This is a genomic window from Micromonospora sp. TSRI0369, from assembly GCF_001905625.1.
GTDB classification, from domain to species: Bacteria; Actinomycetota; Actinomycetes; order Mycobacteriales; family Micromonosporaceae; genus Micromonospora; species Micromonospora echinospora_A.
The window spans coordinates 1-57065 of sequence record NZ_LIVU01000007.1 but is presented as its reverse complement, the minus strand read 5'-3'; the positions used below and the strand labels follow the sequence as shown (position 1 = coordinate 57065).

The following is a 57065-nucleotide window of genomic DNA, read 5'->3' as shown; positions in this document are numbered from 1 at the left end:
CGGCAGGTGCAGGTCGACGGCGACGAGTCCGGGTTCTGGCTCGGGCCGAGCCTGCTGGACCGGGTCTCGCCGGAGATGAGCGTCTACACCGACGAGATCTTCGGGCCGGTGCTGTCGGTGGTGCGGGTCGGCAGCTACGACGAGGCGCTCAAGCTGGTGAACTCCAACCCCTACGGCAACGGGACCGCCATCTTCACCAACGACGGCGGCGCGGCCCGCCGCTACCAGAACGAGGTCGAGGTCGGCATGGTCGGCATCAACGTGCCGATCCCGGTGCCGATGGCCTACTACTCGTTCGGCGGCTGGAAGGACAGCCTCTTCGGCGACTCCCACGCCCACGGCGCCGAGGGCGTGCACTTCTTCACCCGCGGCAAGGTGGTCACCTCCCGCTGGCTCGACCCCAGCCACGGCGGGATCAACCTCGGCTTCCCCGAGAACGACTGAGCAGCGGAGAGAGGCCACCATGAGCACCAGCGCACGCCGCACCTACGAACTCGACCGCGCCCACGTCTTCCACTCCTGGTCCGCCCAGTCCCTGCTCGACCCGATGGTGGTCGAGCGCGCCGAGGGCTCGTACTTCTGGGACGGCGACGGGAACCGCTACCTGGACTTCTCCTCCCAGCTCGTCAACACCAACATCGGCCACCAGCACCCGGCGGTGGTAGCGGCGATCCAGGAGCAGGCCGCCAAGCTGTGCACCATCGCGCCGTCGTACGCCAACGACGCCCGCAGCGAGGCGGCCCGGCTGATCGCCGAGCGGACGCCGGCGGGCCTGGAGAAGGTGTTCTTCACGAACGGCGGCGCGGACGCGATCGAGCACGCCGTCCGGATGGCCCGGCTGCACACCGGCCGGCCCAAGGTGCTGTCCCAGTACCGCAGTTACCACGGCGGCACCCAGACCGCGGTGAACCTCACCGGCGACCCGCGTCGCTGGCCCAGCGACAACGGCACCGCCGGGGTCGTGCACTTCTTCGGCCCGTTCCTGTACCGGTCGGAGTTCGGCGCCACGACCGAGGAGGAGGAGAGCCGGCTCGCGCTGCGCCACCTCGAACGCGTGGTGGAGATGGAGGGACCGTCCACCATCGCCGCGATCGTGCTGGAGACCGTGCCGGGCACCGCCGGCATCATGCCGCCGCCGCCGGGCTTCCTGGCCGGCGTACGCGAGCTGTGCGACAGGTACGGCATCCTCTACATCGCCGACGAGGTGATGGCGGGGTTCGGGCGTACCGGCGCCTGGTTCGCCATTGACCACTACGGCGTGACGCCCGACCTGATCACCTTCGCCAAGGGCGTGAACTCCGGTTACGTCCCGCTCGGCGGTGTGGTGATCGCCGACCGCGTCGCCGAGACGTTCGCCACCCGCCCCTACCCCGGCGGGCTGACGTACTCCGGCCACCCGCTGGCGACCGCCGCCGCCGTCGCGACCATCAACGCGATGCGGGACGAGGGCATCGTCGAGAACGCCGCCCGGATCGGCGAGGACGTGCTCGGCCCGGGGCTGCGGGAGATCGCCGAGCGGCACCCGAGCGTCGGGGACGTACGCGGGCTCGGCGTCTTCTGGGCACTGGAACTGGTCCGCGACCGCGAGACCCGGGAACCGCTGGCGCCGTACGGGGCCTCGTCGCCGGAGATGAACGACGTGCTGGCCGAGTGCAAGCGCAACGGCCTGGTCGTGTTCGCCAACTTCAACCGGATCCACGTGGTGCCGCCCTGCACCGTGTCGGAGACGGAGGCCAAGGCGGGACTGGCGGTCCTCGACGAGGCGCTGACACTCGCCGACCGGCACACGGTCTAGACGTACGCCCATCACCGCCCGCCGGGTCCACCCCGGCGGGCGGTCCCATATCCGAGATCCGCGAGACGGCCGGCGACCCCGGCGACGCGGAGACCCCGCACCCAGAAGGTGACGAATGACTACCGTAGATCTCGCCGACCCACCGGTCACCAACCCCTTCACCGGCACCACCGACCTTCCGCGCGCCGCCGAGGGCTGGACCCAGCTCGTCACCCCGGACGGACGCCTGCACCCGGACGTGGACGTCGACCGCGACGCCCTCGGCCGCCTCACCCGCGACCTGTACCGGGGGATGCGGCTCGCCCGCCGCCTCGACGACGAGGCGTTCGCGTTGCAGCGGCAGGGCGAGCTGGGCCTGTGGCTGCAGTGCCGCGGACAGGAGGCCGCACAGGTCGGCTCCGTCGCGGCGGTACGCGCCGACGACTACGTCTTCCCGAGCTACCGCGAGCACGCCGCGGCGCTGTGGCGCGGTATCGGCCCGGCCGACCTGCTCCGGCAGTGGCGCGGCGTCGCACACAGCGGCTGGGACCCGGAGCCGTACTCGTTCCACATCTACACGCTGGTGCTGGCGGCCCAGATGCTGCACGCCACCGGGTACGCCCTCGGCGTGCAGCGCGACGGCAGCGACATGGTCGTCGTGACGTACTTCGGGGACGGCGCCGCCAGCGAGGGCGACGCGAGCGAGGCCATGAACATCGCCGCCGTCAACAACGCCCCGATGGTGTTCTTCTGCCAGAACAACCAGTGGGCGATCTCGACGCCGACGGCGTCGCAGACCCGCACGCCGATCCACCGCCGCGGCGCCGGATTCGGCCTGCGCAGCGAATGGGTCGACGGCAACGACGTGCTCGCGGTGTACGCGGTGACGTCCGCGGTGACCGAGCACGCCCGCGCCGGCGCCGGCCCCGCGATCGTCGAGGCCACCACGTACCGGATGGGCGGGCACAGCACGTCGGACGACCCGACCCGGTACCGCACCGACGACGAGCTGCAGGCGTGGCGGGCGCGGGACCCGCTGGCCAGGGTCGAGGCGCTGATGCGCGCCGAGGGCTGGAGCGACGAGGCGTACCTCGGCCAGATCCAGGCCGAGGCGGACGAACTCGCCGACCGGACCCGCCGGGAGTGCCTGGCCCTGACAGCGCCGGACCTCGCGGACGCCTTCGCCACGGTGCTGTCCGACGTGCCCCAGCTTCTGCGGGAGGAGCGCGACGCGTTCGTCGCCTACCGCGCCTCCTTCCTCGACTGACGCCCGCCCCGATCGGAGAACTCGTTTCATGCTCACTCTCTGTCAGGCACTGAACAGCGGTCTGCGCCGCGCCATGGAGGACGACGACAAGGTCCTCCTGATGGGCGAGGATGTCGGCCGCCTCGGCGGCGTCTTCCGGGTCACCGACGGTCTCCAGAAGGACTTCGGCGAGGCCCGGGTGGTGGACACGACCCTCGCCGAGTCCGGGATCATCGGCACCGCCATCGGCCTGGCGCTGCGCGGGTACCGCCCGGTCTGCGAGATCCAGTTCGACGGCTTCGTCTACCCCGCGTTCAACCAGATCGTCTCGCAGCTGGCCAAGATGCGGGCCCGGACCGGCGGCCGTACCGCCCTGCCGGTGGTCGTGCGCATTCCGGTCGGCGGCGGCATCGGGGCGGTGGAGCACCACAGCGAGTCGAACGAGGCGTACTTCGCGCACACCGCCGGGCTGCGGGTCGTCTACTGCGCCAGCCCGGACGACGCGCACTGGATGATCCGGCAGGCCGTCGCCGGTGACGACCCGGTGATCTTCTACGAGCCGAAGCGCCGGTACTGGGTGAAGGGCGAGGTGACACCCGCCGGGCCGCCGCTGCCGCTGGACCGCGCCCGGGTCGTGCGCCCCGGCGCCGACGTGACGCTGCTGACGTACGGGGGCACCGTCGCCACCTGCGTCGCCGCCGCCGAGGCCGCCGCACAGGAGGGACGTGACATCGAGGTGATCGACCTGCGGTCCATCTCCCCGCTCGACGTGGCGACGGTCGAGGAGTCGGTCCGCCGTACCGGGCGGGCGGTGGTGGTCCACGAGGCCCCCACGTTCGCCGGATTCGGCGCCGAGGTCGTCGCGCAGGTGACGAGCCGGTGCTTCTACTCGCTGGAGGCGCCGGTCGAGCGGGTCGGCGGCTTCAACCTGCCGTACCCGCCCGCCAAGGTCGAGGAGGAGTACCTGCCCGACCTGGACCGGATCCTCGACGCCGTCGACCGCGTCCTCGCCGCCTGAAGGGAGAGGTATCCATGACCGTTCAGCAGTTCCGCCTTCCCGACGTCGGCGAAGGGCTCACCGAGGCCGAGATCGTCACCTGGCGGGTGGCACCGGGCGACCCGGTCCGCCTCAACGACATCCTGGTGGACATCGAGACCGCCAAGGCTGTCGTCGAGCTGCCCAGCCCGTACGCCGGTGTGGTGGACCGCCTCCTCGCCGAGGAGGGCCAGACCGTCGACGTCGGTTCGCCGATCATCGCGATCCGGGTGGCGGGCGACGGCCCGGCGGCCACGCCCGCCGACGAGCCCGCCGCCGAGCCGCCGACCGGAGACGAACCGACCGCCGACGAGCCGGCGGCGGAGCGTACCGCGGTGCTCGTGGGCTACGGGGTGTCCGCCCAGGCGCGGACCCGCCGGCCACGCCGCGCCACGCCGTCCGTCCGCCCGGCCGAGCCGGTCCGCTGGCCGCACACGTCCCGGCCGCCGGTGCTCACCAAGCCGCCGCTGCGCAAGCTCGCGAAGGACCTCGGTGTGGAACTGGCCGACGTGCGCGGCAGCGGTCCCGGCGGTCTCATCACGCGCCAGGACCTGCTCGACCACACCACCGTCCGGACGCCGGCGGCCGACCACCGGAGCGACGAGCGCCTGCCCGTACGCGGAGTGCGCAAGGCGACGGCGGCCGCCATGGTCGCCAGCGCGTTCACCGCGCCGCACGTCACGGAGTTCCTCACCGTCGACATGACCGGCACCGTCGAGTTCGTGGACCGGCTGAAGCAGGACCCGTCCTTCCAGGGCGTGAAGGTCAGCCCGCTACTCGTGGCGTCGCTCGCAGTGCTGGACGCGATCCGCCGGTACCCCGACGTCAACGCCCGGTGGGACGAGGAGAACCAGGAGATCGTCCGGTTCGCCGACGTCAACCTCGGTATCGCCGCCGCGACGCCGCGCGGCCTGCTGGTGCCGAACGTCAAGGCCGCGCAGACCCTGGCCGTACGGGATCTCGCGGTCGCCCTGAACGAGCTGGCGGGCACCGCGCGGGAGGGCCGCACCCGTCCCGCCGACCTGTCCGGCGGCACCATCACCATCACCAACATCGGTGTGTTCGGAGTGGACGCCGGCACCCCGATCCTCAACCCCGGTGAGGCGGCGATCCTCTGCCTCGGCGCGCTGCGCCGCATGCCGTGGGTCGTCGACGAGCAGGTCGTTCCCCGATGGACGGTGCAGTTGTCGCTGTCCTTCGACCACCGGCTCGTGGACGGGGAACTGGGCAGCCGGGTGCTCGCCCACGTCGGGCGGTTCCTGGAGGACCCGCTGTGGGGCCTGGCCCTGCGCTGAGGCCCCCGGTAGACAGACGGCGCGTGGACGGACAACGAGGTCCGTCCACGCGCCGTCGCCGTACGCGCCGCGCGCGTCAGTCCACGACTTCGAACCCGACTCCGGCCGACGGCCGCGGCGCGACGTCGTCCGCCGCCACGATGGGCTCGCCGACCTCCTCGGACGCGGCGAGCCGGAACCGCACGTACTCCAGCTCGCCGGAGAACTCGTGCCGGGCCGGGTAGCTCGGCGACACCGGCGAGTGGATGCTGCGCCCGACGTCCATGCCCGCGAACCCGTGGAAGAACGGCAGCAGCTGCGGGAACAGCGCCTCGCCCGCCGCCTCGCCGTCCACGTACAGCCGGCCGACGCCCTGGCAGTCGGCGGTCTTCGTCAGCTCGAAGGTCAGCTCCACCGGGCCCAGCGGCAGCTCGCCCTCGGACCGCAGCACGTGATGGGTACCGAGGTGGTTGTACTCGTACACCAGGCGGTTGTCCTTGATATGCAGCACGTACCCGCCGCTGACGTTGCCGAGCACCACGATCACGCCGCCCTGCGCCGCGTCGCTGCGGCGCACCCGCGCGGTGATGGCGTGCGAGCGGTTCATCGTCGGCGGCACCGCCGCGCCGGAGACCGTCGGTACGCCCGCCAGGTAGGTGAAGACCAGCCGGTCCCGCACCGACCCGGGGCGTGGCACCCGGGCCCGGATCGCGAATCCCCTGTCGTCCAGCGGCAGCACGTCGTAGCGGGCCGCCTCGATCCAGAACTCCTCGATGAGACGCCGCAGCACCTCCGGGTGCTCGGCGGCGAGGTCCCGGCTCTCGGTCGGGTCCTCGTCGATCCGGTACAGCTCCCAGCGGTCCTCGTCCCACGAGGTGCCGCGCTCGTGGAACGCGACAGCCTTCCAGCCCTGGTGGTAGATGCCACGGTGGCCGAACATCTCGAAGTACTGGCGGTCGCGCGACGGCGGCGCCGCCGGATCGCGCAGCCCGTCGCGGAAGCTGCGGCCGTGCAGCGGCATCTGCGGTACGCCCCGGCGCACCGCGGGCGGCCGCACCCCGACGAGGTCGAGCACCGTCGCGGTGACGTCGATGCTGTGCTGGAACTGCGTCCGCACTCCCCCGCCGGGCACGTCACCGGCCGGCCAGCTCAGCACGAACGGCACCCGGACCCCGCCCTCGTGGGTGTGCTGCTTGTAGCGGCGGAACGGGGTGTTGCTGACCTGCGCCCAGCCCAGCGGGTAGTTGCTCTGCGCCCGCGGGCCGCCGATCTCGTCGATCCGGTCCAGGCTGTCCTGGAGGTTCTCCGGCACCCGGTTCTGGAAGGCGGTGGGGTTGAGCGTGCCGAGCGGCGTGCCCTCGGGGCTCGCCCCGTTGTCCGACATGACCACGAAGATCGTGTTGTCGAGGCGGCCGATCCGCTCCAGGAAGTCGACCAGGCGCCCGAGCTGGGCGTCGGTGTGGTCGACCATCGCCGCGTACGCCTCCTGCATCCGGGCGAACAGGCGCCGCTGCTCCGGCGGCACGTCGTCCCACGGCACGACGCCGGGGTTGTGCGGTGGCAGCGGCGCGTCCGGCGGGACGATGCCCAGCCCGATCTGCCGCCGGTGCCGGTCCGCGCGGATGACGTCCCAGCCCCTGTCGTAGCGGCCCCGGTACTTCGCCAGGTACTCCGGCGGCGCCTGGTGCGGCGCGTGCGCGGCGGCGTACGCCAGATAGAGGAAGAACGGCTTCTCCGGCGTGAACGAGGTCTGGTCCCGGACGAACCCGATGGCCCGGTCGGTCAGGTCCTCGGTGAGGTGGTAGCCCTCCTCCGGGGTGGCCGGCGGGTCCACCTGGTGGTTGTCGTAGACCAGCTCCGGATAGAAGTTGTCGGTCTCGGCCTCCAGGAAGCCGTAGTACCGCTCGAAGCCGCGGCCCAGCGGCCACTGGTCGTACGGCCCGGACGGCGTGGTGTGCTCCAGCGGCGCGACGTGCCACTTGCCGACCGCCATGGTGTTGAAGCCGGCGTCGGCGAGCATCTCCGCGACGGTGGCGGCGGCGTGGGTGATCCGGCCCCGTCCACTGGGGAAGCCGCTGTCGAAGTTGGACAGCATGCGCATGCCGACGCTGTGGTGGTTGCGGCCGGTGAGCACGCTGGCCCGGGTCGGCGAGCACAGCGGCGAGGTGTGGAAATTGGTGTACCGCAGGCCGGACGCCGCCAGCCGGTCGATCGTCGGGGTGTCGATCTCGGCGCCGAAGCAGCCGAAGTCGGCGAACCCGACGTCGTCCAGCAGCACGTACACCACGTTCGGGGTGCCCGCGGCGGCCGACGGCGGCGCGCTCCAGTGCTCCGTCGACTCGTGGTAGGTGCGTCCGATCGTGCCCTCGTACGGGGGGTCCGCCAGCGAACTGGTCACGGTACGCCTCAGCCGGCCGTCGTGCCGCCGTCGAGGACGAGCGTGTGGCCCGTCACCATCCGCGCCTCGTCGCTGGCGAGGAACACCACCGCGTCGGCGGAGTCGCGCGGCGTCGCCATGCGGCCCAGCGGGATCGACGCGCGGAAGTTCTCCCGGGCGCTGTCCGGCACGTCGCCCATGCCGCCGAGGAACGCCGAGAGCATCGGCGTCTCGGTCGCCGCCGGGGCGATCGCGTTGACCCGGATGCCGTGCGGCGCCAGTTCCAGCGCCAGCGCCTTCATCAGGCCGATGACGCCGTGCTTGGCGGCGGTGTACGGCGCGTACCGGGGGCGGGCGATGACGGCCTGAAGGGACGCGGTGAACACGATCGAGCCGCCGCCGGCCTCGATCAGCGCGGGCGCGGCGGCCTGCGCGGTCCAGAACGCGCCCTTGAGGTTGACGTCGATCACGCGGTCCAGCGTCGCCTGGTCCACCTCGTCCAGCGGGCCGGTGAACGGCGTACCCGCGTTGGCGTGCATGAGGTCGAGCCGCCCGAACCGCTCGACGGCGGTCTCGACGGCGGCGCGGCAGTCCTCGGCCCGGGTGACGTCGCAGGCCACGCCGACGACGGCGGACCCGAAGCCGGCGGCCGCCTCGGCGGCGCGGTCGCCGTCGAGGTCGGCGATGACGACGCGCGCGCCCTCCTCGACGAGCCGGCCGACGGTCGCCAGTCCGATGCCGCTGGCGCCTCCGGTGACGACGGCGACGCGGTCAACCAACCTCATGTGCTGCTCCTGTTGAATCGGTCCAGGAGGTCGCCGCTCAGGGTGGGCACCGCGGACAGCAGCCTCTGGGTGTAGGGGTGCTGGGGGTCGGAGTAGATCGATTCGGTGTCACCCGTCTCGACGATCCGGCCCTGGTTCATCACCGCGATCCGGTCGCAGAGATACCGGACCACGGACAGGTCGTGGGAGACCAGGATCAGGGTCAGCTTGAACTGCTCGGCCAGGTCGGTGAGCAGGTTGAGGATCTGCGCGCGCACCGACACGTCGAGCGCGCTGACCGGCTCGTCCCCCACGATGACCTTCGGCCCGGCCGCGAGGGCGCGGGCGATCGCGATGCGCTGCCGCTGGCCGCCGGAGAACTGGTGCGGGTAGCGGGTCACCGCCTCCTCGGGCAGGCCGACGGAGTGCATCAGCTCGGCCACGCGGGCCCGGTGGTCGCCCGGCAGACGCAGGGCACGCATCGGCTCCGCGATGATGTCCGCGACGCGCATCCGCGGGTTCAGCGACGACATCGGGTCCTGGAGCACCATCTGCACGTCGCGCCGCAGGAACGCGAGCTTCCGCTCCGGTACGCCACTGATCCGCTGCCCCTGGTAGAACGCGGTGCCGGAGGTCGGCTGGTCGAGGGCCATGAGGATGCGCGACAGCGTGGACTTGCCGGAGCCGCTCTCCCCCACGATCCCGAACGCCTCGCCCTCGTGGACCTGCACGCTCACGCCGTCGAGCGCGCGGATCGGCTGGCCCGGCGTACGCAGCGACCGCCGCGGGGCGCGGTACTCGCGCACCACGTCGACGGCTTCCAGCAACGGGGTCGTGGTCATGCGCTGGCCTTCCCGCTTCCTAAGGGCTGGTCGCTCTCGATCGGGTGGTGGCAGGCCGCCCGCTGGGTGCTGCCGGGCGGCGCCGTCAGCAGCGGCACCGTGCCGCAGGCGTCGTCGGCGCGCGGGCACCGGTTGCGGTACACGCATCCGGTGGGGAACGACCCGAGCGACGGGACGCGGCCCGCGATGGTGGACAGCCGACCGCTCCCGTCGGTGCTCTCCAGCACCGTGGACGCCCGCAGGCCCGCCGTGTACGGATGCCGGGGCGAGTCGAACACCGTGGCCACGTCGCCGTGCTCGACGATCGAGCCGCCGTACATGACGAGCAGTTCCTCGCAGATGCTGGCGACGACGGGCAGGTCGTGCGTGATGAGCAGCAGCGACGCGCCCTCCTCGCGCACCAGCGTGTCCATCAGCCGCAGCATCTCCGCCTGCACCGTGACGTCCAGCGCCGTGGTCGGCTCGTCCGCCACCAGCACGGCCGGGTCGCACGCCAGCGCGATGGCGAGCACGACGCGCTGACGCTGGCCGCCGGAGAGCTGGTGCGGGTACTTGCGCGCGGTCCGGTCGGGCTCGGGCAGCTGGACCCGTTCGAGCAGTTCGACGGCGCGGGCGGAGGCCGCCGCCCGGCTCATCCCCTTGTGCAGCCGCAGCGACTCGGCGACCTGGTTGCCGACCCGCATCAGCGGGTTCAGCGCCGTCATCGGCTCCTGGAACACCATGGCGATGTCGTTGCCGCGGACCGCGCACATCTGCTTGTCGGACAGGTCGAGCAGGTTCCGGCCGTTGAGCAGCACCCGCCCGGACGCCGTCACGCCGTGCGGCAGCAGGCCCATCAGGGCGAGCGCGGTCAGCGACTTGCCGCAGCCGGACTCGCCGATGAGCCCCATCCGGCGGCCCCGCCCGATCTCGAACGAGACGCCCTTGACGGCCTGGATGTCGTGGACCTTGACGACGAGGTCCTCCACCACGAGCCCGCTCACGCCGGTCACCGTCCTCTCAGCCGCGGGTCGAGGGCGTCGCGCAGCCCGTCGCCCATGAGGTTGAAACCGAGCACCGACAGGGCGATGGCCAGACCGGGCCAGACGGCGAGCATCGGCTGCACGACGAAGTAGTTCTGGGCCTCCTGGAGCATCCGGCCCCAGGTGGGAGTCGGCGGCGGGGTGCCGTACCCGAGGTAGGACAGCGCCGCCTCCGCGAGCACCGCGTGCGCGAACGACACCGACGCCTGGACGATCAGCAGGGCCGCGATGTTGGGCAGCACGTACCGCACCATGAGCACCACGCCCCGGCGGCCGTAGCTGCGCGCGGCCAGCACGAAGTCGCTCTGCAGCACCTGCATCGCGCCCGCCCGGGTGAGGCGGCCGAACACCGGGACGTTGGCGACGCCGATCGCGATCATGCCGGTGAGCGTGGAGGCGCCGAAGCCCGCCGCCAGGATGATCGCCAGCAGGATGGCCGGGAAGGCGAAGACGATGTCCAGCGCCCGCATCACCGGCTCGCTGAGCCAGCGATGGCCGGTGGCGGCGAGCAGACCCAGCGGTACGCCGACCGCCGCGGCGATCGCGACGGCGACCACACCGACGAACAGTGTGGTCCGCGCGCCGACGAGCAGCTGGCTGACGATGTCCCGGCCGAAGTGGTCGGTGCCGAGCCAGTGCTCGCCGCCCGGGGAGAGCAACGTCTGCGACGGGTCGACCCGGGTGGGGTCGTACGGCGTCCAGAGGAACGACACCAGCGCGGTGAGCACGACCAGGCCCACCAGGCCGGCGCCGATCACCAGCGTGAGGTTCCAGCGGCGGCGCGGCTTGACGGGGCCGGCCGCGACGACGTCGGCGGTGGCGTCCGGTGGGGCGTCGGCGACTGATGTCATGCCTTGCTCCTCAGCCTGGGGTCGACCGCGTGGTAGACCACGTCGACGACGAAGTTGATCAGAAGCACCGCGGCCGTCAGCACCATCACCGTGCCCTGCACCTTCAGCAGGTCGCGGTTGCCGACGTCCTGCAGCAGCATCCGGCCGAGACCGGGCAGGCCGAAGACGTTCTCGATCACGACGGTGCCGATGAGCAGCGTCGCCAGTTGCAGACCGAGGACGGTGATGACCGGGATGGCCGCGTTGCGCAGCGCGTGCCGGGTCAGCGCCTGCGAGCGGCTGAGACCCTTGGCCCGCGCGGTCTGGATGAAGTCCTCCTGCATGACCTCGACCACCGCGGACCGGACATAGCGCATCAGGATCGCGCCCTGCGCCACGCCGAGGACCAGCGCCGGCATCAGCAGGGCCCGCACGGCGCCGCCGAAGTCGTCCCACCCGGTGAACCCGCCGGCGGGCAGCCACTGCAGCTTCACCGCGAACACGGTGATAAGCAGGATGCCGAGCCAGAACGACGGAACGGCGATGCCGACCTGGCTCAGCGCCGACAGCGCCGTCCCGATCGCGGTGCGGCTCTTCACCGCGGCGAGGATGCCCAGCGGTACGGCGATGAGCAGCGCCAGCGTCATCCCGGCCAGGATGAGCGGCACGGTGACGCCGAGCTTGTCGGAGATCTCCGAGCCGACCGACACCCCGCTGAGCGGCGAGATCCCGAAGTCACCGCGGATCAGGCCGCCGGCCCACTCCATGTACCGCTCGGTGAACGGCCGGTTCGTCCCGAACTGCTCCCGCAGCGCCTCCAGCGCCTCCGGGGTGGCGTTGACGCCGAGCATCGCCTGCGCCTGGTCGCCCGGCAGCAGCGACAGCATCGTGAAGACGAGAATCGACGCGGCGAACAGCGACACCGCGAGGATGGCCAGCCGCCGGACGAAGTAGATCACCATGCGTGTGTGCTCCCACTCCGAGTCATGGCCTGATCATCACCATCTTGGTCACGGTCAGCTCCTCCATGGCGAAGCGCGGTCCCTCCCGGCCGATGCCGGAGTCCTTGACGCCGCCGTACGGCATGTTGTCGGCACGGAAGCCGGGCACCTCGTTGACCAGCACGCCACCCACGTCGAGGCGGCGCACCACGTCGAGGGCCACCGCCAGGTCGCGGGTGAAGACGGCGGCCTGGAGCCCATAGCGGGACCGGTTGACCAGCTCGACGGCCGCGTCCATGTCCGGCACCGACCGGACGCACACCACCGGCCCGAAGATCTCCTCCGCCCAGCACTCGGCGTCCTCGGGAACGTCGACGAGCACAGTCGGTTGCAGCACCCGGCCCTGCGCCGTACCGCCGGCCAGGCAGCGCGCCCCGGCGGCGACCGCGCGGTCCACCCACGAGTGGACCCGCTCGGTGGACGCCTCGTCCACCAGGGCGGACACGCGGGTGTCGGCGGACCGGGGGTCACCGGTGGTGACCGTCTTCAGCAGCGGCTCGAGACGCTCCAGCAGCGCCTCGCGGACCGGCTCCTCGACGATCACCCGCTGGACGCTGATGCACGCCTGACCGGAGGCGTAGAACCCGCCCCGTACGACTGCTTCCGCGGCCCGGTCGAGGTCGGCGTCGCGGCCGACGACGAGCGCCGCGTTGGACCCGAGTTCCAGCAGCACCTTGCGCGGGGCCGCGGCGCGGGCGATCTGGTGGCCGACCTGCGCGGACCCGGTGAACGACACGGCGGCGACGCGCGGGTGGGTGGTCAGGAGCTTGCCGACCTCGACGCCGCCGGTGACGAGCTGGACACCGGCGGCCGGGCAGCCCGCCTTGCGGAACAGGTCGATCAGCACCAGCGTGGCCAGCGGCGTGTTCGGCGCCGGCTTGACGATCACCGGGCAGCCCGCCGCCACCGACGGCGCGACCTTGTGCGCGGCCAGGAGCAGCGGGTAGTTGAACCCGGTGATGCCGACGACGACACCGACCGGGCGGCGCACCCAGAAGCCGAGCATGCCCTCGCCGGCCGGCTGCATGTCCAGCGCCACCGTCTCGCCGGTGAGGTGGCCGACCTCCTCGGCCGCCGTCTCCAGCGTGACCAGCGTGCGGGCGACCTCGACCCGGCAGTCGACAAGCGGCTTGCCGGTCTCCAGGACCAGCAGCTCGGCGAGGTCGTCGGCGCGGGCGCGGATCTCGGCGGCGACTGTCGTGAGGATGGCGCGCCGCCGGTGACCGGGCAGGCCGGCCATCTCCGCGGCGACCTCGTGCGCGGCCTCGACAGCCGCTTCCGCGTCGGCGGGGTCACCCCAGGGCGCCTGGGTCACGGTGCTGCCGTCGTACGGGAAGCGCACCGGCGCGGTCTGCGCGGTGGTGGCCCAGCCGGCGCCGATCGGCAGTCCGGCGGGCAACCCGGCCAGCAGCTCCTGCGCGGTCACGACGCCGCACCCGCCCGCGCGCCGGTGGCGCCGGTCAGGAAGGCCAGCGCCGCCTCGGCGTAGACCCTGGTCTTGCGGACGATGTCGTCGACCTCGACGTACTCGTCGGGCTGGTGGGCGATCCACTTCGGGCCGGGGCCGTACACCACGTTCGGGATGCCGCTGTCGCGCCACAGGATGGTGCCGTCGGTGGCGCCGGGCACACCGCCGAAGACGGGCGCCGTACCGGTGACGGCGCCGTGCGCCTGCGCCACGGCAAGCGAGATCGGGTGGTCCTCCGGGGTGACCGCGCACGGCCGGTCGTCGACGACCTCGACGGCGAAGCTGACACCGTGCCGGGCGCCGATGGCGTCGGCGTCGGAGCGCACGCGCGCGGCGAGCGCGGCGTGGTCGACACCGGGCACGGTCCGGCAGTCCACGCCGAGCACGGCGCGGCCGGGGATGACGTTGAGCTGGTCGGCGGAGCCGGCATCCAGGACCGTGGGGGTCAGGAACGTCAGGCCGAGGTGCTCGTGCTCCCCCGGGTCGGCCTGCAGTTCCTTCTGGAACCGGCCGAGCGCGGCGACCAGTTCGGCCACGGCGGGGACGGGGTTGCGGCCGTGCTGCGGCATCGCGCCGTGCGCCATCTTGCCGGTGCAGGTGACCAGCAGGCGGACCGCGCCCTTGGCGACCGCGCAGATCTCCTCGGCCTCCGGCTCGCAGATGATCGCGGCGTCCACCTCGCGGGCCAGCGCCGTGGTGGTGAAGTGCTTCGCACCGAGCATCTGGCCCTCCTCGTCCACCAGGGCCGCCACCACGATCCGGCCCGGGAACGGCCCGGCCAGCTCGACGGCCCGGGTCGCGTGGATCATCGCCGCGACACCGGCCTTCATGTCGGCGGAGCCGCGACCGTACAGGCGCCCGTCGACGATGTCGCCGCCGAACGGGTCGACCGTCCACTCCTCTTCAGAGCCCTCGGTGACGACGTCGGTGTGCCCCTCGAACATCAGCGTCGGGCCGGGCAGGCCGCCGTCCACCACCGCGACGACGTTGGGCCGCCCGGGGACGACCTCGGTGACCTCCGGCTGCCAGCCGAAGCCCTCCATGACCTGCGCGACGAGTTCCGCCACGGGCTGCTCGCTCCGCCCCTGCGCGGCGTCCCAGGTCGAGGGGATGCGGACCAGGTCCTGGGTGAGCGACACGACGGCTTGCTCGTCCACGAGATGGCCGGCGCGGAGGGAGGCGTGGGTGTCCGACGTCATGGCGTCGGAGGTTACGAACTCCGACCCCGGAGGGGAACGTCCAGTTTCCGGGCCGGTGGGGGTACCAGTCGTGGCCGGACCTGGTCTTCTACGGCCGCGGCGACCCGCCGGACCCCCTCGTCGATCCGGTCCAGCGGCATCACCTGGTACCCCAGCCGCAAGTGGTGACGCGGGGTGGGGCGGGTCGTCCAGTACGGCTCGCCGGGGTCGAGCAGGACGCCCTGGCGGCGCAGGTCGACCGCGAGCTGCCCGGCGTCCAGCCCCGGCGGGCCGGTGATCCACCGGGCCAGGCCGCCGCGCGGCACCGGCTGCGGCCCCCAGCGCACGTGCCGCTCGATCGCGCCCGCCATCTCCTCGTACAGCCCCTGGTAGTGGGCGCGGATGCGGCGCACGTGACGGGCGAGGTCCCGGCTGGCGATCATCCGGGCGAGGGCGCGCTGCATGGGTCCCGGCGGGTGGCGCAGCACGTAGCGGGACCGGGCCCGCATGGCCTCCACCAGCGCCGGGGACGCCACCACGTAGCCGAGCCGCAGGCCCGGCGCCAGCAGCTTGCTGAAGCTGCCGAGGTAGACGACGCGGTCCTCGTCGTCCAGCGCCCGCACCGCCACCGCGGGCATCCCCCGGAACGTCATCTCCGGGTCGTAGTCGTCCTCGATCACCACCGCGTCCGCCGCGCCGGCCCGGCGCAGCAGCTCCTCCCGCCGGGACGCCGACATCGTCGCGCCGGTCGGGTACTGGTGGCTCGGCGTGACGTACACAAGCTCCGCGCCGTGCAGGTCGGCCGGCAGGTCCTCGACGACGAGGCCGTCCTCGTCCACCCGCCCGGGCACCACGTCGGCGCCCGCCATCTGCATGATCGTCCGCGCGTCGGGGTAGCCCGGGTCCTCCACCAGCACGACGCTGCCCGGCCGGACCAGCACGCTCGCCAGCAGGTGCAGCGCGTGCGTCGAGCCCAGCGTGATCATCACCTGGTTCGGCTCGGCCGAGATGCCACGCGACGGCAGCACGTGCTCACAGAGCTGGCGGACGAGCTGCGGGTCGTCGGCCTGGCCGGCGTCCCCGATCACCCGGGACAGCCCGTCCTGCCGCAGCGCCTCACGCTGCGCCCGCTCCCACGCGCCGGTGGGGAACATGCCGGGGTCCGGCTGGCCGACGACGAACGGGAACGGCGCCCGCGACCACGCCGGGTCCCGGTGCACGGGGGTGGGCGGCGGCTCGGGCAGCCGCGCCTGCCAGTCGATGGGCCGCGTCGCGGAGCGGGAGGTCCGCCGCGCGGCCCGCATCCGGACCACCGCTTCGGAGGAGACGTAGAGGCCGCGCCGGGGGACGGTCGCGATCAGGCCCTGCTCCATGAGGCGGTCGTACGCGGTCAGCACCGTGTTCCGGGAGACGCCCAGCGCCTCGGCCAGACGGCGCGTGCTCGGCAGCGGGCCGTCGTCGTACTGCCCGGCGAGGATGGCGTCCTCGAGCCCCGTGATGATCTGCTCGTAGAGCGGAACCGTGCTCTGCGGGTTGACCGGCAGCAGGAAATCCGCCATCTCGACCTCCCCACGTCTCGCGGGGATCTCGCCTCGTCCCGTCGTCGCACTCCTGTGCACACCATCCGCGTCCCGCTGGTACTAGCCTAGCCGGAGACCTGGACCTGTTGCGGAGGGCCCGATCCCGCCACTCTTGGCCGGGCGATGGCAGGTGACGGTCTCCTGCACGCGGACAGGGGTGGACTAATGAGCGCCCAGCGAATCGCGCTGGTGCCCGGCGACGGCATCGGGCCCGAGGTCACCGCGCAGGCGGTCAAGGCGTGCGACGCCGCCGCCCAACGGTTCGGGCTGGACCTGGTCTGGGAAGACTACGAACTCGGCGCGGACTACTGGCGGATCACCGGCCAGGTCGTGCCGCCGGACGTGGAGCAGGAGCTGGCCAAGGCGGACGCCATTCTCTTCGGCGCCGTCGGCGACCCGTCGGTGCCACCCGGCGTGCTCGAACGCGGCCTGGTCATCCACCTGCGGACCGCCTTCGACCAGTACGTCAACCTGCGGCCGGTCAAGCTGCTGCCCGGGGTGCCCTCGCCCATCGGCGGGCTGCGTCCCGAGCAGTGCGACCTGGTGATCCTGCGGGAGAACACCGAGGGCGCCTACGTCGGCGCCGGCGGCTTCATCCACCGGGGCAGCCCGGACGAGATCGCCACCCAGGAGTCGGTCAACACGCGCAAGGGGGTCGAACGCCTCATCCGGCACGGTTTCCGGCTGGCCCTGACCCGCCGCAAGCACGTGACACTGGTGCACAAGGCGAACATCCTCACCTACGCCGGCGACCTGTGGCAGCGGACCTTCGAGGAGGTCGCGGCGGAGTACCCGGAGATCACGGTGGAGTACGTGCACGTCGACGCGATGTGCCTCTACCTGGTCACCCAGCCGGAGCGGTTCGACGTGGTGGTCACCGACAACCTGTTCGGCGACATCATCACCGACCTCGGCGCGGCCGTGCAGGGCGGTCTCGGCCTGGCCGCGAGCGGCAACCTCAACCCGACCGGGTCGGCGCCGAGCATGTTCGAGCCGGTGCACGGCTCTGCGCCCGACATCGCGGGCCGGGGCTGGGCCAACCCCGCCGGCTCGATCCTCAGCGCCGCGCTGATGCTGGAGCACCTGGGCCACCCGGAGGCGGCCCGCAGCCTGGAGGACGGGGTGAAGGCGGTGCTGCCGCGCCTGGGCGCCATGCGCGGGCCGGAGATGGGCATGTCGACGGAGGACTTCGGGGACGCCGTCGCCGCCGCCATCAGCGAGGACGCGTACCAGGCGGACGCCCTGCCGGCGTAACACGGATGTGAGCACCGAAGCGGCTGAACCGGACGACGGCGGGGACCTCACCCCGCCGTCGCCGTGTTGCGCGCCGAAACGCCCGCCCGCTGCCGGCGCCGACGCGCCGTCGGGCGCGAGCGCCGTCCGTTCGGGGGGTACGGACCGCCTCATCGCGCTGCCCGGCGGCGCCTTCCTCATGGGCACCGACGATCCGGAGGGCTTCCCGGAGGACCTGGAAGGGCCGGTCCGCCCGGTGACGGTGGCCCCGTTCGAGATCGCCGCGACACCCGTGACGAACCGGCAGTTCGCCCGCTTCGTCGAGTCGGCCGGCTACCGCACCGACGCGGAACGGTACGGCTGGTCCTTCGTCTTCCACCTGCTGCTGGCGCCGTCCGCACGCCCGTACGTGCTCGACGCCGCGGTGCCGGGGGCGCCCTGGTGGCTGGCGGTCGAGGGCGCGCACTGGGCGGCCCCGGACGGGCCCGGCTCGGGCCTGTCCGGACGCGAGCAGCATCCGGTCGTCCATGTCTCCCAGCGGGACGCCGAGGCATACTGCGCGTGGTCCGGGACGCGACTGCCGGCCGAGGCCGAGTGGGAGTACGCGGCACGCGGCGGGCTGTCCCAGGCGCGCTTCGCCTGGGGCGACGAGCTGACCCCGGACGGGCGGCACCGGTGCAATATCTGGCAGGGCGCCTTCCCCGCTGTCAACACCGCGGACGACGGTTTCGTGGGCACCTCTCCGGTGATCGCGTTTCCGCCGAACGGCTACGGGTTGTACGACGTCGCGGGCAACGTTTGGGAACTCACGGCCGAACCCTGGCGCGACCGCCGAGGACGCATCTCACCAAGTGAGAGCGTCATCAGGGGCGGTTCGTACCTCTGCCACGACTCCTACTGCAACCGTTACCGCGTGGCCGCACGGAGTCGGACCACCGTTGACTCCTCAAGCGGCAACACCGGATTCCGGGTGGCACGGTAGTCAGACGCCGATTGGTACCTGCCGACCCCGCTGAACTGGCCCTTTTGCATCGGGTACCACACTCCTAGTGTCCCGCCTCACAGGCTACGAGCGCCCTTGGCGTTCTTCGCGATGGGACACACGAATGAATCGGCTGAAGATAACGCTGCCCGCCGTGCTGCTCGCCACGGCGCTGGCTCTGACCGCGTGCAGTAGCGATGGTGACTCCGAGACCACCACGGGCGGTGGCGGTTCCGGCAACGGTACGGTCACCCTCGGTGCCTACCTGGAGCCGGTGAGCCTCGACCTGACCGCCGAGGCCGGCGCCGCGATCCCGCAGGTCCTGCTCTACAACGTGTACGAGGGCCTGGTGCGCCAGAACGCGGACACCGGTGAGGTGGAGCCGCTGCTGGCCAGCGAATGGAAGATGTCCGACGACGGCACCAAGTACACGTTCAAGCTCCGCGACGGCGTGACCTTCCACGACGGCCAGAAGCTCACCGCGCAGGACGTGGTGTGGAGCTTCAAGCGGGTGACCGCGGAGGGCTCGACGAACCCGTTCAAGTCGCAGATGACGGTCGTGAAGACCGTCGAGTCGCCGGACGCCTCCACGGTGGAGGTGACGCTGTCGCGGCCGAGCCAGAGCTGGCTGTTCGACGTCGCCGGCCGCGTCGGCGTGGTGCTCAAGGAGAACGCCACCGACCTGGGGACGAAGCCGAACGGCACCGGCCCGTTCAAGTTCGACAAGTGGAACCGGGGCGACAGCATCACCCTGGTGCGCAACGACGGCTACTGGGGTGAGAAGGCGAAGGTCGCCACCGCCGTCTTCCGCTACATCACCGACGCCAACGCGCTGAACAACGCGATGCTCTCCGGTCAGCTCGACATCGTGGCGAACATCCAGGCGCCGCAGCTGCTCGAGGTGTTCAAGGGCAACAAGCAGTTCGAGGTGATCGAGGGCAAGACGACAGGTGAGGTCGTCCTGTCGATGAACAACAGCAAGGGCCCGCTGGCCGACGCCCGGGTGCGCCAGGCCATCCGCCACGCGATCGACCACGACGCGCTCATCAAGACCGTCTGGTCCGGGTACGGCACGAAGATCGGCAGCATGGTGCCGCCGAGCGACCCATGGTACGAGGACCGCACCGGCGACTTCCCGCACGACCCCGCCAAGGCCAAGCAGCTGCTCGCCGACGCCGGTCACGCCAATGGGCTCACCCTGACCATGGACGTCCCGCCGCCGGGGTACGCCCGCGCGTCGGCGCAGTTCGTCGCCTCGCAGCTCGCCGAGGTCGGCATCAAGGTGACCCAGAACAACGTCGAGATGCCGCAGTGGCTCGACAAGGTGCTCGGCAAGGCCAACTACGACCTGTCGATCATCGCGCACGTCGAGCCCCGTGACCTGGTCCGCTACGGCCAGCCGGAGTACTACTACCGCTACAAGAACCCGGCCGTCACGCAGCTCATGAACGAGGCCGACACGGCCCTGGACGCGGCGACCCGGGACAAGAAGTTCGCCGAGGCCGCGAAGGTCATCTCGCAGGAGGCGGCCAGCGACTGGCTCTTCCTGCTGCCGAACCTGGCGGTGATCCGCGACGGCGTCGAGGGCTACCCGAAGGACGCGGTGACCCAGTCCTTCGACGTCACCAAGGTGTCCAAGAAGTAATCCAGCTCCACGCACCGCAAGAAGGACCTGGTTGGGCCCCCGGCCCACCAGGTCCTTCTTCATGCTCCCCCGCCCTCCAGGCCTCGGGCTCGGGCCGGACCCGGCCCCCGCGATCTTGCAGTCGCGGCCCTCGGTGCGGGCGATCCGCCCCTTTCGCCAGGGCACAAGGCGCAAGATCGACGGCCCGGGGGGGGGGATCCCGGGAGCCGGGGTCCTGCCGGCACAGCGGGGCGACGGGCTTCGGGGCGGGCGAGTCGGCGTGCCGGCCCGCAGTGCGCGAGGACGTCGAGGTGATGGTGCAGGCGTGCGTGCCTCGGGTCGCCCCGACACCGGCTGGCCCGGCAGCGGCTCGGGCCGGCCGACGGCCTCTGGGGCAACGCCCGGGGCACCGGCACGAGCATCGCCGAGCCGGGTTCGCGTTGCCCGGACGCGGGACGTCGACGATCGTCGCCGAGCCGGGGCTGAACTGCGTACGCCCGGCTCTGGAGTCCGGCGACAGCGCGGCGCAGCAACCCGCCGAGGCGGCGCGCTCCCCACGCCTGGCCGGCTGCGTCCGGCGCGCCCAGCATCTGCCCTGCTTCGAGGTGCGCGGCCCGTGACGGCCCACTCCGCCGATCTTGGAGTTGTGGCGCCCAGGATGCCCGAGTGGCGACTTCTGTGAGCCACCACAAGTCCAAGATCGACGAGGCGCACGCCGGGCGCGCCGCGAGGGGCGGCGGGCTGACGAACGCAGCGAGGCGGGTCCCGTCCGGTGTGGACGGAACCCGCCTCGATCGTTCACGTGCGCCTAGTTACCGGCGCGACGGTGAGACAGGGTGCGTGTCAGGCGAGCCGGTCGGAAGCCTGCCCCCGGCGGCGACCCCGCAGGTGCATGCCCAGCAGGCCGACGCCCAGGATGCCCGCGGCCAGCAGGCCGGTGGTCACGCCGGTCGGGACGCTGGGGCCACCGGCGTTACCGGAGGCGAGAACCATGCCGTTCTGCGAGTCCTGCGAAGTGGTGTTGCCGGCCGGAGCAGCCTTCGGCTTGGGCTTGGGCTTGCCGTTGTCGGCGGCGGGCGGCGCGGGGACCGGGGTCTGCGCCAGCGCCTGCGACGCCTGGGCGAAGGTCTCCGGGGTCACGGTCGGGGCGTTGCCCTGGGTACGCCACTGCTTCAGCTGCTTCATGCCCTTGCAGGCCGAGGGGTAGCGGTCGCAGTAGCTGGTGGTGTTGCCGATGCTCTCGGACGAGAGGACGGCCTTGGCGATGGCACGGGCCAGCGTGCTGGCGCCGGCGTTGAAGATGGCGTTCAGCTGACGGGTGTCGGCCGGGTCGTTGATCTGCAGCGCCTCGCCCTTGCCGGTGGACACGGCGAAGACGGTGTCACCGTCGCCCAGGGTGTGGATCGGGCTGATCGCGCGGGCCATGCCGTCGTGCGCGTTGCCGGACATCCGCTGGGCGGCGGCCTTCTCCAGCGGCGCGTTGGTGGCGACCACGGCGATCGTGGTGTTCGCCGGCTGCTGGGCGGCGGTGCTCGGCGGGTTGCACTCCTTCTTCTTCGGAGCCTTGTAGCCGGCGAACTCGTCGCCGATGCCGAACTTGACGCCGTACAGGGTGCAGTCGGCCGGGTCGACCGGGGAGCCGGCCGGGTTGACGATCACCATGGCGCCGACGTAGATGCCGTCGCCGAGGTGGACGCTGGCGGTGCCGACGCCGCCGCGCAGGCCACCGCCGCGGGCGCCGGTGCCGCCGCCGACGCCGCCCTGCCGGACCGGACCGTCCGAAGTGGCCTGCGCCGCGAGGTAACCCCACTCGGCGGAGGTACGCGCCTTCGGGTCACCGCCGCGGCCGAGGTCGAAGATGTCCGCGGCCGGGACGATCGGGGCGACGCCGCCGGCGCCGACGCGTACGCCCTCGCCACGGTCCTCGAGCCAGCGGATGATGCCGTTGGTGGCGGACAGCCCGTACATGCTGCTGCCGCCGAGCTGGATCGCGTTGACGCCCGGGTTCGAGTTGAGCGGGCTGAGGAGGTCGGTCTCCTTGGTGGCGGGGGCACCGCCACGCTGGTCCACGCTGGCCACCGACATCTGCGGCATGTACACGACCGAGGTGCCGGTCAGGTACGGGGCGATGTCGGACTGAACCTGGCCGACCTGGATTCCGGGAACGTCGGTGATGGCGTTGTGGGCGCCCGGCGCGCCGGCGGCGGGATTGGCCGACGCGGGCGAGCCGCTGACGAGCACGAGTCCCGGACAGACCAGGGCAGCCGCGGCGAGCGCGGCAAATCTGGACGACTTCATGGAGCTTCTCCCATGCGAAGCACTGCGACTCCCGCCCAGCTTGGGACGGTCGCGGCATTGGTCAACTGCGGAGTCCCCCGTGTACACGACGGTGATGTGGGGGAGGCTACTGGTCAGACCAGTTGAAGGGAAGAGCTGCTCAGCTAATGGCCGACCTTGCATCATCCGAGGTCAGGCCACATCAGGCGGATTCAGAGCAATACGTCCACCATCGAGCGGCGCGCCTCCGGCACGTACTCGGCGTAGTAGCGGTGCAGTTCCTCGCGGGTCAGCCGGGTGACCTCGTCGGCCTCACCGGCGCGCATCGCGTCGAGAACGCGGCGGTGGTGGGCCAGGGTGCGCTCCATCAGGGCCTCGCGGTCCGGCGCCTCGGCGAGCTTGGTGGAGATCAGGTCCAGCACCATGCTCCGGACCGCGTCGAGGCAGAGCACGAGCAACTCGTTCCCGGACAGCCGGGCGACGTGCTCGTGGAAGCGCACGTCGGCCGCGCTGAACGCCTCGTAGCCGTCGGCCACCGCGTCCCGCATGCCCGCCAGCGCCTGCTCCAGCTCGTCCAGCTCGGACGGTGACGCCATCCGGGCGGCGACGGAACCGGCCGCCGACTCGATGATCATCCGGAACTGGAGCAACTCCGCCACACCGAGCCGCCGGCTGTCCACGACCCGGGCGAACAGCTTGCGCATCGCCGAGGCGGTCGAGGCGATCACCTGCGGCCCGAGCGGGTCACCGGGACGCGAACGGATCAGGCCGCTGCTCTCCAGCACGCGCAGCGCCTCGCGCACAGTGGACCTGCTGACGTCGAACTGCGTCGTCAGCTCGCGCTCGCTCGGCAGCCGGTCCCCCGGCCGCAGATCCCCGGCGGCGATCCGCTCCTCGACCTGCCGGACGATCCCCTCGTACGCCCTCACGGTTCGCACTGGCGCGAACGAGACACCCTTCGGCATGGCGAACCTCCCGACGCACGGCGGCCTCGCGCCGCTGGGAACAACGGTACGGTGCATCGACCCGTGCGGTGGTCAGCCCCCGCCCGTCACGACGAGTGCGCAGGCCGGGCGGCGGGTCACCGGAGCAGCCGGCGGGCGCACGGGCCGTCGTGGTCGGCCCGCAGCAGGCAGCGCCGACCGTCGCCCATCCGCAGATCACAGAAGACCCGATGGCGTACGCCCTGCTCGTCCTCGGCCGAGACGGTGGTCTCGCCGGGGTCGGCCTGGGCGAGCACGCCCGACCAGCGGGCCACGACCCGGGCCAGGCGTACGGCGCCGGCCAGGTCACCGGCGACGACCGGCAGGTGGATGACGAACCGCTCGCGGGGACTCATCGACGGTACGCTCCCGCGTTCATCCGCTTCTGCGCCTGCTCGGACTGCCAGCGCCGCAGCGCGTCCCTGACCCGCGCGGTCTCCTCCCGGCTGACGCCGAGCGCCCGGTAGACGTCGGCCAGGTCGAGCGCCACCCGGTCGAGGAACTCGTGCACCTCGGCCGGGTCGAGCCCGCGCCGGCCCAGCCGCGTCGTCCGGAACCGCCGTTCCCGCACCTGCCAGGGGCGCAACGGCGTGTAGTTGGCCGCCCGATAGCAGCCCGGCTGGGTGGTGCCGCGACCGGCTCGCGCGCGCCGACCGGGCCACCGGAGGTTCCACCGCACGAACGCCTGCCTCTCGTGGTCGAAGGGACTGGAAGGGCGGGACCACCCGCCCGCCGTGCACGGGCGGACCCGCCCGCCCCGCCACCGCAGCGTCAATTCGCGGTACGGCACCGGGGCAGTCGAGATTGAGCGCACTCGAAGGAGTCATGTCCGCCGGTTACCGCGCGAACACGCTCCGACCATAACAAGGATCCAACATGGCCACAATCCATCATTGCAATAAAGCCTTGATGGATCAGATCTACCGGGGCACAAGGCTTACGTCATGACCATCGATCCGCGCTCTCACACGCCGGTCTACGTCCAGCTCGCCGACCTGATCCGGGAGCAGATCGAATCGGGCGCGCTGCCGCCCGGGGCGAGCGTCGGCAGCGAGTCGCGGCTCAGCCAGGAGCATCAGATCGGCCGCGACGCGGTCCGGATGGCGATTTCGCTGCTGCGGTCGGAAGGGCTCGTCACCACCAGCCGTCCGCTCGGCACGCGAGTCCGGGAGACGCCGCAACGCAGGCAGGTGGAGCTGCCCGCAGGCACGAGAGTCGTCGCGCGGATGCCGACCGGCGCCGAGCGCCGTGCCATGCTGCTGGACGAGGGCGTGCCGGTGCTTGAGATCCATGGCCCGGAGGGCGACGTGGAGTTGCTGCCGGGTGACGAGATCGAACTGACCCGCCCGGCGCACGACTGAGCCGGGCGGCGCTCGTCAGACGGTGGGCGTACCCATCGCCACGTCGTCGACCCGGATGTTGATCTCGGCGGCGCGCAGCCCGTACGTCTCGATCGCGGACGCCACAGCGGCCCGCACCTCGTTCGTCACCTGCGGCACCGGGTGGCCGGCATCGGTCACGAGGACGAGGTTGACCACTGCCGACCCGTCGTTGACGTGCGCCGAGCAGCCGCGCCGCGCGTCCCCGACCTGGTCCAGCCCGACCCGGTCCAGCACGGCGTTGAAGAAGCGGGCGATGTCGCCGCCCAGCTCGGCCACCCCGGGCACCGACTTCGCGGCGGCCACCGCGATCTTCTCGACCACCTCGTCCGAGACCGAAGTGCTCCCGCCCGCGACCACGCCAGGTGTCACCGGCAGTTCCTGAGTAGCGTCGTGCTCCACGCGCCCCACCCTCCCTCGTCCGGGGGAGCGTACATCGACCGTCGATCATGGAGTTGCGGCCCCGACAGAAGCCGCGAAGCAGGCGCCCCCGGGGCCGCAACTGCAAGATCGCGGGGGTTGTGGGGGTGGCGTGGGCCGGAAGTTCGGCGAGCGCCTCCCCTCACGCGAGATCGGCGTTCCGCCAGGTGGGAGCGGTGGAGATCTTGGTACGAAAGGGCCCCCATGGGGGCCGATTCGTACCAAGATCTCGGCGGGGGCGGGGGCGGGGGCGGGGGCAGGGGCGGGTCAGGAGCCTAGCTGGGCCAGCAGCTCGTCGGCAGCCGCGTACGGGTCGATGGCCCCCTCGGCCACCTTGGCGGCGAGCGTCGGGAGCTGCGTACCGTCGCGCAGCGAGCCGATCCGCGCGCGCAGGACGCCCAGCGCGATCGCCTCGATCTCGGCGGCGGCCCGCGTCTCCCGGCGGCGGCGCAGTTCGCCGTGGCGCTCCAGCCAGTCGCGGTGCTTGTCGATCGCGGCGGCGATGTCGTCGATGCCCTCGGCGCGGGCGGCGATCGAGCGCACCACCTGCGGACGCCACTCCCCCGGCCCGCGCTCGCCGAGCGCGATCATGCCCTGGATGTCGCGGACCGTGGCGTCGGCGCCGTCCCGGTCGGCCTTGTTGACCACGAAGACGTCGGCGATCTCCAGGATGCCGGCCTTGACGGCCTGGATCGCGTCACCCATGCCCGGCGCGAGCAGCACCAGCGTGGTGTCGGCGAGCGAGGCCACCTCCACCTCGGCCTGACCGACGCCGACGGTCTCGACGAGCACCACGTCGCAGCCCGCGCCCTCCAGCACCCGCACCGCCTGCGGCGTGGCGGCGGAGAGCCCGCCCAGGTGGCCCCGGCTGGACATCGAGCGGATGTAGACGCCCGGGTCCGTCGCGTGGTCCTGCATCCGGACCCGGTCGCCGAGGATGGCCCCGCCGGTGAACGGGCTGGACGGGTCGATCGCCAGCACGCCGACCCGGTGACCGCGCGCCCGCAGCGCCCGGACCAGCTCGTTGGTGGTGGTCGACTTGCCCACCCCGGGCGAGCCGGTCAGGCCGACGACCTGGGCCTGCCCGGCGTACGGCGCGAGCGCCGCCGCGACCTGCGGCAACACCTCGTCACCGGACTCGACCAGGGTGATCAGCCGGGCCACCGCGCGGGGGTCACCCGCGCGGGCCCGCTCGACAAGCATGGGTACGTCCCGGCTGCGGCGCACCGGGCCGGTGGCCGCCGCCGGGGCGTTCTGTACGTCACTCACAGGTATCAGCTATCAGCTCTCGTCGCCGTTCGGCACATGGATGATCAGCGCGTCGCCCTGCCCGCCACCGCCGCAGAGCGCCGCCGCGCCGGTGCCACCGCCCCGGCGCTTCAGCTCCATCGCCAGCGTGAGCACGAGCCGGGCGCCGGACATGCCGATCGGGTGGCCGAGCGCGATCGCGCCGCCGTTGACGTTCACCTTGTCGGTGCCGACCCCGAGGTCACGGGCGGACTGGATGCCGACTGCCGCGAACGCCTCGTTGATCTCGATGAGGTCGAGGTCGTCGACGCTCAGGCCGCCCTTCTTCAGGGCGTGGTTGATCGCGTTGGACGGCTGCGAGTGCAGGGAGTTGTCCGGGCCGGCCACGTTGCCGTGGGCGCCGATCTCGGCCAGCCAGGTGAGCCCCAGCTCCTTGGCCTTGGCCTTGCTCATCACCACGACGGCGGCGGCGCCGTCGGAGATCGGCGAGGAGCTGCCGGCGGTGATGGTCCCGTCCTTGGTGAAGGCGGGGCGCAGCTTCCCGAGCGACTCGGTGGTGGTGTCCGGCCGGATGCCCTCGTCCTCGCTGATCACCAGCGGCTCGCCCTTGCGCTGCGGAATGACCACCGGGGTGATCTCGTCGGCGAAGTGCCCGTTCTTCTGCGCGGCGGCGGCGCGCTGGTGGCTGGCCGCGGCGAACGCGTCCTGCTCCTCGCGGGTGATGCCGTGCTTCGCGCCGTGCCGCTCGGTGGACTCGCCCATCGAGCAGCAGTCCCAGGCGTCGGTGAGGCCGTCCAGGGCCATGTGGTCCTTGACCGCCACGTCGCCGTACTTGTAGCCCGAACGCTGGCCGAGCAGCAGGTGCGGGGCGTTTGTCATCGACTCCATGCCGCCGGCCACCACGACGTCGAACTCGCCGGCCCGGATGAGCTGGTCGGCGAGCGCGATCGCGTCCAGCCCGGAGAGGCAGACCTTGTTGATGGTCAGCGCCGGGGTGGACATCGGGATGCCGGCCTCGACGGCGGCCTGCCGGGCCGGGATCTGTCCGGCGCCGGCCTGGAGCACCTGCCCCATGATCACGTACTGGACCTGCTCGGGCGCGACGCCGGCGCGCTCCAGGGCCGCCTTGATCGCGATGCCACCGAGTTTGGTCGCGGGGAGGTCCTTGAGGTTGCCCAGCAGGCGCCCCATCGGGGTCCGCGCGCCGCTGACGATCACCGAAGCCATTGCCTGCCTCCGAGGGGTGCCGACCTGTACGCCTTAACGATTGTTCGGTCAGACTAGCGTCATGGCTGAGAACTCCCCCGTCGAGCCCGCTGCCGAGTTTGTCACAGACATCGGCCTGCGCCGCATCGACCACGTCGGGATCGCCGTTGGCGACCTGGACGCCGCGATCGACTTCTACCAGCGCACGTTCGGCATGCGCTGCGTGCACACCGAGACCAACGACGAGCAGGGCGTACGCGAGGCGATGCTGGCGGTCGGGCCGGACGCCTCCGGCGGCATGGTCCAGCTGCTCGCGCCGCTGTCCCCGGACACCACGATCGGCAAGTTCCTGGACAAGCGCGGCCCGGGCATCCAGCAGGTCGCGTACACGGTGGCGGACATCGACGTGGCCTGTGCGGCGCTGCGCGAGCGCGGCGTGCGGCTGCTGTACGACGCCCCCCGGCGCGGCACGTCGAACTCCCGGGTCAACTTCGTGCACCCGAAGGACGCCGGCGGCGTGCTGATCGAGCTGGTCCAGCCCGCCTGAGGCGCAAGGAAGGGCCCCTTCTTAACAGACGTCTGTTAAGAAGGGGCCCTTCCTAACAAGTGGGAACGCGCGCGGCAGTGCGCGCTTGCACGTTCCCACGGACACCTCCACTCATCGGCCGATGCAGTTTTTCACAGAGGGCTTCCCGCTTTAGCTACCGTTAAGTAACGTCCGCCCGAACAGCAGCGGCGACCGGTGCCGGAATGTGTCGATTGCCGACATGGCGGTCCCGTCGCACCGGCGCCGACGATGGCAGCACCCCTGCCCGCGTCGTGCGGGTGTGGACTAACGGGAGGTCACCGTGCAGGACATCCTCGAAGCGATCATGGCGGCGGAGGGTTCGTCGCAGCCGGAGCGGGAGCTCGCCGGGCTCGCCGGCCTGCCCGTGCCGCAGAGCTACCGGGGCGTGGTGGTGCGCGCCGAGGACACCCGCATGTTCGACGGCATGGCCACCCGCGACAAGGACCCGCGCAAGGCGCTGCACGTCCAGGAGGTGCCCACCCCGGAACTGGGCCCGGGTGAGGCCCTGGTCGCGGTGATGGCCAGCGCGATCAACTACAACACGGTGTGGACCAGCATCTTCGAGCCGCTGCCCACGTTCAAGTTCCTCCAGCGCTACGGCCGGCTCTCCGAGCTGACCCGCCGCCACGACCTGCCGTACCACGTGGTCGGCTCGGACGCCGCCGGCGTGGTGCTGCGTACCGGGCCGGGCGTGACCAAGTGGAAGGCCGGCGACGAGGTGGTCGCGCACTGCCTGTCGGTCGAGCTGGAGGACTCCGCCGGCCACGACGACACGATGCTCGACCCGCAGCAGCGGATCTGGGGCTTCGAGACCAACTTCGGCGGCCTCGCCGAGCTGGCGATCGTCAAGGCCAACCAGCTGATGCCGAAGCCGCGCCACCTGAGCTGGGAGGAGGCGGCCAGCCCGGGGCTGGTCAACTCGACCGCGTACCGGCAGCTCGTCTCGCACCACGGCGCGAACATGAAGCAGGGTGACGTGGTGCTGATCTGGGGCGCCTCCGGCGGCCTCGGCGGCTACGCCACCCAGATGGCGCTCAACGGCGGCGCGATCCCGGTCTGCGTGGTCTCCTCGCCGGAGAAGGCCGAGCTGTGCCGCAAGATGGGCGCCGAGCTGGTCATCGACCGCACCGCCGAGGGGTTCAAGTTCTGGTCCGACGAGCAGACCCAGGACCAGGACGAGTGGCGCCGCTTCGGTGAGCGCATCCGCGAGCTGACCGGCGGCGAGGACCCGGACATCGTCTTCGAGCACCCGGGCCGGGAGACGTTCGGCGCCAGCGTCTACGTCGCCAAGAAGGGCGGCACGATCGTCACCTGCGCCTCCACCAGCGGCTACATGCACCAGTACGACAACCGCTACCTGTGGATGCACCTCAAGCGGATCGTCGGCAGCCACTTCGCCAACTACCACGAGGCGTGGCAGGCCAACCGGCTGGTCGCGCTCGGCAAGGTGCATCCGACCGTGTCGAAGACGTACGCGCTGGAGCAGACCGGCCAGGCCGCGTACGAGGTGCACCGCAACGCGCACCAGGGCAAGGTCGGCGTCCGGTGCCTGGCCCCCGCCGACGGGCTCGGCGTCCGGGACACCGAGATGCGCTCGCGGCACGAAAGCGCGATCAACCGCTTCCGCGGTCACTGACCGTACGGTCGTCCCGGATTGCCTTTCGGACGACCCGGGCGCCATTCGACCGGCGTACGCACAAAGGGCCGCGGGTGCCGACCCGCGGCCCTTTTCGCGCCGCCTTCCCCGCAGAAGCCCGACCCGCCCGACCCGCCCGGGAGCTGCCAAGATCGCCAATTGGTCCGGTCCCGCCGGCCGACCGAGTTGACCATGTAAACAGGACGCGAAAGGTGCCGACCGCTCTTGCGAACCACCCTGGGGCGTCTGCCAGTATGTCCCAATGCCCCAGCAGCAGTCCTCCCCTCTCGCGTTCTTCGATAACGCGAACTCGCAGCCCGATTTCACCGTCGGCCTGCGCGGTTACAACACCAACCAGGTCGACGACTTCATCGGCCGCCTCACCGCCGCCCTGAGCCAGTCCGAGCAGGCCCGCGCCGAGGCCGAGCAGCGGATGAACGACGCTCAGCGCCGGCTGCGGCAGGCCGAGCAGCGCCAGAGCGCGCTCGAGCAGAAGCTCACCGAGACCAACAAGCAGCTCGAGGAGAACAGCCGGCCGACCCTGTCCGGCCTGGGCACTCGCGTCGAGCAGATCCTGCGGCTGGCCGAGGAACAGGCCAACGACCACCGCAACGAGGCCAAGCGCGAGTCGGAGGGCATCCTCTCCGCCGCCCGCCTCGAAGCGCGGGAGATCACCGACAAGGCACGCGCCGAGGCGGCCGCCATGAAGGCCACCGCCGAGCGCGAGGCCGGCAGCGTCCGCACCGCCGCCGAGCGCGAGGCCGCCGAGGTCCGGGTGCAGGCCCGCCGCGAGGCCGACACGCTGCGCGCCGACGCCGACCGGGAGACCAAGCAGCTGCGTACGGTCACCGCGCACGAGGTGGCCGAGCTGAAGTCGACAGTCGAGCGGGAGGTCGCCACGCTGCGCGCCACCGCCGAGCGGGAGATCACCCAGCAGCGGGCCAAGGCCGCCCGGGAGGCCGAGGAGAAGCGCGCCGAGGCGACGAAGCTGCTCACCGACGCCCGCGACAAGCGCGACAAGGACCTGCAGGCGCTGGAGCTCCAGCTCGCCGAGCGGCGGGAGAAGGCCGAGCGCGAGGAGTCGGAGCGGCACGCCGCCCAGGTCTCGCAGACCCAGAAGCTGGTGAACGAGGCCGAGCAGCGGGCGCGCGCCGCGCAGGAGCGGGCCAAGGAGATCGAGCAGCGGGCCGAGGCCCGCCGGGTCGAGTCCGAGCGCACCGCCAACGAGACCGTCGACAAGGCCAAGGCGCTGGCCGACAAGACGCTCAACGAGGCGCGTGCCGAGGCGCAGCGGGTGCTCAACGAGGCCCGTACCGAGGCCGAGCTGACCACGCAGGCGGCCCGCCGCGAGGTCGAGGACCTGACCCGCCAGAAGGACGCGGTCACCTCGCAGCTCGGGCAGATGCTGTCCGGCCTGGCCGGCATCGTGCCGGGCGTCCCGGCCGGCGGCAAGGGCGAGACCCCGAAGGCCGACGCCTCCGGGCAGAAGGTGACGGCCGAGTCGGCCGGCTGATCGATTCACCCGCTGTCGGGGGCATGAGCCACGGCGCGGGGTGACGCCGGGTGACCGGTGTCGCCTCGCGCCGTCATGCTGTGCGGGCCCGTTTCGCCAGGAGGGTGAAGTAGCTCCCAGAAGGGGCGTCCGTATCGCCCCAGCAGAACCGGATGCGTGTGAGGATGGGGTCATGTCGCACGGCGAGGAACTGTTCGCGCTCGGCGGGGACGTGACGACGGAGCCCAGCTTCGAGTCCGCCCTGCGGGGGTACGAGAAACGGCAGGTCGACCGCTACGTCGCTCGCGCGGAGCACGAGATCGCGGCGCTGACCACCGAGCGGGAACAGGCGTACACGCAGATCCACAAACTGGCCGGTCAGGTCGAGGTGCTCCAGCGCGACCTGGCCCAGGTGCGCAAGCAGGCGGCGGTGGTGGACCGGGCGTCGTTCCGGCACCTCGGTCCGCGTGTCGAGCAGATCCTCACCATGGCCGAGGAGCAGGCCGACGAGATCCTCGCCGCCGCCAACGAGGAGATCGAGGCCCGCCGGGCCGCCGCCGAGCACATCGTCGAGGAGGCCCGGGAGCAGGCCGCCCAGGCGCTGAAGGACTTCGAGATCGCGCTGGCCGCCCGCCGGTCCGAGGAGGAGCGGCACACCGCCGCCCGCAAGGCCGAGGCCGAGGCCACGCTCAAGGCCGCCAAGGACGAGTCGGCGACGCTGCGCAAGAGCGCGCAGGACGAGTCGGAGAAGCTGCGCGCCGCCGCCCGGGACGAGGCCGAGAAGCTGCGCCGGACCGCCCAGGACGCGCTGGCGAAGGCCCAGCAGGAGGCCACCCAGCTCCGCGACACCGCCAAGGAGATCCACTCCCGCGCCCAGCAGGAGGCGGCCCGGCTGCGCGAGACGGCCAAGGAGGCGCTGGCCAAGGCCCAGCAGGAGGCGAGCCAGCTCCGCGAGGCGGCCAAGGAGGTGCACGCCAAGGGCCAGCAGGAGGCCAAGCGGCTCACCGACGCCGCCGCCGAGGCCGGCCGGGCTTCGCACGCCAAGGCGCTGGCCGAGGCCAAGAAGATCGTGGACGACGCGGAGGAGGCCGCCAAGGCCACCCGCGGCCGGGCGCGCACGGAAGCCAACCGGCTCACCACCGAGGCCGCCGAGGCGGGCAAGCGCAACCGCGCCGAGGTCGAGGCGTACGTGCAGCGCATGCGCACCGAGACCGAGACGTACGTGCAGCAGTCCCGCGCCCAGACCCAGCAGGAGCTGGGCGCCTGGCGGGCCGGGGTGGAGAAGGAGGTCGCCGAGCGGCGGGACAGCGCCGAGCGGGAGCTGGCCCAGCGCCGGGCCGCCGCCGAGCAGGAGTTCGCCAAGCGCCGCGACGAGCTGGACAAGCAGCACGCCAAGCGCCAGGAGGAGCTGGAGCAGGCGTACACGACCCGCCGCGACGAGATCGAGCGCACCGCCGCCGACGTCCGGCAGGCCGCCGAGGCCGACGCGCTGAGCATGCGGCAGCAGGCCGAGCTGGAGGCCGCCGAGCTGCTGCGCCGGGCCGAGGAGGACGCCACCGCGCAGCGCCGCAAGGCCGACGAGCACGTCGCGGCCTCGCGCCGCCAGTTCGAGGAGTACGCGGCCACCACCCAGCAGCACCTCGCCACCACCCAGCAGCACCTGGCCGCGACCCAGCAGGAGGTGGCCGCCGGCCGGCAGCAGCTCGCCGGCGTGATGCTGGAGATCGCCAAGGCGCAGCAGGAGCTGGCCGACCTGCGCACCGAGACGTGGAAGTCCCGGCAGGAGTCCGACGACCTGGAGCGGCAGCTCACGGACCTGCGGAGCGAGGCCGGCTCGGCCGGCATCACCGCCACCCCGGTCGACCCGGACGACCTCGCCACCGCCGCCTCCACCGGCCGGTCCACGGACGACGGTAAGCCGGCGGGCGAGGGCACGCCGGTCAGCAGCGGCGCGGAGACCGTCGGCGACACCCCGGCCGGCGGCGGTGCGGCGGTGGCCGCGAAGGGCACCGCCACCGCGGTCCCCAACGGCGCCGGGCCGGCCAAGGGTGACGGCGAGCCCGCCGACGCGGGCAAGGCGAAGCCGGTCGGCGAGCCGGTGACCACCATGGACTCCCCCGGCGGAGCGGGCGTCGACGGCGAGCCCACAGTGGCCGCCGTACCGGGTGAGGGTGGGCGCGGCGCCACCCCCACGAAGATCACCAGCACCGGTGAGAACGGCAAGCGCCCGACCAAGCCGACCACCGACGAGCGCAGCGCCAAGCCCAGCACGGTGACGGTCGACAAGGACTGACCCACCCGCCTCCGCCGCGCCACCTCGGGGAGGTGGTGGCATCCGCCCCACCCGGACCACACCACCTCCCCGAACTGGCGGGCCCAGCGCCACTTCGGCGAGGTGGCGGCGTCCCACCCACCCGGACCACACCACCTCCCCGAACTGGCGAGCCCAGCGCCACTTCGGCGAGGTGGCGGCGTCCCACCCACCCGGACCACGCCACCTCCCCGACCTGGCGGGTGACCCGCGCCAGGACGGCCCGGCGGGACGGCCCGGCGGGAAGTGGTGGTGGGATGGTCGGGGCGGACGGCGAGGACTACCCTGCGGGCAGAGGGCCGCGCGTCGGGCGTGGACGGCACCGGCGGGCGAGCCGGGCAGCGCGGGAGCCGGGAGGCACGGGTGTCGCAGGAGGGTTCCGCCGTCCCGGGTGACGAGGCGGCGACCGTGAACCCCACCGGCGAGGCGGAACCCGCGCGCGACGCCACGACCGCCGCCGGCGACCCGCGATCCGGCACGGACACGAGCAGCGGACGGCCCGTCGACGTCGAGCCGGGCGAGTTCGAGCCGAGCGGCCGGTTCGGCGTGCCGGGGCGTCCGCTGCGGCGCAGCGCCTTCCTGATCGGCTTCACCGGAGCGCTCGGCGTGCTGCTGGCGTACGCGCTGTTCCTGGGCGTGCGCAACGCCGCGGGCATCCTGGTGCTCGTGGTGATCGCGCTGTTCCTCGCGGTCGGCCTGCACCCGGCGGTGGTCCGGTTGCGCCGCTGGGGCCTGCCGCGCGGGCTGGCGGTGGCGGTGGTGACACTCACCCTGCTGCTGCTGATCGTCGCCGGCCTGCTGGCCCTGGTGCCGCCGGTGGTGACCCAGTCCGGCCAGTTCGTCCAGCAGTTGCCCGGCTACGTCGAGGAGCTGCGGCGCAATCAGACTGTCAACGACCTCGTGGTCCGCTACGACGTGATGGAGCGGGTCCAGGCGGCGGCGAACGCGGACAACGTCGAGCGGGCGCTCGGCGGTGTGCTCGGCGGGGCGCAACTGATCTTCGGCACGCTGTTCCGCCTGCTGACCGTGCTGGTGCTGACGATCTACTTCCTGGCGTACTTCGACAGGATGCGCGAACTCGGCTACGCGCTGGTGCCGCGCACCCGCCGGGAGCGGGTCCGGCTGATCGGCGACGAGATCCTGACCCGGGTCGGCGCGTACATGGTCGGCGCGCTCGCCATCGCGGTGATGGCCGGGGTGAGCACGTTCGTGTTCGCGCTCGCGGTCGGCCTGCCGTACCCGTTCGCGCTCGCCGTGGTGGTCGCGGTGACCGACCTGATCCCGCAGATCGGGGCGACGCTGGGCGCGGTCGTGGTGACGCTCGTCGGGCTCGCCACCGACCTGCCGGTGGGCATCGCCTGCCTGGTGTTCTTCGTGATCTACCAGCAGATCGAGAACTACCTGATCTACCCGAAGATCATGCGCCGGGCGGTGTCGGTGAACGAGGTGGCCGCGTTGCTCGCCGCGCTGCTCGGGGTGTCGCTGCTCGGCGTGGTGGGCGCGCTCATCGCGATCCCCACGGTGGCCGCGTTGCAGCTGATCCTGCGCGAGGTGGTGATACCCCGCCAGGACGCCCGCTGAGCGGCTACTCGGCGCGCCGCTGGGCCGGGCCGGGCACCGGGGTGTCGGCGAACGCGGCGACAGTGCGGTCCGCGTACGCGCTGACGTCACCGGTCTCCATCGGGCCGTCCCAGGTCGTCGGCAGCGGCAGCGGCACGCCCGGGGCGACCCGCCGGACGATCTCGTCCAGCGCCTTCTCCGCGTCGCCGACCCAGAGGTGCTTGGCGCCGTCCACGCCGACCACCTCGGCCTGCGGCACGGCGGCGAACCGCTGCCCGGCCTCCTCCGGCCGCAGGTAGTCGTCGAACTCGGGGACCAGCGCGGTGAGCGCCTTGCCCGTCTCGGCCCAGACTGCCAGGTCCTCCGGGGCGGAGTAGCGCAGCGGCGGGGAGAGCAGGATCGCGCCGGCCACCGCCGGGTCGCAGCCGTACTTCAACGCCAGGTCGGTGCCGAACGACCACCCGACCAGCCAGATGTTGGGCAGCTCGTGGAACTCGGCGTACTCGATCGCGGCGGCCACGTCGAACCGCTCGCCCACCGCGCCGTCGAAGGCGCCCTCGCTGGTGCCGCGGACGCTGCTGGTCCCACGGGTGTTGAACCGGAGCACGGCCAGGCCGGCGAGCGCGGGCAGCCGCCAGGCCGCCTTGCGGAACACGTGGCTGTCCATCATCCCGCCGTGGGTGGGCAGCGGGTGCAGGCAGACCAGGGTGGCCGACGGCTCGCCCTCCAGCGGCCGGGCCAGCTCACCGACGAGCGTCAGCCCGTCGGCGGTGTGCAGCTCGATGTCCTCCCGGCGACCGGGCAGGATCGACGACGCGCGAATCGGAGTGCTCACGCCTGCCAGTCTCCCGTGTCGGCGGCCCTACCGCCCACCGGGACGGGAACCGGGTGATCCAGATCGCTCAGCCGTAGCGCGGCGCGCCCCGGCCGCGCTGGAGGTTCGGGCCACGCCGGTCCCGGGCCCGCCAGCAGCCGGAGTGCCAGTGCCGGCGGTCGGTCAGGTCGCCCCGGTCGTCGGCCGGCCAGGCCACCAGGTGCGCCGTCCCCGGCCGGATCTCCTGGTCACAACCGGGACAACGGTACGTCTTGACTGATGCGCCGCCGCTGATCGCGCGTATCTGCCAGTCGCCGTCGCGCCACTGCTGCACTGTCGGCACGCCGTGGCGGGCACGCTCGGCGTCCACGGCGGCGATCTCGTCCCGGCGGGGGCGGTTGCGACGGGGGCTCACGGTCACCAAGCGTACGGGCCGCCGGCCGGACCGGCCCAGGTCGGGCGGCCCGGCCGACGGGCATCAGCGCCAGGTCTCCGGGTCGGTCAGGTCCTGCGCCACCCGTGTCCCGGCCAGCACGCTCGCCGCCTCCGTCTCGGTGAAGTCGATCTGCCCCTTGGGCGGGTCCTCCGGCCACTGCCAGCCGAACGTGGCGGTCAGGTGCGCCTTCGGGATGCCGAGCAGTTCGAGCTGGTGTCCGTCCGGATAGAGGTAGGCGGGACGACCGCCCACCGTCCGGTCGGCCCGGGTGACGTCCCGGGCGATCTGCGCCCCGTAGACCAGTCTCACCTCCATCGTCGCCGCCGGCGACCGCACGAGCGTGAGCACGACGGTGAGGCCGCCCGGGAAGGCACCGGCTTCGACCTCGCAGGTTGCCACCTGGGCGTCCTGCGGCACAGCGCCCAACCGCAGGGGCGCGTCGCACCGGCGTGCCTCGTTCCAGCGGATGGCGCGCACCGCCTCGGCCAGCGCGTTCCGGTCGCCGCCGAGCATGCTCGCCCGGGCGTACAGGCCGGGAACCGGCTGCCATGCCCGGATCACGCCGCCGGCCCCGACCCGGAACTCCCGGACCTTGCCGTCGAACGTCACCGGGATCGCTCCCTCGGCGCCGGGAAGGCCGTCGAGCAGGAGTTCGTCCACCGCCCGGGCGTCCGGGCTCACCTCGACGAGCACCGGTTTCCCGCCACCGACGCGGTACCGGATCGACTCGGTCCGGTTCGAGCCGAAGACGGCCCACCGCAGGTAGCGGGCCCGGCTGGTGTCCACCCCCAGGTGCAGCACCTGCGGGTCGGTGCCGACGAGTTCGGGACGCTGGTCGGCGGCCGGCACCCCGTCGGCCTTCGGCGGCACCGGCGCGCCGGCTGTCGACGTCGCGGCCGTCCAGGGCATCCGCCCGGCCAGCCCACCCACGTCCGCCCGGATCACGCCGGTGAGACCGAGCACGCCGACAAGCGCGAGCGCGGTGCCGGCGGTGGCCCGGCGGCGTACCTGCCGGCGCCGGCCGAGCGCGCGGGAACCGCGCAGCAGGCGTCCGGTGTCTGTCTCCCCTTCGGCCTGCTCCCGCAGCACCGAGGCGATCCGCTGGTCGAGGTCGGTCACGGCCGGCTCCCCTTTGTCGTCGGGACGCCGCAGCGCTCCCGGAGGTGGGCGAGCGCCCGCATCGCGTGGGTGCGGACGGTGACCGGGAAGCAGTCGAGGATCTGGGCGATCGTGGCGTCGTCCAGATCCTCGTAGTAGCGCAGCACCAGCACGGCGCGCTGACGGTCGGGCAGGGCGCGGATCAGCCGCCACATCTCGTCCCGCTCCGCCGCCTCGCCACCGAGGTCGCCGCGCTGGGGGCGGTCGGCGAACGTGTCGACGGCCAGCTCGCGGCTGGACCGCCGCCGCCACCAGGACGTGTTCGCGTTGACCAGCATCCGGCGCACGTACACGTCGGGCCGGTCGACCCGGGCGATCTTCCGCCAGTGCACGTACGCGCGGGCCAGCACGTCCTGCGTGAGGTCCTCGGCCCGGTGCGCGTCGCCGGTGAGCAGCCGGGCCAGGCGCAACAACGCCGGACCGCGGCTGCCGACGTACTCCTCGAATGTCACACCCGGAAGACGCCGTCACCGCCGCCGGGCGTTGACCGGGATCAGCGGCGGGTGTGGTCGCGGAAGCCGCGGCCGGTCTTGCGGCCCAGGTAGCCGGCCGTGACCAGGTGCTCCAGCAGCGGCGCCGGGGCGAAGCCGGGCTCGCGCAGCTCCAGGTACAGCTCCCGCTGGATGGCCAGCGAGACGTCCAGGCCGACCACGTCGAGCAGCTCGAACGGGCCCATCGGGTAGCCGCAGCCGAGCTTCATCGCGTAGTCGATGTCGTCGGCGGTCGAGTAGCTGGCCTCCAGCATCTTCACCGCGTCGTTCAGGTACGGGAAGAGCAGCGCGTTGACGATGAAGCCGGACCGGTCGCCGCAGACGACGCCGGTCTTGCCGAGCTTCGCGCAGACCGCGCGGGCGGTGGCCGACGTCTCGGCGGAGGTGCGGATGGTCTGCACGATCTCCACCAGCGGCATGATCGGCGCCGGGTTGAAGAAGTGCAGGCCGATCACGTCGGCCGGACGCTGGGTCGCCATCGCCACGTCGATCACCGGCAGCGACGAGGTGGTGGTGGCGAGCACGACGCCCGGCTTGCAGATCTCGTCGAGGCTGGCGAACAGCGCCTTCTTGACGCTCAGCTCCTCGATCACGGCCTCGACCACCAGGTCGACGTCGGCCAGGTGATCCAGCGTCGCGGACCAGGTGATCCGGCCGAGCGCGGCGTCCCGGTCGGTCTCGCTGAGCTTGCCCCGCACCACGCCCTTGTTGAGCGAGGTCTTGACCGCCTCGCAGACCTTCGCGGACTTCTCCGCGCCCCGGGTCACCGAGATGACCTCGTAGCCGGCCTTCGCGAAGACCTCGATGATGCCGGTGGCCATGGTTCCGGAGCCGACCACGCCGACCTTCGCGATGCCCCGGGCGCCGTCGGCGAGCGCGGCGTCACCGGCCGGCGGCGTGTACTCGTCGGGTACGACCTTCGGCGAGCCCGGCCGCTCGTAGGTGTAGAAGCCGCGACCGGACTTCCGGCCGAGCAGCCCGGCGGTGACCATCTGCTTGAGCAGCGGGGCCGGTGCGTGCCGGCGGTCCCGGCCGCCGCGCCGGTACATCGTGTCGAGGATCTCGTACGCGGTGTCCAGGCCGATCAGGTCCATCAGCGCCAGCGGGCCCATCGGCAGGCCGCAGCCGAGCTTCATGGCGGCGTCGATGTCCTCGCGGGTGGCGTAGCGGGCCTCGAACATGCCGACCGCGTGGTTCAGGTAGCCGAACAGCAGCGCGTTGGCGATGAACCCGGCCCGGTCGCTGATCGTCACGTCGACCTTGCCGAGCCGCTCGCAGAGCGCCTCCACGTCGGCGACCACGTCGGCGGAGGTGACCACCGTGCGGACCACCTCGACCAGCTTCATCACCGGGGCCGGGTTGAAGAAGTGGATGCCGATGACCTGGTTGGGCCGGGAGGTGGCGACGGAGATCTCGGTGACGCTCAGCGAGGACGTGTTGGTGGCCAGGATCGCCTCGGGCTTGCAGACCCGGTCCAGCTCGGCGAAGATCCGCTGCTTGAGGTCGAGGTGCTCGGGCACCGCCTCGATCACCAGGTCCACGTTGTGCAGCGCGTCCAGCCCGACCCGGAAGTCGACCCGCGCGAGCAGCGCGTCCCGCTCGGCCTCGGCCAGCTTGCCCTTGGCGACGGCCCGGTCGGTGGAGCCGGTGAGCGTGACCCGGCCCCGCTCCACAGCGGCCTCGGAGATCTCCACAGCTGTGACGTCCAGGCCGTTGCGGGCGAACACCTCCACGATGCCGGCACCCATGGTGCCCAGACCCACCACGCCTACCCTGGTGAACTCCCGCGCCACGACCGGCCTCCCCTGGCTCGACTCCGCCGTCCGCGACATGAACGGCCGCTAAGGTTATGGGCCGGAGTCTGCCACGTGACGCTGTGTTGTCGAGACGCCGTGGGATATTTCACGCACCGCGCCTCAGCCGGTGGCGTTCTCCCCGGCCAGGGCCAGCAGTTCGGCGACGAATTCCGCCGGCCGCTCCAGGTGCGGGCTGTGCCCGCAGCCCGGGAGCACCACCTCGCGGTACGCCCCGCCGGCCGCCGCGTACCGCTCCAGCACCGCGCGGGTCTGCCCGACCATCGGCTGCGGCGGGCACTCCTGCGCGCCCGGCCAGCCGGGCACCACACCGAGCTGACCGAGGTACGCCAGGTCGAACAGCGAGGTGTCCGAGACGATCACGTCGGCGTCGCCGCGTACCCAGGTCACCGGCGGCTTGACCGGCGCGGCGACCAGCTCGTCGGCGAGCCGGAAGTGGGCCGGGGCCAGCGCGTTGAGCACGCCGCGCCGCCCGGCGGCGGTCCCCGGCCAGTGTGCCGAGGCCACGGCCGTGCCCGGGTAGTTGTCGTCGCCGGTGACGGTGGTCAGCATGCTCTCCAGCAGCAGGTCCTCGTGCTCGCCCAGCGTGGCCGGGTCGGCCACGTACGCGGCACGCAGCACCGCGCGCGGGCTGGTCGGGCCGTCCGCGCCCCGGTCATCGGCGGCGAGCCGGGCCACGAAGTCGGGGTTCGCGCCCCCGGCGCCGGTGCCGGCGAAGTCGGGCGTGGTCGGGGTGCCGTCAAGGTCCCGGGTGCCGCCGAAGCCGTACGGGGACACCGGCGCCTCCAACAGCAGCCCGGACACCCGCTCGGTGTGGCCGACGAGCAGCCGCATCGCCACGCCGCCGCCGAGCGAGTGCCCGACCACCACCGGCCGGGCGCCGGGCGGGAACAGCCCCGGGACGTCCAGCAGCGCGGCCACGTCGTCGGCGAAGTCGTCGAGCCCTCGGGTGGCGTCCACGGGCGCGGTGTCCGTCTCGCCGTAGCCGCGCAGGTCTGGGGCGACCACCCGCAGCGTCTCCGGCAGGCGGGCCAGCAGCGGTTCCCAGAAGGCGGAGGAGGAGACGTTGCCGTGCACCAGCAGGACCGGTACGCCGTCCGGCGGACCAGCCACGCGGACCGACTGGGTGATGCCGTTGGCCTGGACCGTCTGCCGTGCGCTGCGCATCCGCGCATGCTGGCACGCGCGGGTGGGCCCGGTCCATGTGCCCCACCGCCACACCGGACCGCCCGAACGTGGCGCACGCCCCCTTACCGCGTCGATCATGAAGTTGGCGGCGACAAATCGGACGCGGAACGCCGCCAACTTCATGATCGACCGAGGGCCGAGGGCCGAGGGCCGGAGGGTGGCGGGGGCGCGCGCCCGGGAGGGCTAGTGGGCGTCGGCCGGCTGCGTCTCGCGCGCCTCGATCGGCTGGCGGGGCGCCGGGACCGGCAGCGGCAGGGTCGGGCGCTGGTCGCGGCGCATCGCGCCGAAACTCATCCCGACCGGGTCGGTCCGGGCCACGCCCGGGTCGTAGAGGCGCAGGTCGGTGCGACCCAGGCGGACCACGTCCCCGTCGGCGATCGGCACGCTGCCGGTGATCCGGGTGTCGTTGAGCCAGGTGCCGTTCGTCGAGCCGAGGTCGGTGAGCAGCACCCCCTCGGGCGTGGCCCGGACGGTGGCGTGCCGCCGGCTCAGGTGCGGATCGGCGAGCACGATGTCGGCGGTCGGCGCGCGGCCGATCACCTGCGCGTCCCGGCCGACCCTGAAGGTGAGCCCTCGCATCGCCCCGCCGGACACCGTCAGCAACGGCATCAGCTCCGGATGCTCCTCCATGGACAGTCGACCTCCACCCCACATCGCCCCGCGGCGTCAGCCTGCCACCTCACCGTAGTGGCTTGCACCACCGCGCGGTCACCCCCGCGACCCCGGCCGGTCATCTCCCGTTCGCCGTTTCGGACGGCACCTCCGTCGATGCGCCAGGCTGATCGTCCGCGCAGCGTACGGCCCGTCCACACCTACCGGCGAGTAATCTTCGGGTCTAGACTTCGGCCATGACCGCAGTGCATGTGCCGGGCGCCCCGCTCATCTCCGAGGGTCGACTGGTGTCGACCAGCCCGGCCACCGGCGCTGAGGCCGGTCGATTCCCGCTGGCGGCCGAGGCGGACGTGCGTGCCGCCGTCGAGCGCGCCCGGGAGGCCGGCAACTGGTGGGCCGGGCTCGGCTTCGCCGGCCGGCGGGACCGGCTCCAGCGCTGGCGCGGCGTGCTCGCCCGGCGGATCGAGGAACTGGCCGACCTGATGCACACCGAGGGCGGCAAGCCGGTCGGTGACGCCGTCGTGGAGATCCTCACCGCGCTGGAGCACATCGACTGGGCGGCCCGCAACGCGCAGCGGGTGCTCGGACCGCGCCGGGTCCGCTCCCGCCTGGTCCTCGCCGAGTTCACCGGTCACCTGGAATACCAGCCGTACGGCGTGGTGGGCGTGATCGGCCCGTGGAACTACCCGGTCTTCACGCCGATCGGCTCCGCCGCGTACGCGCTCGCGGCCGGCAACGCCGTGGTGTTCAAGCCGAGCGAGTACACCCCGGCGGTCGGTCAGTGGCTGGTCGACAGGTTCGCCGAGGTGGTGCCGGAGCAGCCGGTGTTCCAGGCGGTGCACGGCTTCGGCGCGGTCGGCGCGGCGCTGTGCCGCTCCGGCGTCGGCAAGGTGGCGTTCACCGGCTCCACCGCCACCGCGAAGCGGGTGATGGCCGCCTGCGCGGAGACGCTCACCCCGGTGCTGCTGGAGGCCGGCGGCAAGGACGCCATGATCGTGGACAGCGACGCCGACCTGGACGCCGCGGCGGAGGCGTGCGTCTGGGGCGGGATGACGAACGCGGGTCAGACCTGCATCGGCATCGAGCGGGTCTACGCGGTCGACCAGGTCTTCGACGCCTTCGTGGAGAAGGTGGTGGCGAAGGCCGGGCGGCTGACTGTCGGCGCCGACGGGACCGACCTCGGGCCGATCACCATGCCGTCGCAGATCGACATCATCCGCCGGCACATCGACGACGCACTGAGCCGGGGCGGCCGGGCGGTGCTCGGCGGCCCGGAGGCGGTCCAGCCGCCGTACGTGCACCCGACGGTGCTCGTCGACGTGCCGGAGGACTCGGCCGCCGTGCAGGAGGAGACGTTCGGCCCGACGCTCGTCGTGAACCGGGTCCGCGACGTGGACGAGGCGGTCGAGCGGGCCAACGCGCTGCCGTACGGGCTCGGGGGTTCGGTCTTCGGCCGGGCGCGGGCGGTGGCGGTCGCGCGGCGGCTGCGCTCCGGCATGGCCTCGGTCAACTCGGCGCTGACCTTCGCCGGCATGTCGACGCTGCCGTTCGGCGGCACCGGCGAGTCCGGCTTCGGCCGCATCCACGGCGAGGAGGGGCTGCGCGAGTTCGGCCGCCCCAAGTCGGTCACCCGCCGCCGGGCCCGCTCGCTGCTGCCGGCGATGACGTTCGAGCGCACCCCGGCCGACATCGCCCGCATCGTCAAGATCGCCAAGCTGATGTACGGCCGGGGCCGCTGAGACAGCGCCTCAGAACAGCGTCAGCTCGTCGCGCTCGATGCCGCGCAGCTTGTCGTAGTCGACCACCACGCAGCGGATGCCCCGGTCGGTGGCGAGCACCCGCGCCTGCGGCTTGATCTCCTGCGCGGCGAACACGCCGGCCACCGGCGCGAGCAGCGGATCGCGGTTCATCAGCTCCAGGTAGCGGGTGAGCTGCTCCACGCCGTCGATCTCGCCGCGCCGCTTCACCTCGACCGCCACCGCGCCGCCGGTCGCGTCCCGGCAGAGCAGGTCGACCGGCCCGATCGCGGTCATGTACTCCCGCCGGACCAGCGTGAAGCCCTCCCCCAGCGTCTCCGGGTTCGCGGCCAGCAACTCCTGCAGGTGCGCCTCGACGCCGTCCTTGCGCAGGCCCGGGTCCACGCCCAGCTCGTACGACGTGTCCTGGAAGATCTCCTCCAGGGTGATGCGCAGCTCCTCGCCGGCCTTGTTGACCACCCGCCACACGCCGGGCGCCTCCTCCAGCCGGCAGGGCGGGCTCATCCAGTTCAACGGCTTGTACGCCCGGTCGTCCGCGTGGATCGACACCGAGCCGTCCGCCTTCACCATGAGCAACCGGGTGGCCGGCGGCAGGTGAGCCGAGAGCCGTCCGACATAGTCCACCGAGCACTTCGCAATGACCAACCGCACCCGCCGAGGGTAGCCGAGCCCTCGGCGGGTGCCGACGAGCGCCACTGGCGTACCGGTGCCATATTGAGATCGTGCTCGAAGTCCTCACCGGTTCCGGTCTGGCCGCCTCGGCGGGCCTGAACGCCTACATCCCCCTCCTGCTGATGGGTCTGCTGTCCCGCTACACCGACCTGGTCGAGCTGCCCAGCGGCTGGCAGTGGCTCGGCAACGGCTGGGTGGTGCTGATCCTCGCCGTCCTGCTCGTGGTCGAGACGGTGGCCGACAAGGTGCCGGTGGTCGACCACGTCAACGACGTGGTGCAGACGGTGGTCCGTCCGACCGCCGGCGGGCTCGCGTTCGGCGCGGGCGCCGGCTCGGAGACGGTCACCGTCAGCGACCCGGACACGTTCTTCTCCACGCACCAGTGGGTGCCGGTGGTGGTCGGCGTGCTCATCGCGCTCGGCGTGCACCTGCTCAAGGCCGCCGCCCGGCCGGTCATCAACGCGACCACGGCCGGCGTGGGCGCGCCGGTGGCCAGCACCGCCGAGGACGCGACGAGCGTGGTCATGTCGGTGGTGGCGCTGCTGCTGCCGGTGCTGGTGCTGGTGTTCCTGCTCGGCCTGGTGTTCTTCGTACCCTGGCTGTTCCGCCGCCGCCGGGAGCGGCGACGGGAGCGCGCCGCCGCCCGGGCGGCCGGCTTCCGCGTCTGACCCGCGCCGACTCCCGAAACCTCTAAAATCAGGGCAAGACACCCAAGGAGGTACGGGAAGATGACCGCGTCGTTGGAGATGCCCCGGGTCCAGGAGTGCGCCGTCCGGTCCTGCGCCTACAACCACACGAACGACTGCCACGCCTTCGCCATCACGATCGGCAGCAGCGACCACGCGCACTGCCACACGTTCGTGGAGATGCCGGTGCGCGGCGGCCTCGACCAGTTGGTCGCCCAGGTGGGGGCGTGTTCGCGCGCCGACTGCCGGCACAACGCCGACCTGGAGTGTCACGCCCCGGCCATCACCGTCGGCCCCGACATGGACATGGCCGACTGCATGACCTACCAGAGCCGCTGACCCACCCGGGCCGCCGCGGCGGGTTGTTAAGAAGGGGCCCCTTCTCTACCGGAGGCGTTAACAAGGGGCCCTTCCTTTCACCCCAGCGCGTTGGCGTCGCGGATCACCGTGACCAGCTCGTCGATGATGCCGGTGAGCGCGAAGTCCTTCGGCGTGAACACCCGGGCCACCCCGGCCGCCCGCAGCGTCTCGGCGTCGGCGGCCGGGATGATCCCGCCCACCACCACCGGCAGGTCGCCCCGCCCGGCCGCCCGCAGCCCGTCCAGCACCGCCGGCACGGCGGCCAGGTGCGAGCCGGAGAGCACGCTGAGCCCGACCAGGTCGACGTCCTCCTCCACGGCGGCCGCCACGATCTGCCCGGCGGTCAGCCGGATGCCCTGGTAGACCACCTCGAACCCGGCGTCGCGGGCGCGTACCGCGATCTGCTCCGCGCCGTTGGAGTGCCCGTCCAGCCCCGGCTTGCCGACCAGCAGCCGCAGGCGGCCGCTGCCCAGCTCCCGGGCGGTCGCGGCGACCCGCTCGCGGACCCCGGCGAGGGTCGCGTCACCGGCTGTCCCGACCGCCCCGGCCAGTCCGGTCGGCGCGCGGTACTCGCCGTACACCTGGCGCAGCGCGCCCGCCCACTCGCCGGTGGTGACCCCGGCCCGGACGCATCCGAGCGTCGCCGGCATCAGGTTCGTCGTGGTGGCGGCGTCCGCGCGCAGCTTCGCCAGCGCCTCCTCCACCGCCGCCGCGTCCCGGCCGGCCCGCCATTCGCGTACGCCCGCGGTGGCCGCCTCCTCGACGGCCGGGTCCACCTGCTCGATCGCCTCGGCGCCCGCAGCGGTGAGCGGGGACGACTCGGTCTCGGTGAACCGGTTGACGCCGACCACCACGTCCGAGCCAGACTCCATCCGGCGGCGCCGGTCGGCGAGCGAGGCCACCAGCGCGCTCTTGAGGTAGCCGGACTCGACGGCGGTGACCACGCCGCCCATCTCCAGCACCTTCTCCAGCTCGACGCGGGCGCCGGAGACGATGTCGTCGACCAGCGCGGTCATCACGTGCGAGCCGGCGAACAGGTCCGGGTACTCCAGCAGGTCCGACTCGTACGCCAGCACCTGCTGCATGCGCAGCGACCACTGCTGGTCCCAGGGGCGGGGCAGGCCCAGCGCCTCGTTCCAGGCGGGCAGCTGCACGGCGCGGGCGCGGGCGTCGCGGGACAGCGTGACGCCCAGCATCTCCAGCACGATCCGCTGGATGTTGTTCTCCGGCTGCGCCTCGGTCAGGCCCAGCGAGTTGACCTGGACGCCGTAGCGGAACCGGCGCTGCTTCGGGTTCTCCACGCCGTAGCGGTCGCGGGTGATCTCGTCCCAGAGCGCGCCGAACGCGCGCATCTTGGCGATCTCCTCGACGAACCGCACCCCGGCGTTGACGAAGAACGAGATCCGCTGGACCACGTCGCCCATCCGCTCGGGCGGCACCTGGCCGGAGTCGCGCACGGTGTCCAGCACGGCGACGGCGGTGGCCAGCGCGAAGCCGACCTCCTGCACCGGCGTCGCGCCGGCCTCCTGGAGGTGGTACGAGCAGATGTTCACCGGGTTCCACCGGGGCATCTCGCGCAGCGTGTACGCGATCACGTCGGCGGTCAGCCGCAGCGACGCCGCCGGCGGGAAGATGTACGTCCCCCGGGACAGGTACTCCTTGATGATGTCGTTCTGGGTGGTGCCGGCGCAGCGGCTCAGCTCGGCGCCCTGCTCGGCGGCGACGGTGCCGTAGAGGCCGAGCAGCCACATGGCCGGGGCGTTGATGGTCATCGAGGTGTTCATCTCGGCGAGCGGGATGCCCTCGAACAGCGCCCGCATGTCGCCCAGGTGCGCCACCGGCACGCCGACCCGGCCCACCTCACCGGAGGCCAGCTCGTGGTCAGGGTCGTACCCCGTCTGGGTGGGCAGGTCGAAGGCGACCGACAGGCCGGTCTGCCCCTTCGCCAGGTTGCGGCGGAAGAGCGCGTTGGTGGCCGCGGCGGAGGAGTGCCCGGCGTACGTGCGCATCACCCACGGGCGGTCCCGCTCCGGCAGCCGTCCCGGCGTCGCGTCGTCCATGGCCGGAGTTTAAGTTACCGTTCAGTAAAAGAGAGTGTGGAAAACCACACAACCCGAGGCCCGCACCGGTGGGCCGACGTGCGGCCGGCCCACCGTACGAGTCATTCGCTGCGGGCGGTCTCCGGGCCAGTGATCCGTTCCAGCAGCGGCAGGGTGGCGGCGACGACGGCGAGGCAGCCCAGCACGCCGAGCGCCACCACCGCCGCGAACCCGGCCCCCGGCATGCGCAGGTCGTAGCCCATCTGCGCGCGCAGGAACAGGTGCGCGGCGGCCAGTCCCATCCCGACCGCGACCACGGCGACGGTCAGCAGCGGCACCACGCTCTCCAGCGTCACCACGCGGCGCAGCAGCCGTACCGGGGCACCACTGAGCCGCAGCAGGCTGAACGGCCGCTTCCGTTCGCTGAGGCCGGCCGCCACTGCCACGGCCAGGCTGCACCCGGCGAGCACGAGACCGGCCACCACGACGATGTCGGCCAGCCGCTGCCAGCCCCGCATCGTGTCGGCGAAGTCAGCCTCGAAGTCGCCGGGCACGTTCGGCGCCACGAAGAAGGTGGGGAACGCGGCTTCGAGGACCGTTCGGGCCCGCTCCACTGCCACCGGGTCCTCCGCGTCGACCGCTACCGAATCAGCCGGGAGTCCCGCGAGGGCAGCCGGGTCCACGGGGGACGACGGCCAGACCCGGTCGGCCGAGGCGGACTCCCGCCAGGGGATCAGGCCCGGCGGCACCTCGGCGACGCTCACGCCGGCTGCGCACCGCCCGTACGCGGGTGGGATGTCCGCGCAGGCGATCACACCGGAGTCGCGGCCGTCACCGCGTACCGGGTTCTCCCGGACGAGCACCGGGTTGCGTACCCCGGGAATCGCCGCGAGATCGGCCAGCAGCGTGCCGGGCGCCGGGGCGTCGTCCATCAGCACCATCGACAGCCGGCCGGCCTCCAGGGAGCCCCGGGGCGCCGGACCACGCTCGAACGTGATCGTCCCCATCACGCCGACGGCCACCGTCGTGACGAACAGCGCGAGCATCACCCCGCCCACCGCGCGGAACCCGGCGGCCGGATTTACGGCGAGCCGGCGCGCGGCGATGAGCGCGGCGGGCCGGCTGGCGCGAGCGGCCATCGCCCGGGCGCCGACCATGGTCAGCCACGGGCCGCCCGTGATCAGCCCGACCATGACAAGCAGCAATGCGGGCAGGAACAGCGCGGTCTGACCGTCCGACGTGGGGGGCCGGTACACCAGGGCGAAGCCCAGCCCGGCCAGGCCGAGCGCGAGCGGGATCAGCCGGTACACCCGGGGCGGCCGGGGCGTGACCCGGCGGGTGACGCCGAGCGGGGAGATCCGGACCCGGCGCAGCGCGAGCCAAGCCGCGGCCGCCGCGCCCGCCGGCACGCCGAGCGCCACCAGGACGGCCTCCGGCGCACCGAGGGCCATGTCGCCGGGGAAGAACGGCATGCCGGTGAACGGGATGCCGGCGAGCTGCCCACGGAACGCGAAGAACACCGCGAAGCCGGCCGCCGCGCCGGCCGCCGCCGCGAGCGCGGCCTCGACGGCCGCGACCGTCGAGATCTGCCGGGGCGTGGCCCCGACCAGCCGCATCGCGGCGAACCGTTGCTCCCGCCGGGCGGCGCCGAGCCGGGTCGCCGTGCCGATGAAGACGAGCACGGGGAACAGCAGCCCGCCCGCGACCACGCCGAGGATGAGGTCCACAGCCGCCCCCGGCAGCGGGGCGCCGTTGCCGTCGAGCCGGGTGACCTTCCGGACCTGGTCCAGCCTTCCGACCTGATCCGGGGTGCCGCCGACCAGGACGAGCAGCGTGTCCGGCGAGGTGAGCGCCGCCGGCCCGATCTCGCCGAGGTCCCGGTCCGGGTAGCGGTCGGCGAGTTGGTCGGCCGGCGTGGTGGCCAGCAGCTTCCGCAGCGCCGGGGAGGCGTAGTACTCGCCGGGGCCGGGCGTACGAGGGACGCCGATCGGCGTGGGCGCGTCCGGACCGGTGGCGGCGACGTCGACGCGGACGATCTGATCGCCCCGGAAGTAGTCGGACCGGGTCGACCACAGCAGCGGATTGGCGGACCCGCCCACCGTCTCCTGCGGGTACATCGACGCGTAGCGGGTGAGCTGGGCGTCGGTGGCGTGCACCCCGGCGAGCGTGGTGAGCAGCAGCCCGGTGCCGACCGCGACGGCGGCGGCGATGGCGACCAGCCGGACCAGCGCCTCCCGGCCACCCGCGACGGCGAGCCGGAGCGCGAGCCCGATCACGAGACGACCCCGGCGGGGGCGTTGACCCGACCGTCCCGCACCATGACCTCCCGGTCGGCGTACGCGGCGATGCGCGCCTCGTGCGTCACCAGGACGACTGTGGTGCCCTTCTCGCGGGCGGCGTCCAACAGCAGCGTCATCACCTCCTCGCCGGTGAGCGAGTCGAGCGCGCCGGTGGGCTCGTCGGCGAACAGCACCCGCGGCTCGGCGACCAGGCCGCGAGCCAGCGCGACCCGCTGGGCCTGCCCGCCGGACAGCTCGCCGGAGCGGCGGTGCTCCAGGCCGGCCAGCCCGAGCCGCTCGAACCAGCCCCGCGCCGCGCGCAGCGCCGGGGTGCGGCGGACGCCGCGCAGCAGCAGCGGCAACGCCACGTTCTCGGCCGCGGTGAGTTCCGGCACGAGCTGGCCGAACTGGAAGACGAAGCCGAAGCTGTCCCGGCGCAACGTGCTCCGGTCGGCCTCGCCGAGCGTGTCGATCCGGGCGCCGTCGAACCGGACCTCACCGGAGTCGGGGCGCAGGATGCCGGCCAGGCAGTGCAGCAACGTCGACTTGCCGGAGCCGCTCGGTCCCATCACGGCGACCACCTCACCGGCCGCCACGGCGAGGCTCGCGCCGCGCAGGGCGGGTGTCTCGCCGAACGCGTACGTGACGTCGCGTGCCTCGATCATCGGGCTCATGGCCGTACCGCCTTTCTCAGGGCGTCCAGCCGGGCGCCTGTCGTCTCGATCCACCGCAGGTCCGCCTCCAGGTGGTAGAGGCCGTGGTCGGCCAGCATCACGTCGACGAGTTCGCCGCTGCGTTTGATCTCGGTGAGTTCGCGCATCCGGCGCAGGTGGGCGGCGCGCTGGGTGTCCAGGTACTCCTCGGCCGGGCGGTCGAGCATCAGCGCGAGCACGACCTTGGTGAACAGCAGGGTCTGCAGGTGCGGTTCCGGCTCGACCGGCTCGGTCAGCCAGTGCTCCACCTCGGTGGCGCCCAGGTCGGTGATGACGTAGCGCTTGCGGTCCGGCCCCGCGCCGGGAGCGACGTCGCCGACCACCACCTTGCCGTCGCGGGCCAGCCGGCTCAGCGTCGAGTAGACCTGCCCGTACGGCAGCGGCTTGCCGCGCCCGAAGAAGGTGTCGTAGTCGCGCTTGAGGTCGTAGCCGTGGCTCGGTTCGCGTTCGAGCAGCCCGAGCAGGGTCAGGGGAACCGTCATGCCCAGAGACTACACCGAGTGTATACCTCGCGTATATAGCTGACCCGGCAGTGGAACGGGCGACCGCACGACGCACACTTGACGGCATGGAGAACGAGCTCGCGATTTCCGTGCGAGGGCTGCGCAAGGCGTACGGCGACAACGTCGCCGTGGCCGGGGTGGACCTGGACGTCCACCGGGGCGAGGTGTTCGCCCTGCTCGGCCCGAACGGCGCCGGCAAGACCACAACGGTCGAGATCCTGGAGGGCTACCGGCAGCGCGACGCCGGCGAGGTACGCGTCCTCGGCGCCGACCCCGCCCACCCCGACGCCGGCTGGCGCTCCCGGGTCGGCATCGTGCTCCAGGGCACCGGCGAGTTCGACGAGCTCAGCGTCATCGAGGTGGTCCGCCACTTCTCCGGCTTCTACCCGGGCGCCGACGACCCGGACAAGGTGGTCGAGCGGGTCGGGCTGGGTGCCAAGGCAAAGGCGCGTACGCACACGCTCTCCGGCGGGCAGAAGCGCCGCCTCGACGTGGCGCTGGGCATCATCGGCCGCCCCGAGCTGCTCTTCCTCGACGAGCCGACCACCGGCTTCGACCCGGAGGCCCGGCGCGAGTTCTGGGAGCTGATCCGGGACCTGTCCGCCGCCGGCACCACGATCGTGCTCACCACGCACTACCTGGACGAGGCCGAGGCGCTCGCCGACCGGGTCGGCGTGATCGCCGCCGGCCGGGTGATCGAGGTCGCGCCGCCGAACCGGCTGGGCAACCGGCAGGAGTCGCTGGCGACCGTCTCCTGGCGTACCCCGGACGGAACGCCGGCCTCGGCGGAGACCGCGACGCCGACGGCGCTGGTGTACGACCTGGCCGCGCGCTTCGGCGGCGAGGTACCAGGCCTCACCGTGACGCGGCCGACCCTGGAAGACGTCTACCTGCGGATGATCGGACACTCATGACCACCACGACGAACCCCGCGGCACCGGTCACCGCCGCAGCGGCCCGGCGGTCCGGCGCGGGCGCGCTGGCGCTGCGCCAGGGGCGGCTGGAGATCACCCAGTTCCTGCGCAGCCGGGAGTCCGTCGTGTTCACGATGGGCTTCCCGATCATCATGATCCTGATCTTCGCGGCGATCTTCAGCGACGAGATCGCGCCCGGGGTCAGCTACACGCAGTACTTCATCACCGGCATGATCGCGACGGGCCTGATGACCGTCAGCTTCCAGAACCTCGGCATCTGGATCCCGATCGAGCGGGACCGGGGCGTGCTCAAGCGCTACCGCGGTACGCCGATGCCGAAGTGGGTCTGGTTCGCCGGCAAGGTGATCATGGTGGTGGCCATCGGCATCGCCGAGACCGTGCTGCTGCTCGCCGTCTCGGTGGCGATGTTCGACCTGGACCTGCCGCAGACCACCGCCAAGTGGCTGACGTTCGCCTGGGTCTCCGTCCTCGGCGTCACCGCCTGCACGCTCTGCGGCATCGCCATCTCGTCGCTGGCCCGCACCGCCCGCAGCGGCTCGGCGGTGGTCACCCCGGTCGCGCTGGTGCTCCAGTTCATCTCCGGCGTGTTCTTCGTCTTCACCAGCCTGCCCACCTGGATGCAGCAGGTCGCGGCGATCTTCCCGCTGAAGTGGATGTGCCAGGGGCTGCGCTCGGTCTTCCTGCCGGACAGCTTCGGCGCACGGGAGCCGGGCGGCTCGTTCGAGCTGGGCACCGTCGCGCTGGTGCTGGGCGCCTGGTGCGTCATCGGCCTGGTGCTCTGCCTGACCACGTTCCGCTGGACCACCAAGCGCGACGGCTGAGGTGTAAGGAAGGGCCCCCTATTAACGCCTGCGGTAGAGAAAGGGCCCCTTCTTAACGCGCGCCCGGCGGTGGCACACTCGCCGGCATGGCACCCACGCTGTCCCGGCGTACCCTGCTCGGCGCCGCCGCCGGCGTGGCCGGCGCCGCGGTGGTCGGCGGCCTGGCCGCCCGGCAACTCTCCGGCCCCCGCCCGGGACCGGCGCCGGCCCTGCCGGACGCCCCGGCCGGCGACGAACGGCTGATCCGCATCGCGTCCGCCGCGCGCGGCCGCGAGGTGGACTTCTGGACGGCGGTGCCCGACGGGTACGGCGACGGCCGCGGCCTGCCCGTCTGCCTGGTGCTGCACGGCGCGTCGGCCACTCCGCGCGACTACGGCCGGTTCGGGCTGGCCCGCTTCCTCACCGACGCGGTACGCCGGGGCGCCCCGCCGTTCGCGCTCGCGGGCGCCACCGGGGGGCGGCTGTCCTGGCGTGCCGCCGGTGACGACGACCCGCAGCGGATGGTGCGCGAGGAGGTGCCCACCTGGTGCGCCCGGCGCGGCTTCGACAGCAGCCGGCTGGCCGTGTGGGGCTGGTCGATGGGCGGCTTCGGCGCGTTGCTGCTCGCCGAGACGTACCCGAAGTGGCTGCGGATGGCGGCGGCCTTCTCCCCCGCGGTGAGCCCCGGCGACGCGGTCTTCACCGGCGTGGCGAAGCTGCGCGGCACCCCGGTCGGGCTCTGGTGCGGCCGGCAGGACAACTTCCTCAAAGACGTCCGGGCGCTGGCCCGGGCGCTGCCCGAGGAGCCGGTACGCGCCGCCTGGGCCGACGGGCGGCACAACTTCGGCTACTGGGGCGCTGTCATCCCGGACGCGTTCGCGCTGCTCGGCGCCGCGCTCGACCCGCCCCGGACGTGAACCGCCCCCGGCCGCGCGGGCCGGGGGCGGGACGGCCCGGTCAGTACGAGTAGAAGCCCTGGCCGGTCTTGCGGCCCAGGTCGCCGGCGGTGGCCATGCGCTGGAGCAGCTCCGGCGGGAAGAACTTCTCGTCGGCGGTGTCGGTGTAGATGTTGCGGGTCGCGTTCAGGAGCACGTCCACGCCGGTCAGGTCGACGGTGGCCAGCGGGCCCATGGCGTGGCCGAAGCCCAGCTTGCAGGCGGTGTCCAGGTCCTCGGCGGAGATCACGCCGGACTCGACGAGCTTGACCGCCTCCATCGCCAGCGCGCAGATCAGCCGGGTGGTGACGAAACCGGCGATGTCCCGGTTGACCACCACCACCGTCTTGCCGATCTCCTCGGCGAACGACTTGACGGTGTCCATCGTCGCGTCGCTGGTCTTGTAGCCGCGTACCAGCTCGCAGAGCTTCATCATCGGCACCGGCGAGAAGAAGTGGGTGCCGACGACCGACTCCGGGCGCTCGGTGGCGGTGGCGATCTGGGTCACCGGGATGGCCGAGGTGTTGGTGGCCAGCACGGCGTCCGCCTTGCAGATCTTGTCCAGCGCGCGGAACACCTCGTGCTTGATCTCGATCTTCTCGAAGACCGCCTCGACCACGATGTCCGCGTCGGCGGCGGCCTCCAGCTCGGTCGTCAGGGTGATCCGGGCCAGCGTCGCCTCGACCTCGGACGCCTCGATCTTGCCCTTCTCGGCGAACTTCGTCAGCGACTTCCGGATGCCGTCCACGCCCCGCTTCGTGGCCGCGTCGTCGATGTCGCGCAGCGTCACCTGCCAGCCCGCCTGCGCCGCCACCTGGGCGATGCCCGAGCCCATCAGCCCGGCACCGACGACCGCGAGTCGACCCGCCATCTGCTTCTCCCTCGCCGTGTTCTGCAACGTCTGCCAGAACCCTACTTAACGACGGATAAGCAGCGGCTGTCAGATGGCCAGGTCCGGCTCCTCCGGCGCGGTGCCGCGTTCCACCTCGACGCCGAGCGCCCGCAGGTCCGCCACGAAGTCCGGGTAGCCCCGGTCGACGTGGTGCACGTGCGAGACCTCGGTCAGCCCGTCCGCGCAGAGCCCGGCGATGATCAGACCGGCGCCGGCCCGGATGTCCGTCGCGCGTACCGGGGCGCCGGACAGCCGCTCCCGGCCGCACACCAGCGCGTGGTGGCCGTCGGTACGGATCTCCGCGCCCAGCCGCATCATCTCGTTGGCGAACATGAACCGCCCGTCGAAGATGTTCTCGGTGATCAGCGAGCCGCCCTCGCTCACCGCCGCCAACCCGATCGCCATCGGCAGCAGGTCGGTGGCGAAACCCGGGTACGGCAGCGTCACCACGTCCACCGCCCGGGGGCGGTCGTCCATCCGTACCCGGAAGGCGTCGCCCCGGGTCTCGACCAGGCCGCCGGCCGCGACCAACTTGTCCAGCGCCACCTCCAGGTACGCCGGGTCCAAGCCGGTCACCGTCACGTCGCCGCGGGTCATCGCGGCGGCGAACGCCCAGGTCCCGGCCACGATCCGGTCCCCCACCGTGGCGTGCCGGACCGGCCGCAGATCGGGTACGCCGACGATGTGCAGCGTCGATGTGCCGGCCCCTTCGATCCGCGCGCCCATCCGGGTCAGCATGGTGCAGATGTCGACGATCTCCGGCTCCCGGGCCGCGTTGTCGATCGTCGTGGCGCCCCGGGCCAGGACCGCCGCCATGACCAGGTTCTCGGTCGCCCCGACGCTCGGGAAGTCCAGCACGATGTCCGCGCCGTGCAGCCCGTCCGGCGCCTCGGCGATGACGAAGCCGTGCTCACCGGAGATCTCCGCGCCCATCCGGGCCAGCCCGGCGATGTGCATGTCCAGGCCGCGGGAGCCGATGGCGTCACCGCCCGGGTGGGCCACCCGCACGTGCCCCCGGCGGGCCAGCAGCGGGCCGAGCACGCAGATCGACGCGCGCAGCCGCCGCACCAGGTCGTAGTCGGCCTCCGCGCCCGGCCGTTCCGGCACGTCGATGAGCACCGAGCGGGACCGCTCCACACCGCCGTGGGCCACCATCGGGTCGACCGGGTCGTCCGGGCCGAAACGTACGCCGCAGCCGAGCCGCCGCAGCACCTCGCCCATGATCGCGATGTCGGTGATCCGGGGCACGTTGGTGATCAGGCTGCGGCCGGGCGCGAGCAACGCGGCGGCCATCAGCTTCAGCGCGGAGTTCTTCGCACCCACCACGTGCACGGTGCCGTCGAGCCGGGCGTCACCGCGTACCCGGATGACGTCGACGTCGTTGAGGGCCGGATCTCCCGCGTCCCCCGGCCCTACCGGGCTCGGCCGGGCCGGGATCGTCAGTTCCGGTATCCGTAGGCTGTGCGTCATGGCCGTCCACCTCACGCGCATCTACACCAAGGCCGGCGACGCCGGCATGACCAGGCTGAGCAACAACGAGCAGGTGCCGAAGACCGATCCGCGCATCGCCGCGTACGCGGACGTGGACGAGTGCAACGCCTCGATCGGCGTCGCGCTCGCCCTGGGGCAGCTCTCGGACGAGCTGCGAGCCGTGCTGGAGTCCGTGCAGAACGACATGTTCGACGTCGGCGCGGACCTGGCGACGCCGGTGGAGCCGGACCCGAAGTACCCGCCGCTGCGGGTGACCGAGGAGTACGTCGAGCGCCTCGAGGGCTGGTGCGACGAGTACAACGCGCGCCTGAGCAAGCTCGACTCCTTCATCCTCCCCGGCGGCACCGCGGGCGCGGCACTGCTGCACGTGGCACGGACGACCGCCCGGCGCGCCGAGCGTGCGGCATGGGCGCTGGTCGCACACGACCCCGATCGGACCAGCCCCCTGCCGGCAAAGTATCTCAACCGGCTCTCCGATTTGCTCTTTATCCTGTCAAGAACGGCAAATCCGGACGGCGACGTGCTATGGGTTCCGGGCGGGAAGCGCTGACCATCCGCATCACGTGGAGCGCTGGGTACCCGGCCTGACGCCGGCCAGTCCTTCGCAGGGCCGGCTTCTCGGCTCGTAGATACGCAAAAGGCCGGCACCCGTCTCGGGGTGCCGGCCTTTCACGCTTGTGTGCTTACTTGTTCCAGTGTTCGGCGACGAGGTCGGCGGCCTGCTGTTCCCACTGGGCGTAGTGGTCGGGGTAGGCGCTCACCTGGACGGTCTGGGCGGCCTTGGTCAGCGGCATGTCCTGCCAGCCGTCGACCTGCTTCAGACCCTTCAGAAACGCGGTCGTGGAGTACTCGGGGTCGGTGATCTGCTCGACCGTGCCCCAGCCGGAGGAGGGGCGCTGCTGGAACAGGCCCTGCGAGTCGTGGTCGTTACGGTCACCCAGGTGGCCGAGGTTCTCCAGCTTCGACTCCTGCAGCGCCGTGGCGATCTCGAAGCGCAGGTTCTCGTCCGGCACCCGGCAGTGCGCCCGCATGAACTCCCAGCCCAGCTCCGGCGTCCACCGCTCGCCCGGGTGGAAGCCGAACGGGTTGTCCTTCGGGATCTCCAGCTCCAGGTGCATGCCGATGTCCACGACGACCCGCGCCGCGCGCAGCGCCTGCCCGTCGAGCATGCCGAGCCGG

General features: G+C 72.5%; 52 protein-coding genes and 1 pseudogene (1 of these 53 running past the window's edge). 22 read left to right on the top strand and 31 right to left on the bottom strand.

The window, feature by feature from the left end; translation table 11 throughout:
* From AMK25_RS23485 to AMK25_RS23465, 5 genes and pseudogenes are all read left to right on the top strand, one after another.
* Nucleotides 1-444, top strand: the final stretch of a protein-coding gene (locus tag AMK25_RS23485; RefSeq protein ID WP_073830557.1) for a CoA-acylating methylmalonate-semialdehyde dehydrogenase. 1089 nt of this gene lie to the left of the window's left edge; the window shows 444 of its 1533 coding nt (coding positions 1090-1533); the start codon falls outside the window, past its left edge; the stop codon is at nt 442-444.
* A 16-nt stretch (nt 445-460) separates the two neighbouring features.
* Nucleotides 461-1795, top strand: a pseudogene (locus tag AMK25_RS23480) (aspartate aminotransferase family protein); the annotation flags it as partial.
* A 115-nt stretch (nt 1796-1910) separates the two neighbouring features.
* Nucleotides 1911-3041, top strand: a complete 1131-nt coding sequence (locus tag AMK25_RS23475) for a thiamine pyrophosphate-dependent dehydrogenase E1 component subunit alpha (protein ID WP_073830554.1) — start codon at nt 1911-1913, stop codon at nt 3039-3041.
* 28 nt (nt 3042-3069) lie between these two features.
* On the top strand, nt 3070-4038 hold the full coding sequence (locus tag AMK25_RS23470) for an alpha-ketoacid dehydrogenase subunit beta (RefSeq protein WP_073830553.1): 969 nt from the start codon (nt 3070-3072) through the stop codon (nt 4036-4038).
* A 14-nt stretch (nt 4039-4052) separates the two neighbouring features.
* Nucleotides 4053-5351 (top strand): dihydrolipoamide acetyltransferase family protein, encoded by a 1299-nt coding sequence (locus AMK25_RS23465; RefSeq protein ID WP_073830551.1) that lies wholly within the window; start codon nt 4053-4055, stop codon nt 5349-5351.
* A gap of 76 nt (nt 5352-5427) precedes the next feature.
* On the opposite strand, the gene AMK25_RS23460 is transcribed toward AMK25_RS23465, so the two are convergent.
* Genes AMK25_RS23460 through pdxR form a run of 9 tightly spaced genes read right to left on the bottom strand, consistent with a single transcriptional unit; the run spans nt 5428 to nt 16371 of the window.
* Entirely contained in the window at nt 5428-7728 is a 2301-nt protein-coding gene (locus AMK25_RS23460; protein ID WP_073830549.1) for an arylsulfatase, read from the bottom strand.
* An 8-nt stretch (nt 7729-7736) separates the two neighbouring features.
* Nucleotides 7737-8492: an SDR family NAD(P)-dependent oxidoreductase gene (locus tag AMK25_RS23455; RefSeq protein WP_073830548.1), complete on the bottom strand. Its 756-nt coding sequence runs from the start codon at nt 8490-8492 to the stop codon at nt 7737-7739.
* Entirely contained in the window at nt 8489-9313 is an 825-nt protein-coding gene (locus tag AMK25_RS23450; protein ID WP_073830547.1) for an ATP-binding cassette domain-containing protein, read from the bottom strand. Before AMK25_RS23450 ends, AMK25_RS23455 begins: the two co-directional genes overlap by 4 nt.
* The gene (locus AMK25_RS23445) at nt 9310-10296 is read right to left on the bottom strand and encodes an ABC transporter ATP-binding protein (protein WP_241826461.1); all 987 of its coding nucleotides are present in this window, start codon (nt 10294-10296) and stop codon (nt 9310-9312) included. Before AMK25_RS23445 ends, AMK25_RS23450 begins: the two co-directional genes overlap by 4 nt.
* A gap of 5 nt (nt 10297-10301) precedes the next feature.
* Nucleotides 10302-11186: an ABC transporter permease gene (locus AMK25_RS23440; protein WP_073830545.1), complete on the bottom strand. Its 885-nt coding sequence runs from the start codon at nt 11184-11186 to the stop codon at nt 10302-10304.
* Nucleotides 11183-12127 carry an ABC transporter permease gene (locus tag AMK25_RS23435; protein WP_073830544.1) on the bottom strand — a complete coding sequence of 315 codons (945 nt, stop codon included), beginning with the start codon at nt 12125-12127 and terminating at the stop codon, nt 11183-11185. Before AMK25_RS23435 ends, AMK25_RS23440 begins: the two co-directional genes overlap by 4 nt.
* Before the next feature lie 22 nt (nt 12128-12149).
* Nucleotides 12150-13592: an aldehyde dehydrogenase family protein gene (locus tag AMK25_RS23430; protein WP_073830543.1), complete on the bottom strand. Its 1443-nt coding sequence runs from the start codon at nt 13590-13592 to the stop codon at nt 12150-12152.
* The gene (locus AMK25_RS23425) at nt 13589-14833 is read right to left on the bottom strand and encodes a M20 family metallopeptidase (RefSeq protein WP_073830542.1); all 1245 of its coding nucleotides are present in this window, start codon (nt 14831-14833) and stop codon (nt 13589-13591) included. The genes AMK25_RS23430 and AMK25_RS23425 overlap by 4 nt, the downstream gene beginning before the upstream one ends.
* 11 nt (nt 14834-14844) lie before the next feature.
* Nucleotides 14845-16371: a MocR-like pyridoxine biosynthesis transcription factor PdxR gene (pdxR, locus tag AMK25_RS23420; protein ID WP_073830541.1), complete on the bottom strand. Its 1527-nt coding sequence runs from the start codon at nt 16369-16371 to the stop codon at nt 14845-14847.
* 186 nt (nt 16372-16557) lie between these two features.
* Here pdxR and AMK25_RS23415 point away from each other — a divergent pair, with 186 nt between their 5' ends.
* The 4 genes from AMK25_RS23415 to AMK25_RS32045 all read left to right on the top strand — a co-directional run bounded on the left by AMK25_RS23415 (nt 16558) and on the right by AMK25_RS32045 (nt 20851).
* Nucleotides 16558-17646, top strand: coding sequence for a 3-isopropylmalate dehydrogenase (locus AMK25_RS23415; protein ID WP_073830540.1), 1089 nt, complete (start codon nt 16558-16560; stop codon nt 17644-17646).
* Between the two features lie 7 nt (nt 17647-17653).
* Entirely contained in the window at nt 17654-18607 is a 954-nt protein-coding gene (locus AMK25_RS23410; RefSeq protein ID WP_073830539.1) for a formylglycine-generating enzyme family protein, read from the top strand.
* A gap of 124 nt (nt 18608-18731) precedes the next feature.
* Nucleotides 18732-20252: an ABC transporter substrate-binding protein gene (locus AMK25_RS23405; protein WP_073830538.1), complete on the top strand. Its 1521-nt coding sequence runs from the start codon at nt 18732-18734 to the stop codon at nt 20250-20252.
* A gap of 419 nt (nt 20253-20671) precedes the next feature.
* A complete protein-coding gene (locus tag AMK25_RS32045; protein ID WP_140946394.1) occupies nt 20672-20851 on the top strand; it encodes a hypothetical protein in 180 nt (59 codons plus the stop codon).
* 223 nt (nt 20852-21074) lie between these two features.
* Here AMK25_RS32045 and AMK25_RS23400 read toward each other — a convergent pair whose 3' ends face one another.
* The 4 genes from AMK25_RS23400 to AMK25_RS23385 form a co-directional block, all read right to left on the bottom strand.
* Nucleotides 21075-22529 carry a P1 family peptidase gene (locus tag AMK25_RS23400; protein WP_073830537.1) on the bottom strand — a complete coding sequence of 485 codons (1455 nt, stop codon included), beginning with the start codon at nt 22527-22529 and terminating at the stop codon, nt 21075-21077.
* Nucleotides 22530-22720: 191 nt separating this feature from the next.
* Nucleotides 22721-23446: a FadR/GntR family transcriptional regulator gene (locus tag AMK25_RS23395; protein WP_241826459.1), complete on the bottom strand. Its 726-nt coding sequence runs from the start codon at nt 23444-23446 to the stop codon at nt 22721-22723.
* Nucleotides 23447-23589: 143 nt separating this feature from the next.
* Nucleotides 23590-23847 carry a hypothetical protein gene (locus AMK25_RS23390; protein WP_030503872.1) on the bottom strand — a complete coding sequence of 86 codons (258 nt, stop codon included), beginning with the start codon at nt 23845-23847 and terminating at the stop codon, nt 23590-23592.
* Entirely contained in the window at nt 23844-24170 is a 327-nt protein-coding gene (locus AMK25_RS23385) for a DivIVA domain-containing protein (RefSeq protein WP_073830535.1), read from the bottom strand. Before AMK25_RS23385 ends, AMK25_RS23390 begins: the two co-directional genes overlap by 4 nt.
* 265 nt (nt 24171-24435) lie before the next feature.
* Here AMK25_RS23385 and AMK25_RS23380 point away from each other — a divergent pair, with 265 nt between their 5' ends.
* A complete protein-coding gene (locus AMK25_RS23380) occupies nt 24436-24852 on the top strand; it encodes a GntR family transcriptional regulator (RefSeq protein ID WP_073830534.1) in 417 nt (138 codons plus the stop codon).
* 15 nt (nt 24853-24867) lie between these two features.
* Here the strand turns inward: AMK25_RS23380 and AMK25_RS23375 are convergent, their stop codons facing one another.
* From AMK25_RS23375 to AMK25_RS23365, 3 genes are all read right to left on the bottom strand, one after another.
* Nucleotides 24868-25272 carry an Asp23/Gls24 family envelope stress response protein gene (locus AMK25_RS23375; protein WP_073830533.1) on the bottom strand — a complete coding sequence of 135 codons (405 nt, stop codon included), beginning with the start codon at nt 25270-25272 and terminating at the stop codon, nt 24868-24870.
* A 285-nt stretch (nt 25273-25557) separates the two neighbouring features.
* Complete coding sequence (gene meaB, locus AMK25_RS23370; protein WP_240925857.1) at nt 25558-26493, bottom strand: methylmalonyl Co-A mutase-associated GTPase MeaB; 936 nt, start codon at nt 26491-26493, stop codon at nt 25558-25560.
* Between the two features lie 78 nt (nt 26494-26571).
* Nucleotides 26572-27765, bottom strand: a complete 1194-nt coding sequence (locus tag AMK25_RS23365; protein ID WP_073830532.1) for an acetyl-CoA C-acetyltransferase — start codon at nt 27763-27765, stop codon at nt 26572-26574.
* 61 nt (nt 27766-27826) lie between these two features.
* Here AMK25_RS23365 and mce point away from each other — a divergent pair, with 61 nt between their 5' ends.
* From mce to AMK25_RS23340, 5 genes are all read left to right on the top strand, one after another.
* The gene (mce, locus tag AMK25_RS23360; protein ID WP_073830531.1) at nt 27827-28291 is read left to right on the top strand and encodes a methylmalonyl-CoA epimerase; all 465 of its coding nucleotides are present in this window, start codon (nt 27827-27829) and stop codon (nt 28289-28291) included.
* A 301-nt stretch (nt 28292-28592) separates the two neighbouring features.
* Complete coding sequence (ccrA, locus tag AMK25_RS23355; protein ID WP_073830530.1) at nt 28593-29948, top strand: crotonyl-CoA carboxylase/reductase; 1356 nt, start codon at nt 28593-28595, stop codon at nt 29946-29948.
* Nucleotides 29949-30210: 262 nt separating this feature from the next.
* On the top strand, nt 30211-31461 hold the full coding sequence (locus AMK25_RS23350; RefSeq protein ID WP_073830529.1) for a DivIVA domain-containing protein: 1251 nt from the start codon (nt 30211-30213) through the stop codon (nt 31459-31461).
* Between the two features lie 172 nt (nt 31462-31633).
* Complete coding sequence (locus tag AMK25_RS23345; RefSeq protein ID WP_073830528.1) at nt 31634-33733, top strand: hypothetical protein; 2100 nt, start codon at nt 31634-31636, stop codon at nt 33731-33733.
* A 381-nt stretch (nt 33734-34114) separates the two neighbouring features.
* Entirely contained in the window at nt 34115-35332 is a 1218-nt protein-coding gene (locus AMK25_RS23340) for an AI-2E family transporter (RefSeq protein ID WP_073830700.1), read from the top strand.
* A 4-nt stretch (nt 35333-35336) separates the two neighbouring features.
* On the opposite strand, the gene AMK25_RS23335 is transcribed toward AMK25_RS23340, so the two are convergent.
* The 7 genes from AMK25_RS23335 to AMK25_RS23305 form a co-directional block, all read right to left on the bottom strand.
* A complete protein-coding gene (locus AMK25_RS23335; RefSeq protein WP_073830527.1) occupies nt 35337-36146 on the bottom strand; it encodes an alpha/beta hydrolase in 810 nt (269 codons plus the stop codon).
* A 67-nt stretch (nt 36147-36213) separates the two neighbouring features.
* On the bottom strand, nt 36214-36546 hold the full coding sequence (locus AMK25_RS23330) for a hypothetical protein (RefSeq protein WP_073830526.1): 333 nt from the start codon (nt 36544-36546) through the stop codon (nt 36214-36216).
* 57 nt (nt 36547-36603) lie between these two features.
* Nucleotides 36604-37680 carry a hypothetical protein gene (locus AMK25_RS23325; protein ID WP_073830525.1) on the bottom strand — a complete coding sequence of 359 codons (1077 nt, stop codon included), beginning with the start codon at nt 37678-37680 and terminating at the stop codon, nt 36604-36606.
* Nucleotides 37677-38171 carry a SigE family RNA polymerase sigma factor gene (locus AMK25_RS23320; RefSeq protein WP_073830524.1) on the bottom strand — a complete coding sequence of 165 codons (495 nt, stop codon included), beginning with the start codon at nt 38169-38171 and terminating at the stop codon, nt 37677-37679. Before AMK25_RS23320 ends, AMK25_RS23325 begins: the two co-directional genes overlap by 4 nt.
* 41 nt (nt 38172-38212) lie before the next feature.
* Complete coding sequence (locus AMK25_RS23315; protein ID WP_073830523.1) at nt 38213-40003, bottom strand: 3-hydroxyacyl-CoA dehydrogenase family protein; 1791 nt, start codon at nt 40001-40003, stop codon at nt 38213-38215.
* Nucleotides 40004-40126: 123 nt separating this feature from the next.
* Nucleotides 40127-41191, bottom strand: coding sequence for an alpha/beta fold hydrolase (locus AMK25_RS23310; RefSeq protein ID WP_073830522.1), 1065 nt, complete (start codon nt 41189-41191; stop codon nt 40127-40129).
* A gap of 204 nt (nt 41192-41395) precedes the next feature.
* Entirely contained in the window at nt 41396-41842 is a 447-nt protein-coding gene (locus AMK25_RS23305; RefSeq protein WP_073830521.1) for an FHA domain-containing protein, read from the bottom strand.
* A gap of 218 nt (nt 41843-42060) precedes the next feature.
* Between AMK25_RS23305 and AMK25_RS23300 the strand changes: the two genes are divergently transcribed.
* Nucleotides 42061-43563 carry an aldehyde dehydrogenase family protein gene (locus tag AMK25_RS23300; RefSeq protein WP_073830520.1) on the top strand — a complete coding sequence of 501 codons (1503 nt, stop codon included), beginning with the start codon at nt 42061-42063 and terminating at the stop codon, nt 43561-43563.
* Between the two features lie 9 nt (nt 43564-43572).
* Here the strand turns inward: AMK25_RS23300 and nucS are convergent, their stop codons facing one another.
* Nucleotides 43573-44232, bottom strand: a complete 660-nt coding sequence (gene nucS, locus AMK25_RS23295; RefSeq protein ID WP_073830699.1) for an endonuclease NucS — start codon at nt 44230-44232, stop codon at nt 43573-43575.
* A 71-nt stretch (nt 44233-44303) separates the two neighbouring features.
* Between nucS and AMK25_RS23290 the strand changes: the two genes are divergently transcribed.
* Nucleotides 44304-44921, top strand: coding sequence for a DUF4126 domain-containing protein (locus AMK25_RS23290; protein ID WP_073830519.1), 618 nt, complete (start codon nt 44304-44306; stop codon nt 44919-44921).
* Between the two features lie 60 nt (nt 44922-44981).
* Nucleotides 44982-45278, top strand: a complete 297-nt coding sequence (locus AMK25_RS23285; protein WP_043328704.1) for a DUF1540 domain-containing protein — start codon at nt 44982-44984, stop codon at nt 45276-45278.
* Nucleotides 45279-45355: 77 nt separating this feature from the next.
* Here AMK25_RS23285 and AMK25_RS23280 read toward each other — a convergent pair whose 3' ends face one another.
* The 4 genes from AMK25_RS23280 to AMK25_RS23265 all read right to left on the bottom strand — a co-directional run bounded on the left by AMK25_RS23280 (nt 45356) and on the right by AMK25_RS23265 (nt 50812).
* Nucleotides 45356-47359, bottom strand: a complete 2004-nt coding sequence (locus tag AMK25_RS23280; protein WP_073830518.1) for a protein meaA — start codon at nt 47357-47359, stop codon at nt 45356-45358.
* 101 nt (nt 47360-47460) lie between these two features.
* Nucleotides 47461-49614, bottom strand: a complete 2154-nt coding sequence (locus AMK25_RS23275; RefSeq protein WP_073830517.1) for an FtsX-like permease family protein — start codon at nt 49612-49614, stop codon at nt 47461-47463.
* Nucleotides 49611-50291, bottom strand: a complete 681-nt coding sequence (locus AMK25_RS23270) for an ABC transporter ATP-binding protein (RefSeq protein ID WP_073830516.1) — start codon at nt 50289-50291, stop codon at nt 49611-49613. Before AMK25_RS23270 ends, AMK25_RS23275 begins: the two co-directional genes overlap by 4 nt.
* Complete coding sequence (locus tag AMK25_RS23265; RefSeq protein WP_069087235.1) at nt 50288-50812, bottom strand: PadR family transcriptional regulator; 525 nt, start codon at nt 50810-50812, stop codon at nt 50288-50290. Before AMK25_RS23265 ends, AMK25_RS23270 begins: the two co-directional genes overlap by 4 nt.
* Before the next feature lie 86 nt (nt 50813-50898).
* Between AMK25_RS23265 and AMK25_RS23260 the strand changes: the two genes are divergently transcribed.
* The 3 genes from AMK25_RS23260 (at nt 50899) to AMK25_RS23250 (ending at nt 53485) form a co-directional block, all read left to right on the top strand.
* A complete protein-coding gene (locus AMK25_RS23260) occupies nt 50899-51747 on the top strand; it encodes an ABC transporter ATP-binding protein (protein ID WP_073830515.1) in 849 nt (282 codons plus the stop codon).
* Entirely contained in the window at nt 51744-52589 is an 846-nt protein-coding gene (locus tag AMK25_RS23255; protein WP_073830514.1) for an ABC transporter permease, read from the top strand. The genes AMK25_RS23260 and AMK25_RS23255 overlap by 4 nt, the downstream gene beginning before the upstream one ends.
* A gap of 86 nt (nt 52590-52675) precedes the next feature.
* Nucleotides 52676-53485 (top strand): alpha/beta hydrolase, encoded by an 810-nt coding sequence (locus AMK25_RS23250; RefSeq protein WP_073830513.1) that lies wholly within the window; start codon nt 52676-52678, stop codon nt 53483-53485.
* A gap of 40 nt (nt 53486-53525) precedes the next feature.
* Here the strand turns inward: AMK25_RS23250 and AMK25_RS23245 are convergent, their stop codons facing one another.
* The gene (locus AMK25_RS23245; protein ID WP_073830512.1) at nt 53526-54374 is read right to left on the bottom strand and encodes a 3-hydroxyacyl-CoA dehydrogenase family protein; all 849 of its coding nucleotides are present in this window, start codon (nt 54372-54374) and stop codon (nt 53526-53528) included.
* A gap of 69 nt (nt 54375-54443) precedes the next feature.
* Nucleotides 54444-55865, bottom strand: coding sequence for a UDP-N-acetylglucosamine 1-carboxyvinyltransferase (gene murA / locus AMK25_RS23240; RefSeq protein ID WP_073830511.1), 1422 nt, complete (start codon nt 55863-55865; stop codon nt 54444-54446).
* Between murA and AMK25_RS23235 the strand changes: the two genes are divergently transcribed.
* Nucleotides 55864-56436, top strand: coding sequence for a cob(I)yrinic acid a,c-diamide adenosyltransferase (locus AMK25_RS23235; protein ID WP_013475364.1), 573 nt, complete (start codon nt 55864-55866; stop codon nt 56434-56436). The two genes, murA and AMK25_RS23235, sit on opposite strands and share 2 nt — an antisense overlap.
* A gap of 133 nt (nt 56437-56569) precedes the next feature.
* On the opposite strand, the gene AMK25_RS23230 is transcribed toward AMK25_RS23235, so the two are convergent.
* Nucleotides 56570-57065 (bottom strand): DUF885 family protein (locus AMK25_RS23230; protein WP_198937656.1); only part of this gene is annotated, 496 nt, incomplete at its 5' end.

What these genes read in the sequence shown, in the direction of transcription:
- AMK25_RS23475 (WP_073830554.1), top strand. Translation starts at nt 1,911, where the DNA reads ATGACTACCGTAGATCTCGCCGACCCACCGGTCACCAACCCCTTCACC.
- AMK25_RS23470 (WP_073830553.1), top strand. Translation starts at nt 3,070, where the DNA reads ATGCTCACTCTCTGTCAGGCACTGAACAGCGGTCTGCGCCGCGCCATG.
- AMK25_RS23465 (WP_073830551.1), top strand. Translation starts at nt 4,053, where the DNA reads ATGACCGTTCAGCAGTTCCGCCTTCCCGACGTCGGCGAAGGGCTCACC.
- AMK25_RS23455 (WP_073830548.1), bottom strand. Translation starts at nt 8,492, where the DNA reads ATGAGGTTGGTTGACCGCGTCGCCGTCGTCACCGGAGGCGCCAGCGGC.
- AMK25_RS23450 (WP_073830547.1), bottom strand. Translation starts at nt 9,313, where the DNA reads ATGACCACGACCCCGTTGCTGGAAGCCGTCGACGTGGTGCGCGAGTAC.
- AMK25_RS23440 (WP_073830545.1), bottom strand. Translation starts at nt 11,186, where the DNA reads ATGACATCAGTCGCCGACGCCCCACCGGACGCCACCGCCGACGTCGTC.
- AMK25_RS23435 (WP_073830544.1), bottom strand. Translation starts at nt 12,127, where the DNA reads ATGGTGATCTACTTCGTCCGGCGGCTGGCCATCCTCGCGGTGTCGCTG.
- AMK25_RS23425 (WP_073830542.1), bottom strand. Translation starts at nt 14,833, where the DNA reads ATGACGTCGGACACCCACGCCTCCCTCCGCGCCGGCCATCTCGTGGAC.
- pdxR (WP_073830541.1), bottom strand. Translation starts at nt 16,371, where the DNA reads ATGGCGGATTTCCTGCTGCCGGTCAACCCGCAGAGCACGGTTCCGCTC.
- AMK25_RS23415 (WP_073830540.1), top strand. Translation starts at nt 16,558, where the DNA reads ATGAGCGCCCAGCGAATCGCGCTGGTGCCCGGCGACGGCATCGGGCCC.
- AMK25_RS23405 (WP_073830538.1), top strand. Translation starts at nt 18,732, where the DNA reads ATGAATCGGCTGAAGATAACGCTGCCCGCCGTGCTGCTCGCCACGGCG.
- AMK25_RS23400 (WP_073830537.1), bottom strand. Translation starts at nt 22,529, where the DNA reads ATGAAGTCGTCCAGATTTGCCGCGCTCGCCGCGGCTGCCCTGGTCTGT.
- AMK25_RS23390 (WP_030503872.1), bottom strand. Translation starts at nt 23,847, where the DNA reads ATGAGTCCCCGCGAGCGGTTCGTCATCCACCTGCCGGTCGTCGCCGGT.
- AMK25_RS23380 (WP_073830534.1), top strand. Translation starts at nt 24,436, where the DNA reads ATGACCATCGATCCGCGCTCTCACACGCCGGTCTACGTCCAGCTCGCC.
- meaB (WP_240925857.1), bottom strand. Translation starts at nt 26,493, where the DNA reads ATGCTTGTCGAGCGGGCCCGCGCGGGTGACCCCCGCGCGGTGGCCCGG.
- AMK25_RS23365 (WP_073830532.1), bottom strand. Translation starts at nt 27,765, where the DNA reads ATGGCTTCGGTGATCGTCAGCGGCGCGCGGACCCCGATGGGGCGCCTG.
- mce (WP_073830531.1), top strand. Translation starts at nt 27,827, where the DNA reads ATGGCTGAGAACTCCCCCGTCGAGCCCGCTGCCGAGTTTGTCACAGAC.
- AMK25_RS23350 (WP_073830529.1), top strand. Translation starts at nt 30,211, where the DNA reads ATGCCCCAGCAGCAGTCCTCCCCTCTCGCGTTCTTCGATAACGCGAAC.
- AMK25_RS23345 (WP_073830528.1), top strand. Translation starts at nt 31,634, where the DNA reads ATGTCGCACGGCGAGGAACTGTTCGCGCTCGGCGGGGACGTGACGACG.
- AMK25_RS23310 (WP_073830522.1), bottom strand. Translation starts at nt 41,191, where the DNA reads ATGCGCAGCGCACGGCAGACGGTCCAGGCCAACGGCATCACCCAGTCG.
- AMK25_RS23305 (WP_073830521.1), bottom strand. Translation starts at nt 41,842, where the DNA reads ATGGAGGAGCATCCGGAGCTGATGCCGTTGCTGACGGTGTCCGGCGGG.
- AMK25_RS23300 (WP_073830520.1), top strand. Translation starts at nt 42,061, where the DNA reads ATGACCGCAGTGCATGTGCCGGGCGCCCCGCTCATCTCCGAGGGTCGA.
- AMK25_RS23285 (WP_043328704.1), top strand. Translation starts at nt 44,982, where the DNA reads ATGACCGCGTCGTTGGAGATGCCCCGGGTCCAGGAGTGCGCCGTCCGG.
- AMK25_RS23280 (WP_073830518.1), bottom strand. Translation starts at nt 47,359, where the DNA reads ATGGACGACGCGACGCCGGGACGGCTGCCGGAGCGGGACCGCCCGTGG.
- AMK25_RS23270 (WP_073830516.1), bottom strand. Translation starts at nt 50,291, where the DNA reads ATGAGCCCGATGATCGAGGCACGCGACGTCACGTACGCGTTCGGCGAG.
- AMK25_RS23265 (WP_069087235.1), bottom strand. Translation starts at nt 50,812, where the DNA reads ATGACGGTTCCCCTGACCCTGCTCGGGCTGCTCGAACGCGAACCGAGC.
- AMK25_RS23260 (WP_073830515.1), top strand. Translation starts at nt 50,899, where the DNA reads ATGGAGAACGAGCTCGCGATTTCCGTGCGAGGGCTGCGCAAGGCGTAC.
- AMK25_RS23255 (WP_073830514.1), top strand. Translation starts at nt 51,744, where the DNA reads ATGACCACCACGACGAACCCCGCGGCACCGGTCACCGCCGCAGCGGCC.
- AMK25_RS23250 (WP_073830513.1), top strand. Translation starts at nt 52,676, where the DNA reads ATGGCACCCACGCTGTCCCGGCGTACCCTGCTCGGCGCCGCCGCCGGC.
- AMK25_RS23245 (WP_073830512.1), bottom strand. Translation starts at nt 54,374, where the DNA reads ATGGCGGGTCGACTCGCGGTCGTCGGTGCCGGGCTGATGGGCTCGGGC.
- AMK25_RS23235 (WP_013475364.1), top strand. Translation starts at nt 55,864, where the DNA reads ATGGCCGTCCACCTCACGCGCATCTACACCAAGGCCGGCGACGCCGGC.
- murA (WP_073830511.1), bottom strand. Translation starts at nt 55,865, where the DNA reads ATGACGCACAGCCTACGGATACCGGAACTGACGATCCCGGCCCGGCCG.